Origin of the sequence: Streptococcus oralis (assembly GCF_019929345.1) — a bacterium.
Lineage (GTDB): Bacteria > Bacillota > Bacilli > Lactobacillales > Streptococcaceae > Streptococcus.
On record NZ_JAHZPJ010000008.1, the window covers coordinates 1 to 57,671 of the forward strand.

Below are 57,671 nucleotides of genomic sequence, written 5' to 3' on the forward strand. Positions count from 1 at the left end.
AACCCCTTGACCAACGGACCTGAGCTTTTCAACTCTTTCTATTATATCTACTTTTTCAACTTTGTCAAGGACTTTTTCAATCTCCTATACAATTTTTTCTATGATAATAGGAAAGAGCCAGTTTAACCGACTCTCTCTATTCCGCTTTCCAATTAGTCGCACGTTCCTCTCCCCACCAGTACGGAATCAACTCGGCAACTTTGATTGTTTTTTTTGTTCCGTAGTCCATCATGAACTCTGCTTCTTTATTTTCAGCATTTAGTTCTAAGAGAAATTCTCTGCAGGCGCCACAGGGCATACCCGATCCTTCGCCGTAGGGAGGTTTATCTCGAAAGGCGAGGACTTTCTTAACTTTAGTTTGTCCTGAAAATTGATACATATTGAAGAGAGCTGCTCGTTCTGCACAGAGATGAAAAACGCCACAAGTGCCCTCCATACAAAATCCTGTGAATATCTGACCATCTTCCGCTTCTACCGCGGCAACGACATGGTTAGCATAAACAAAGTCAGAAACTTCATGGGGATTGTATAGTGTTCGTGCTTCTTCATACATCTTTTCCCAGATATCCATTGGAAGTCCTTTTTATTTAGAAATCTCTTTCAGCATGTTTTCGATATGCTGGATTGACTTTTCACGTCCGAGCAAGAAAATGGTGTCTGGCAATTCTGGACCATGCATTTCCCCTGATACAGCAATACGAATCGGCATGAAGAGGTTTTTACCCTTGATACCTGTTTCTTTTTGAACTGCTTTGATTTGTGGGAAGATGTTCTCTGTCACAAATTCCTCATCTGTCATTGCTTCTAGTTTCGCTTTGAAGGCTTCTAGAACAACCGGAACGGTTTCTCCTGCCATGACCTCGCGCTCAGCGTCTGTCAACTCTGGGAAATCTGCAAAGAAAAGATCTGTCAACGGAACGATTTCGTCCACTGACTTCATTTGTGGCTTGTAGAGTTCTACCATTTTTTCAGATTTGTCAGTCAAACGTCCTGCTTCTTCTAAGTATGGTTTAGCCATTTCAAAGATAGTAGCAAGTTCTGCTCTCTTGATGTAGTCGTTGCTCATCCAGTCTAGTTTCTTTTGATCAAAAGCTGCTGGTGACTTGCTGAGGCGGTTTTCATCAAAGAGTTTAATCAATTCCTCACGAGAGAAGATTTCGTCTTCCCCACCAGGGTTCCAGCCAAGAAGGGCGATAAAGTTAAAGACAGCTTCTGGAAGATAGCCTTTCTTACGGTAGTCTTCAATAAACTGAAGGGTATTGGTGTCACGTTTAGACAATTTTTTACCCGTTTCAGAGTTGATAATCAAAGTCATGTGACCAAACTCTGGTGCTTCCCAACCAAGAGCCTCATAAACCATGAGCTGTTTTGGGGTGTTGGCAATGTGGTCATCTCCACGGATAACATGAGAAATCTGCATATCGTGGTCATCGATGACAACGGCAAAGTTGTAAGTTGGGTAGCCGTCTTTCTTTTGGATAACCCAATCGCCACCAATATTGCCACCTTCAAACTCAATATCACCTTTGACCATATCGTGCCATTTGTAGATACCTGACTCATTAACAGCCAAACGAACGGTTGGAATGATACCAGCTGCTTCACGTTCTGCAATGTACGCAGCTTTTTCCTCTTCACTCATACCAAGGTATTCATTGATGTAACGAGGTGTTTCGCCAGCTGCTTCTTGACGTTCGCGCTCAGCCGCCAACTCTTCTTCTGTAACGTATGATTTGTAGGCTTTTCCTTCGGCTAGCAATTGATCGATGTATTTTTGATAGAGTTCCAAACGCTCTGATTGGCGGTAGTTTTCATGAGTTTCTGGGCTCTCATCCCAATCCATACCCAACCAGCGAAGATTTTCAAGCTGAGAACGTTCACCATCCTCAACATGGCGCTTACGGTCTGTATCTTCGATACGAATGATAAAAGTTCCACCATGATGGCGTGCGTAAAGGTAGTTAAACAATGCTGTACGGGCATTTCCGATGTGTAGTAGTCCTGTTGGACTTGGTGCGTAGCGTACGCGGATATCTTTTGACATAGTTTCTCCTATAAAGTCTCTAGGCGTCTGCCTTTTTGCTTTCTATATTATATCACAAGTCTCGCCTGAGTCCAATGTCTACGAATAAAGAGAGTAAAAAAGAGTGGACAAGCCACTCTTTTCTTCTATTATAGACGTGCATTAAGCTCTTTGCTCAATTCTTCAAATCCTGGTTTTCCAAGAAGGGCAAACATGTTACGTTTGTAGGCTTCAACACCTGGTTGGTCAAATGGGTTGATGGCATTCAAGTAACCTGAAAGGGCAATTGCCAATTCGAAGAAGTAGATAGTGTAGCCAAGAGTGAAGGCATCTTGCTCAGGAAGAGTTACGTACATGTTTGGCACGTCACCGTCAGTGTGGGCAAGAAGAACACCGTCAGTGGCTTTTTTGTTTACAAAGTCAACGTCTTTTCCTTGAAGGTAACCAAGTCCGTCAAGGTCTTCTTCCAAAGTAGGAATGATCACGTTCTTACGTGGTTTGTCAACACGGACAACTGTTTCAAACATGATGCGAGTTCCTTCTTGGATAAATTGACCCAATGAGTGCAAGTCTGTTGAGAAGTTAGCTGAAGTTGGGTAAATCCCTTTTTGGTCTTTCCCTTCTGATTCACCAGCCAATTGTTTCCACCATTCTGAGAAGTATTGAAGTGATGGCTCGTAGTTTACCAAGATTTCAGTAGCATAGCCTTTACGGTAGAGGATGTTACGAACAGCTGCGTATTGGTAAGCTTCATTTTCAGCAATCTTGTCTGAAGTGTAGTCTTTACGAGCTGCGTTAGCGCCTTCCATAAGGGCTTTGATGTCTGCACCTGATGCTGCGATTGGAAGCAAGCCAACTGCTGTCAAGACTGAGAAACGTCCACCGATATCATCTGGAACAACAAATGTTTCCCAACCATTCGCATCTGCTTCAACCTTAACAGCACCTTTTTGGCGGTCAGTTGTGGCATAGATACGTTTGTTTGCTTCTTCTTGACCGTATTTCTTAACCAAGAGTTCTTTAAAGACACGGAAAGCAATGGCTGGTTCAGTTGTTGTACCTGATTTAGAAATCACGTTTACTGAGAAGTCTTTGTCAGCTACGTACTCTACCAAGTCAGCAAGGTAAGTAGATGAGATTGAGTTCCCAGCATAAAGGATTTGTGGAGCTTTGCGTTCTTCTTTTGTTTGCAAGTTAGCAAAGTGGTGGTTCAAGAAGTCAATAGCTGCTTTGGCACCAAGGTAGGAACCACCGATACCGATCACAACCAAGACATCGCTGTCTGATTTGATTTGCTCAGCAGCTTTCAAGATGCGGTCAAATTCTTCGCGGTCGTAGTTTTCAGGAAGATCCAACCAACCTAAAAAGTCGCTTCCAGCACCAGTTCCTTTACGGATCAATTCGTCTGCTGCAGTTACTTGTGCTTGCATGTACTCCACTTCATGTGGGGCAACAAATTTGTCTAAAACTTTTGAATAATCAAATTTAATATGTGACATGATAATCCTCCAAAATTTCTTCTTTTCTATCATAACGCTTACCTTCGATTTTTTCAAGTTTTTTTATTGAATTTGCCCAATTTTTATCAGGATTCAAACGTTTGCGTAAATTTGCTAAAATATAAAAAATCTGAAAGGACGAATAAAAACGGCTAGAGATTCTAACCGTTACAATTCATTTAATAAATACTCAAATAGTTCTAAATTGCCGTCTTCTTCATTGACCAGAAATTCTGGATGCCACTGTAAACCGATAATGCGATGCTCATCGATAGACTCAATCGCTTCGATGGTCTGATCTCTTGGATCAATAGCAGTCACACGGAAATTAGGCGCCAGGTCTTTGATACTTTGACGATGGACTGAGTTGACCTGACTTTCTTTGCCAAACAACTTAGCCACCACGCTTCCTTCTACTGTCTCAATAGAATGAGAGGTTCCAAAAGGCAAGCCTTGCCAGTGACCTTCAATTTCTTGGTGGAGAGTGCCACCAAAAGCAACATTGACCAGCTGAACCCCACGACAGATTGCCAAAATGGGCTTATTCTGATGAAGTGCTTCTCTCAAGAGTGCCAATTCAAATTCATTACGGACTAGATTGTAATCGTCGCTCTCAATGGTCTTTTTCTCCCCGTAAAACTGAGGATGGACATTTTGCCCACCTGTCAAGATGAGTTTGTCAATCATTTCCACATAATCACGCACAATGGACTCATCTCCTACAGGAATCACTAAAGGGAGACCACCGACTTGACGAATGCTCTCTGCAAATTTACAGGATACAGATGAGTGAATGTTTTTCCCTTCTGCATCTACAGGACATAGATTTGCAGCAACTCCTACAACCGTTCTAGCCATGATGTGTCTCCTTTCGATTTTCTTGCGACAGTCTTATCTTATCACTCCAACCCTTTCCTGTCTAATATGTTTTTTTAAAGACCGTGATAAGTATTTTTTATGGATAAGAAAAAGCTGCCCAATGAGGACAACTTCTTTTTTATTCGAAGACAAATTGATTGTGATACAGTTCCGAGTAGAAGCCGCCGAGTTTGAGCAACTCATGATGATTCCCACGTTCAATAACCTCTCCATCTTTGAGGACAATAATCTGATCGGCATTGAGGATGGTCTTGAGACGATGGGCAATCACAAAACTGGTTCGTCCTGCAACAACTGCCTCCATAGCATGCTGAATCTTGCTTTCTGTTACGGTATCCACATTTGAAGTCGCTTCATCTAAAATTAAGACTTGGGGATCTGTCATCAAGGTTCGAGCGATGGAAATCAATTGTTTCTGACCAGTTGAGAAGATGTTTTGCTCATCATCAATAAGGGTATCATACTTATCAGGCAAGCTTTCGATATAGTCATGGATATGAGTTGCCTTGGCAGCTGCTTCGACCATTTCCTGACTGGCATCTGGCACACCAAAGCGGATATTGTCCCGGATTGTTCCACTAAATAAGACCGAATCCTGCAAGACAATCCCGACCTTGCTCCGCAGACTATCCAAGTCGTAGCCACGGATGTCTTTGCCATCAAAGCAAATGCTACCTGCATCCACATCATAGAAACGATTGATGAGGTTCATGATGGTCGTTTTCCCTGAACCAGTCGGACCGACAACTGCTATCATCTGCCCCTTAGGAGCTGAAATGCTAACATCTTTTAAAATCGGCTTGTCTGGCACATAAGAGAAATCAATGTGACTAATCTCAACGCCTTCTCGTAATTCCGTAAAGACTGGTGCATTTTGCGGACGAATCTCTTCTTCTGCATCGAACATTTCTTGGATACGATCCGCCCCAGTAAAGGCCAACTGGAGGCTTCCCCAACTCGCAGCTACCTGGATAATCGGCTGGTAGTACTGCTGAGAAAATTGGGTAAACATGACAATCAAACCTAGGGCTGTCGTTGTTTCAATACTTGGATCGTTCAGCAAGACCGCAGAACCTGCAAAAATAACGATGGCCGTATTGACCAAGCTCATCCCATTCATAACTGGAAAGAGGATGCCTGAGAACATTCTCCCTTTAAAGGTTGCCTTACGCACGCGCTCATTTTGCTCCACAAAGCCTGCTACGATATCATCTTGAATTCCTTGTACGATGACAACCTTTTGACCTGAGATGCTTTCATCCATGTAGGCATTGAGTTTTCCAACCTCTTTTTGCTGGAGATTAGTGTACTTGCGGGCCATTTTCACGATGAAAACCAACATGAGAAAGGCCACCGGGGTGCTGGCTACTGTTATCAGGGCTAGCGTCACATTTCTTGAAAACATGACAAAAATTAAACCGATGTAAAGAGCAATATTGCTCATGACCTGAACTAGGCTTTCATTGAAGGCTTGAAGGATGTTGTCCAAGTCACTCGTGAAGCGAGAAAGGATATCGCCATCCTGATGGCGGTCAAAGAAAGAAACCGTTAAACGAGAAAGTTTGCCAAAAAGGCCCTTACGCATCTCATTTGTCGACTCAGCAATCACACGGGTCATCAAGGTCATGTAAATCAAACTGGATACCACTAAGGCAAGGACAACCAGGGCTAGATTCAGCATCAGAGCTGATAAACTCTGCCAGGTTAGTTCGGAAGTTCCATTTTGATAAGCCAGCACTAGGTTAGCGAGCTCCGTCACTGCTTGACCTGAAAAAACTGGAAAGAGGGCTTGGGCAATCGTCGCAACTGCAACCATCAGAATCACAATGACAAAGGAGAACTTGTAAACTTTAAAATAGTTCCAGAAAAATCGAACAGTTTTCATTTTATTCCTCCTTTCCCTTTTGTGTTTCGTAAATTTCACGGTAGATGGCATTGTTAGCTACCAAGTCTGCATGCCGTCCTTCTCCAATCAAGCGTCCTTGATCCAAGACCAAAATCTTGTCTGCATGGACGACTGAACTAATCTTTTGAGCGATGATAATGGTTGTCGTCCCTTTCAGGTCTTTGTTCAAAGCTTCCTGCACGAGTCTCTCTGACTTAGCATCCAAGGCCGAAGTCGAATCGTCAAAAATCAGGATACGGGGATTGCTGACAATCCCACGGGCAATGGACATCCGTTGCTTTTGTCCACCAGAAAAGTTGGTGCCACGTTCTTCAACCTGACTCTCAAATTTGTTTTCCATGCGTCCGATAAATTCACTGGCTTGGGCAATCCGTGCTGCACGTTCCAGTTCGGACACGCTGGCATCGCCTTTTCCTTGACGGAGATTATCTGCAATGGTCCCACTAAAGAGAATAGCCCGTTGCAAGACGATGGAGACTGTTTTACGCAAGGTTCCCTCGCTGACGTCTCGAATGTCCTTGCCACCAATCTTGATAGAACCCTCCTGTGGATCAAACAGTCGTGGAATTAACTGAGCAAGAGTGGACTTACCTGCCCCAGTCGCTCCAACCACACCGACCATCTGACCAGGTGCAATATCAAAGGTCACATTTTTAAGCATAGGCTCATCATCATTGGGATAGGTAAAGGTCACATTTTCAAAAGAGAGACTTCCTTCTAACTCCTCATCTGGGAGATTTTTAAAGGTCATCGCTGGCTCGGTATCTAAAATCTCACGAATACGGCGCAAGGAAATCATGGCACGGCTGACAGAATTTCCCAAAAAACCAACCATGATGATAGTAAAGATAATCTGGCTGAGATAATTGATAAAGGAAGCAATCAAACCCACTACAGATGGATCTGACTGAGCCATTCCAGCCACCAACCAGATAGAGAGGAAGACCGCGCCATAGCCCACTAGCATCATAACGGGTTCTATAACTGAGAAGGCGTAGCCGATATAAAGATTTTGGCCGAGAAGTTCATCAGAAACATCAGTAAATTTGTCAAATTGTGCTTTTTCTTGTACAAAGGATTTGACCACGCGCACACCACGTAGATTTTCCTTGGCGATAGCATTGATCCGTTCAAGAAGGGTTTGAAACTTGGCAAATCGTGGTCCCATCATTCCCATCATAATGGCAGTTAGTGCAAAGATTAGGAGCACCATAAGGACAATCACCCACCAAAGTGATGGAAGAGTGTGAACCGCCAAGATAAAGGAACCGATAAAGAGAAGAGGGAGACGGAAGAGGATTTGAAAAGCCATCATCACTACATTCTGAATTTGGTTGATATCATTGGTCATACGGACGACAAGGTTGCCGGCATTAAACTGCTCGATATTAGCATAAGAAAAGCTTTGGATCTTACGAAAAGCATCTTCCCTAAGATCCGAAGATACTCCCTGAGCGATATAGGCTGCAAGTGTCACATTGACCCCACCTGCAACCAGACCGACTAGGGCTACTCCTATCAACCAGACACCAATGCTATAGATAGCCTCATGTTGACCAGCCAACAAAGCCTCTAACACCTCTTGCAAATAGCGCGGCTGTAAGAGCGAGCTCGCAACCATCAAGCCTGTCATCACTAGGGAGGCCAAGGCCTGCCATTTATAGGTTTTTATTTTTTTAATGAGCATAATTCCTCCTAATAAAATAGATAAAGGGAGCGACATCCTGCGTCAGCTCCTTCTCATTCGTTCATATTGATGTTATTCTAGCAAAAAAGAGGAATCTTGTCAAAAAAGTCTCCTTATTATAAATTAGTACGCTTTCATCCACAGGTGATGCATGAAAAGGCTTTTTATGGTAAAATGAAAGGAAGAACTCTTACAAGGAGGAAAAAATGAAGAAACAAACCATCGCTGTCTTGGGTCCTGGTTCTTGGGGAACTGCCCTTTCGCAGGTCCTAAACGACAATGGACACGAGGTTCGCATTTGGGGAAATGTCCCTGACCAAATCGATGAAATCAATAACCAGCATACAAATAAACGATACTTCAAAGATATCCTACTCGACGAAAAGATCAAAGCCTATCATGACTTGGAAGAAACACTCAAGGATGTGGATGCTGTTTTATTTGTGGTCCCAACAAAAGTAACGAGACTGGTTGCCCAACAAGTAGCAAAGGTGCTTGATCACAAGGTTGTCATCATGCATGCCTCCAAAGGATTGGAACCAGATAGCCACAAACGTCTATCAACTATTCTTGAAGAGGAAATTCCATCTGACCTTCGTAGTGAAGTCGTTGTTGTTTCAGGACCTAGCCACGCTGAGGAAACTATTGTTCGGGATATTACCTTGATCACTGCAGCCTCTAAAGACCTCGAAACTGCCCAGTACGTCCAAAATCTCTTTAGCAATCACTACTTCCGACTCTATACTAATACGGATGTTATAGGGGTTGAAACCGCTGGTGCTCTCAAAAACATCATTGCAGTTGGTGCAGGTGCATTACATGGCTTAGGGTTTGGCGACAATGCCAAGGCGGCCATCATCGCACGTGGCTTGGCAGAAATCACCCGTCTAGGGGTCGCTCTTGAAGCTAATCCTCTGACTTATAGCGGTCTTTCTGGAGTTGGTGATTTGATTGTGACGGGGACATCTGTCCACTCTCGTAACTGGAGAGCAGGTGACGCTCTCGGTCGTGGAGAATCCCTCGCAGACATCGAAGCCAACATGGGCATGGTCATTGAAGGAATTTCAACAACTCGAGCAGCTTACGAACTAGCTCAGGAATTGGGTGTCTACATGCCAATCACACAGGCTATTTACCGAGTTATCTATGAAGGTGTCAATATCAAAGAAGCAATCACTGACATCATGAACAATGAATTTAAAGCAGAAAACGAATGGTCTTAGACCTTTAGAGAAAGGAATATTATGAAACAAAAAGTAAGAAAAGCAATTATCCCTGCAGCTGGATTAGGAACTCGTTTCCTCCCAGCAACTAAGGCCTTGGCCAAGGAAATGTTACCAATCGTCGACAAACCAACCATCCAATTTATCGTGGAAGAGGCTCTTAAATCAGGTATTGAGGACATTCTGGTTGTCACTGGTAAATCAAAACGTTCCATCGAGGACCATTTTGATTCAAACTTCGAATTGGAATACAACCTCAAAGAAAAAGGGAAAACAGATCTTTTGAAACTAGTTGATGAAACAACTGGCATGCGTCTGCATTTTATCCGCCAAACTCATCCACGAGGTCTCGGAGACGCTGTTTTGCAAGCCAAGGCTTTCGTCGGAAATGAACCTTTTGTCGTTATGCTTGGTGACGACTTGATGGATATCACCAACGACAAGGCTGTTCCGCTTACCAAACAACTCATGGATGACTATGAGCGTACGCACGCGTCCACTATCGCTGTCATGCCTGTCCCTCACGACGAAGTATCTGCCTATGGGGTGATTGCTCCGCAAGGCGAAGGAAAAAACGGTCTTTACAGCGTTGAGACCTTCGTTGAAAAACCAGCTCCAGAGGATGCTCCTAGCGACCTTGCTATCATCGGACGTTACCTCCTCACACCTGAAATTTTTCAAATCCTCGAAAACCAAACTCCAGGTGCAGGAAATGAAATTCAGCTGACAGATGCAATCGACACCCTCAATAAAACACAACGTGTATTTGCTCGTGAGTTCAAAGGAGCTCGTTACGATGTCGGAGATAAGTTTGGCTTTATGAAGACATCTATCGACTACGCCCTCAAACACCCGCAAGTCAAAGACGATTTAAAAGATTACCTCATCCAACTCGGAAAAGAGTTAGCTGAGGAAAAATAAGACAATTATCAAATTGTCATAAACAAGGAAACATACAATACTTCTCCCCCAAGACTTGGAAAAAGCTAAGTTTGGGGGCTTTTCTTTACCTTTTACTCAGTCATTCTGTCATATAAACTTATAAAAGCTTCCTCCTAAAAGGCTTGAAAAGTAGAAACAAAGTAAAAAAGACTTAGTCCTGCCAATTTCAAGACTAAATCCTTTACGAATATATAAGTTCAATTTTTGAAAAATAAATCCGTTTTAGAACGATTTATAATTTCTGCTTGAACTCGACTAAGATATTCATAGCCTGCATAGGTGTCATGTTGTAAACATCCAGTTTAGCTAATTCTGCTAGAATAGGATGTTCTTCAGGCGCGTCAAAGAGTGACATCTGTTCTGTGACAGCACTTGTTTGTCTCATGGGAGCTGGACTTTCTGTTCCTTGATTCTCCAGTTGCGTCAAAATCTTATCCGCCCTTGCTAACAGTTTTGCTGGTAAACCAGCAATCTTAGCAACATGGATACCATAGGATTTGTCAGCTGGCCCTGGTTCAATCTTGTGAAGGAAGGTGACCTGTCCATCCTGCTCCAAGGTTGCCACGTGGACATTGACCAAGTGTTCCAAACTGGACTCCAGACTAGTCAACTCATGGTAGTGGGTCGCAAAGAGGGTTTTGGCTCCGATATGTTCATGAATGTATTCGATGATGGACTGGGCAAGAGCCATCCCATCATAAGTTGCAGTCCCACGTCCCAATTCATCAAAGAGAATGAGTGAGTCCTTGGTCGCATGCGAAATGGCATTGTTGGCCTCCATCATTTCTACCATAAAGGTTGACTGACCTGAAACCAAGTCATCTGCTGCTCCGATACGGGTAAAGATAGCATCGAAGATAGGCAAATGGGCGCTTTCTGCCGGCACATAAGAACCCAGCTGAGCCATAACCGCCGTCATAGCTAGCTGGCGCATATAGGTAGACTTCCCACTCATGTTTGGCCCTGTAATTAGTTGAATACTGGTGTCTTCTGCCATATGGATACTGTTTGGAATATAGGTCTGGGCTCCCATGACCTTTTCAACGACAGCATGACGCCCTTTCTGGATATTGATTTGTGAGTCGTCGCCAAACTCAGGTCGGATCAGATGCTGAGTTTCAGCCACAACTGCTAGACTTTGCAAGACATCAACGGTTGCAATTCCTTGGGCTAGAGCCTGCAAACGCTGGATGTACTTGCTGACTTCCTCACGGATACGCATAAAGATTTCATACTCTAGGTTGGCTGACTTCTCACGCGCCTCCAACATATCTCCTTCGATACGGGCTAATTCCTCGGTACCAAAGCGTTCTGAGTTTTTCAGCGTCGCCTTGCGGAAAAAGTGGGCTGGCACATTTCCCAGCTGCGAATTAGTCACATGGAAATAGTAGCCATCTTTTTTATTGTAGTCAATCTTAAGCGTGCTGATGCCAGAGTTTTCCCGCTCCTTAGCCTCGATCTCAGCAATCCAGCTAGTCCCTTCTCTGAGCACACGACGGTACTTGTCTAAGGTCTCATCAAATCCCGTACGGATAATGCCACCTTCCGTAATCACGTGAGGAGCTTCAGGAGCAATCGCTGCGCTAATCAAGCTCTCCAACTCAGGAATGGAATCCAACTGTGCGATGAGATAGCCCAGAGCAGGCTGCTCCATTCCTTCTAAAATCGCACGAATCCGTGGTACACTGGATAAGGTAGTCGCCAACTGCAAGAGATCCTTAGGATTGGTCTTGCCAAAAGAAACCCGACTAGCCAAGCGTTCGATATCATAAACACCCTTGAGACTGTCTGTCAAATCGCTGCGCTCAAAGAAGTGGTCAAGAAAGACCTGCACCACCTCTTGACGTTGGACGATTCGCTCCTTGTCAATCAAAGGACGATGAATCCAAGACCGCAAGAGACGCATTCCCATAGCTGTTTTGGTTTCATCTAAAAGCCAGAAAAGACTGCCTTGCTTCTTGCCTGAACGGGCATTCTCAACCAAATCCAGACTAGCTTTGGTCGCATAGTCCATCTGTAAGAAATCTTTGATTTCATAGCGAATAACTGGTTTGAGGTGGTTCAATTCCCGCATCTGAGTCCGGTGAACGTACTGGAGCAGCTTACTAGCTGCTGCTTGCTCCACAGCTGCCAGTCGTGGATCCAGTAAATGAAGGTCCTCAAAGCCTTCCTTCTCATAAGAAAGCACCAAATTCATCTGACGGCTGAGGATTTGTTCTTCTTCCTCAGACAAATCATAACCCAGCACCACTTCACGAGCCTTGAGGTTACGGATTTCCCCACAAACGAGGGTAAAGTCCAATAGACCCGTCACATAAAAATCACCCGTCACCAGGTCCATATAAGCTAGACCAAATTGATTGCCGTCACGATCTAGAGCAACCAGAAAGTTGTTCTGACTATCCGGTTTACTGCTATCGACGACCGTTCCAGGTGTGATGACCTGAACCACCTCGCGCTTAACCACTCCAACTGCTTGTTTGGGATCTTCCATCTGCTCGGCAATGGCAACCTTATAGCCCTGCTCAATCAAAACATCGATATACTGTTGGGCAGAATGATAAGGAACTCCCGCCATAGGAATTGGATTATCCGCATTCTTGTTGCGACTCGTTAAGGAAATTTCCAGAATCTGCGCAGCATTGACCGCATCTTCATAAAACAATTCATAAAAATCACCCATTCGAAACAGCAAAAAAGCATCTGGATATTGTTTTTTAATATCCACATACTGTTGCATGCCAGGTGATAGCTTTTCTGTTGCCATTTTACGTCTCTCCTTGCCAAAAATAAGGCTTGAGAACAAGTCCCAAAACCCTATCTATCTCTCATCAAATCTAGCAAACGCTCTTCCATGATCTTAGCAACTTGCTGGTCTCGACAAATAACCAGTAAGGTATTGGCACCAGCAACCGTCCCTAAAATCGACTCATCCTTATTTTCATCAACAATATTTGCTAGAACCGCTGCTTCTCCAAGTTTAGTATGAAGTACCAAGGTGAATTCTGCTCTTGCAACTCCTTCTAAATGATGCGACAAAAACTCTACCAAATCAATCTTGTCTGTCTCATTAGCTAGCACATAGTACACTATGTCATTTTTCTTGACCTTTGTCAAGCCAATCTCACGCAGATCACGAGACAAAGTCGTCTGTGTCACAAACACATTGCAAAGTTCTAAACGATCTTGAATTTCCTTTTGGGTTCCTAGTTTTTCCTCTGTAATCATTTTTTTAATCAACTGATGTCGTTCTTTTTTTCTCATACCAACCTCTTACATGAATATTTATAACTGATTTTAGATTTTATTATACCAAAAAAACTGAATAATTCAAAAAAATTCTCTTCTTTCTCAAAAAATGCAGTAAATTGTGATAAAATAGTAGAAAAGTCCAAAAAGGAGCCCTTATGAATACAAAAGAACTGATTGCTAGCGAGTTGGCTAGCGTCATTGATAGCCTGGACCAAGAGGCTATTTTAAATTTACTGGAAACCCCTAAAAACTCAGAAATGGGAGACATCGCCTTCCCTGCCTTTTCATTAGCAAAGGTCGAGCGTAAAGCTCCGCAAATGATCGCAGCAGATATTGCTGAAAAAATCAATAGTCAAGCTTTTGAAAGGGTTGTCGCGACTGGACCTTACGTCAACTTTTTCCTTGATAAAAGCGCTATTTCGGCTCAAGTATTGCAGGATGTTATCACTGAAAAAGAGCACTATGCCGACCAAAGCATTGGCAAGCAAGAAAATATCGTTATCGATATGTCTAGTCCTAATATCGCTAAACCATTTTCTATTGGTCACCTGCGCTCAACGGTTATCGGAGATAGCTTATCACATATTTTCCAAAAAATCGGCTATCAAACGGTCAAGGTCAACCACCTAGGAGACTGGGGCAAACAGTTTGGAATGTTGATCGTTGCCTACAAGAAATGGGGAAATGAGGAAGCCGTTAAAGCGCATCCAATCGATGAACTTCTTAAACTCTACGTTCGCATCAATGCTGAAGCTGAAAAAGATCCTAGCTTGGACGAAGAGGCACGCGAATGGTTCCGCAAACTGGAAAATGGAGATGAGGAAGCCCTCGCTCTCTGGCAATGGTTCCGTGATGAAAGTTTAGTGGAATTCAACCGCCTATACAATGAATTGCAAGTCGAATTTGACAGCTACAACGGAGAAGCCTTCTACAATGATAAGATGGATGCTGTTGTAGACATTCTCGCTGAAAAAGGACTTCTTGTTGAGTCAGAAGGAGCCCAAGTTGTCAATCTTGAGAAATATGGAATTGAACATCCAGCCCTTATCAAAAAATCTGATGGTGCAACTCTCTATATCACACGTGACTTGGCTGCAGCCCTTTACCGTAAAAACGAATACCAATTTGCAAAATCCATCTATGTTGTTGGTCAAGAGCAATCTGCTCACTTCAAACAACTCAAGGCAGTATTACAAGAGATGGGCTACGATTGGAGCCAAGACATTGTCCATGTTCCGTTTGGATTGGTAACAAAAGAAGGGAAAAAACTCTCTACTCGTAAAGGAAATGTCATCTTGCTAGAGCCTACTATCGCTGAGGCTGTTAGTCGTGCCAAGGCCCAAATCGAAGCGAAAAATCCTGAGTTAGAAAATAAAGACCAGGTTGCCCACGCTGTTGGAGTTGGAGCTATCAAGTTCTATGATCTTAAGACCGACCGTACAAATGGATACGACTTCGACCTTGAAGCTATGGTATCCTTTGAAGGAGAAACTGGACCTTACGTTCAATACGCCTACGCTCGTATCCAATCTATCTTGCGCAAAGCCGATTTCAAGCCAGATACAGCTAGCAACTATAGCTTGAATGATGCTGAAAGCTGGGAAATCATTAAACTACTCCAAGACTTCCCACGTATTATCAATCGTGCAGCAGATAACTTTGAACCTTCTATCATTGCGAAATTTGCGATTAGTTTGGCTCAAGCCTTTAACAAATATTATGCACATACACGTATCCTAGATGAAAGTCCTGAGCGTGACAGTCGTCTGACCCTCAGCTACGCAACCGCAGTCGTCCTCAAAGAAGCTCTTCGTTTGCTCGGATTAGAAGCGCCGGAGAAGATGTAAATCGCCAAAGTTACTTGATTGCAAAGCAATCTAAGTAACTAACGCCAAATCCTATCAGGGATTTGGCTTGGCGCTTCACTAGTCATGCCCCCTAAATATAATCGATTTAGAGTCCATGACGTCGTAACTATAGTGATTTGGCTTGGCGCTTTACTAATTCGATCTATTCACTACTATTTCTTTATCACACTGGGAGATTCCTTATGAGCCAATATGCTTATATCCTCGTTGTACTTAGCTTAGTTTTCCTTTTTCTGCTCAATAAGTACGAGAAGGAAAGACTTCAAAGACTTTACCAAGAGCAACTCTTGAAGGACGAGACATTTAGGTCTGACATCAAAGAGAAAATTCACACGACTGAAAATATCAATGATGTCATTGCACATATCAATAAAACTTACCATCTGGGAATGTTGCTCTCGAAAGACGTCACAGATCAATTGAAATAATCAAAATCCGAGAAGCTTTCTTATCGGATTTTTTAGCCTTAACTATATTCTCCTTGGAGAAATTTCATTAATGCATGTAAAGTTTTCTGTAATTTTCTGTGTTTTTTCAAAATATTCTTGCATTTCCTTTAAGTTTTTTGTAGAATAGTAGCTATCTATTCAGATTATTCTGAAAATTCAAAAATAGGAGTGTTTATTATGTCACAAGTTACGTTATCAAACCAGTCAACCTGGGCAAGCAAACTAAAGGCAATGGGGCCAGGAATCCTAATGGCTTCTGCTGCCGTTGGAGGTTCTCACATTGTATCCTCTACTCAAGCTGGTGGTTCTTATGGTTGGTCACTACTCCTCTTGGTTATCTTGGCCAATGTTTTTAAATATCCATTTTTCCGTTTTGGTGCCGAATATACTGCCGACACTGGCAAAACCTTGGTGGAAGGCTATGCTGAAAAAGGAAAACTCTATCTCTGGATTTTCTTTGTCCTCAATGTTTTCTCTGCTATGGTCAATACAGCTGGAGTCGCTATCCTTTGCTCAGCTATCATCGCTAGCGCTTTTCCAATAATTGGTCTTAGCATCACTCAATGGTCCCTTATCCTTGTTGCAGTCATTTGGGCTATGCTACTCTTTGGTGGCTATAAACTATTGGATGGTATGGCAAAATGGATTATGTCTGCTTTGACCATTGCAACAGTTCTTGCAGTTATCATTGCAGCAATTAAGCATCCTGAATACAGCTCTGATTTTGTCGAAAAGACACCTTGGCAAATGGCGGCCCTCCCTTTCATCGTTTCCCTCTTAGGATGGATGCCTGCCCCTATTGAAATTTCAGCCATCAATTCACTCTGGTCTGCTGAAAAGAAAAAGACCGTCAACTTTAATACAGCGGACGCTCTTTTCGACTTTAACGTTGGTTACATTGGAACTGCTATCCTAGCTGTATTCTTCGTGGCACTAGGAGCACTGATTCAGTATCCTACAGGACAGGCAGTTGAAGCCGCTTCAGCCAAATACATCTCTCAATTTGTGGGTATGTATGCCTCTGTTCTTGGAGAATGGTCCCGTTATTTGATTACCTTTATCGCCTTTCTTTGTATCTTTGGAACAGTCATCACCGTTATTGATGGTTACTCTCGTGTCAATCAGGAATCGCTGCGACTCTTGATTCGTCAAAAAGAGGATTCTCGCAAATCTTTGAACATCTGGATGACCCTCACAGCTATTATCGGTATCGTCATCATCAAGTTCTTTGCTGGACAAGTTTCCACCATGCTTCGCTTTGCCATGATTGGTTCTTTCCTGACAACACCATTCTTCGCTCTTTTGAACTATGTATTGGTGACACGTGAGAATAAAAATCTTCCTTCCTGGCTAAAACTCCTTGCTATCGCAGGATTGATTTTCCTCTTTGGCTTTGCTATTTTCTTTATCTATGCACTTGCCATCGGAAAAGCAGGATAGTATATAAAATGGCACCCTTACGGGGGTGCTTTTTGCATACTCAAAAGCAGTTGAAAATCTCAACTGCCCCTCAGTACTACTTTATTTTTCTGTTTCTAACTCATACAAGTCCGCGATAATCGCTGCGACTTTTTTAATATCTCCCAGCATACCACGCATTTCAAAGTCTGCTAGGACCGGGAAGCCAAAGCGCTGGCTGTACTGCTTGGCTGTCAGGCAGTATTGATTGTTAAAATTGCGATTACCGGAACCCACTACCCCAAAACACTTACTAGCATTGTCTCCATAGGCGATAAAGTCGCCCACTGGAGTCGTAAGAATCTCAACATCGCCGTTATCAACGCCATTTCCACCTTCTAGATAAGTTGGTAAAAAGGCGACATAGGGATGTTCCATTTCAAAGAATTCTTGACCTTCCTTGACCAAGTCCTTGATATGGATTTTTTGGACCTCAATCCCTTCATACTGGGACAAGAGATAATCCTTGAGCCGGGTTACAAAACTCTCTGTATTCCCGCTCAAACTGATATAGACTAAGAATATTTTTTTCATGATGACCTCGATTTTTATGTTTAAAATATTAAAAGAACTACCAAGATTGTAACTTGATAGTTCTCTTTTGTCAATACTTAGGCAACTTCCTCTGCTTCGGCTTCTTCAGCCAAATCTTTTTGTTGGCGCCACATCTTGTAAAAGACTAAGGCTAAAAAGAGGACATTGATGATGATGAACAAAATATTTGTTCCTTGTGCTAATGCTCCCATTCCTAAGCCGAAGGTAGTATCTTTGATTAATTGAACTGCATCTTGAACGTTCATATAGCTATAAACCAAACCAACAATAGCTAGTAGAACATAGCCAATATAAGCATAGTTTGCGAATTGCACATTTTTACGTACTAGGAACACAAAGGCTACTACAACTAGAATTGCAGATAAGACAATCAACAACGTATTAAAAATAGAGTGCGATGACGCTGTTACTTGGTAAGTATAGTTGACTGCGTCTTCTAATTGCTGGGCAGTGAGCGTCCCGCTATTTGCCAGGCTAACACGAAGAGCATCTTTACTCGGCAATGGACTCAAGATTCCAAATAATGACATAGATGAAATAAGGGCTGATAGGACTAACAAGACCCAAAGATAAATAGGATTCTTTTTCATGTTTTCCTCCATAAGACATTTTGAACATTATAGCATTTTTTGTACAGGAATACAACCTTTACAAGCTGGTTTCGACTTGTTTGCGATAAGCTTTCGGTGATTTTCCGCACAATTTACGGAAAACCTTGTAGAAATATCCAACATTACTGTAACCTACTGCATAGCAAATATCTTCAATACTATCACTGGTCGAAAGTAAGAGTTGCTGCGCTGCCTTAATCCGCTGTTTATTGAGCAATTCCGCAAAAGTCGAGTTGGTTTCCCTCTTAATCAGCTGACCCAGGTAGACTGGGTTAATAAAGAGATCCTTGCTAATATCCTTAAGCGAGAGCTCTTTCTGATAATCACGCCCAATCACCTCCAGAACGCTCACCACATTTTCATTCATGCGGTACTGGCCAAAGAACTTAATCAAGGTCTCTTTGATGTAGGCAACCAATTCTTCAAAGGTGTTAATGGCATGGATGGCTTTGACAATCTCGGTCATATCATCCGCTTTTAGATGCTCAAACAAGTGGAATACATCCATGACAAACTGAGTGAAGAGCTGTTTGGTGATAGCAACGCGCGGTGTATTCTCTAAGACAACCTTCTCCAGCAGGGTCAATTCTTCTATGATTTGATTGATATTCCCTTGAATAATCACCCGATAAATCGGTTCGTAATAAGCAAACAAACTCTCGGATTTTTCTAGATTGACAGAACCGTAAAAGAGGGCTTTTTCTGCGTTGATTTTCCATTTTTCAAAGGCTTGTTGGTAGGGCGCTCCAAAAGGCGTTACTACGATTCCATCTAGTGGTTGATCAGAGATAAAAATCTGCCAGTCTTGACCTAAAACATAGTAAGGAATAGTGAAAGAACCTTGTTTTTCCTTGGAAAGGCCTATCCACCAGTTGTCTTTACCTGCTAAGAAATTGACAAAGCCTTCTTCATCCAATTCTTGGCTGAGAGTCTGGCTTTGTTCCACCTTTTCCTGAAGTTGGCTCGCAATTTTTTCTAATAAATGACTCAACTCCACCTTATCCACTGGCTTCACCAGATAATCCACAACACTTAGATTCATTGCTTTCTTGACATAGTCAAACTCCTGATAGCCAGACAGCAAGATATAATAGGCATCTGGGAGAGTCTCCTTCATCTCCTTGATCATCTCAAGCCCTGTCTTATCTGGCATGTTGACATCCGAAATAATCACATCAACTGGATTTTCCTTGACGTAGTCCAATGCATCATCTGCGTGATTAGCTGTTGCGACGACTTGCATATCCCATTTTTCAAAGGGGATTAATCGCTTGAGACCCTCTGTCACCATGTACTCATCGTCTACTAATAAAACTTTATACATTTCCCTTCCTTTCTATTCATTTTGAATAGTAATACGGTAACGAACACCTTCTTGTTCAGCAGACTCTACACTGATTTGGTAGCGATCCCCAAAATAGAGGACAAAGCGTTCGTGTACATTGATTATTCCAATTGATTGTCGCTCTCCGCTATAGCTTGCCTCGTGCTCAAAACTTCTCTGAGTTAGTTTTTCTTGCAAGGCAGCTAATTTTTCGGCAGACATTCCACGACCATTATCGACTACCAGGATCTCAACAAATCCTTCACCCTTCAAAACCTTGATACTGATTACATTATCTGTCCGACGGTGGTCAATACCGTGGGCAAAGTAATTTTCTACCAATGGTTGGAGCGTAAACTTGGGAATCTTCATATTTTCTAATTCTGGCGCGATCTTAAAGCCATAAGCAACAGACCTTGGATAGCGAACCATACAGAGATAGCTATATTTTCGGCAAAATTCCAACTCCTGCTTCAACGTTGTTTCCCGCTCGTCGGAGATATTGTTGCGTAACAAGCTACTAAATTCATAGATAATATCTGCCAGTTCATCCTGACTTTCCATAACAGCATACATCCGTAAAAACTCCAGAGTATTGTACATAAAGTGAGGATTGATTTGAGCCTGTAGGGCTCGCATATTGGCATCTTTCTGACTGAGCTCTAGCTGATAGATATCGTGGATATTTTTTTCCAGGCGATCCAACATATCATTGGTTGTTTCTGCAATGAGAAGCAATTCTTGGTCTTTTTCAGAAGTATCGATCCGAAGTCCTTCTTCTCCTTTGGCAATGACCTGGATAGACTCTACCAGATCCACAACCTGCTTTTGGTAATTTGAGAAAGTTTGTCTAAGAGTTGCATATAAAATAATAACAAAGAGAACACTTAAACCAACAATTACAGCGGAACTAGTCAAAGTTCCAGTAAGAACAAAATTCTTTGGAACAGCAACTCGAACCTGATAGCCGTGAGAGGTAACTCCTACAAGCCAGTCCTCCCGCTCGGCAGATACTGTCTCCCCAATCTGAAACATCTCGGTCTCAAAAGGCGAAGTTACTGTTACAGCCATCGGGATATGGCCCCTTGTATTGTCAATAGCATCATGGAGAACATCTGGGGAAAGGGAGATATAGATGACTCCTAAATCCTTGTCAGACACAGGATCGGATACAGGAATGGCAAAACTATTGGGAGCTGGTTTGAAATTTTCTGCTGGAATTTTCTCTCCACTTCGTTTCCCTCGGGTAGAAACAAAAACTTCTTTATAATCTTGAAGGACAATTGCAACACCTGTCACAAAGTCATTTCTTACATACAAATCGTCAATATTTTCATACAAGGATACCGAGATATAGGGCGAAGCCTTGCGCTCTAATTGCCAATAAAAATAGTCTGGTGTGCTGAGACTAAAATACTTGTAAATTCCTTCAATCCGAGCCTGATTTTCAACCAAAGACTGGGCAATCTGAGTCGACTCTCTATGGTAATATTCAATCTCACTCACTGTCCGAGTCGTCACACGTTGAGCTACTCGTTGGGCTTCTTTTTCACGGGAACTCCAGTCAGCATAGGAGAGCATGACCGCAAAACTTGCAATGATGGCAATCATCACCAAGGTATAGATGCGCAAAAGCGAGTGGAGCCAGAACGGCTTCATTTTATTTTGTCGCCAATTTTTCATGGATACTTTCATATACGGGTTCCAACATATCACTGATAAAGAAATGCCACATCCCAATTCCTACGAAGGAAAGCAAGGCGGGCATATAGTAACCAATTCCTATAAGCATAACCGTACCAAATAAAACCTTGGCTAGAGCTGGTAAACTCATAAAAATCCCGACAAGAGCGAGTTTTACAGTATTTCTATAAGAAAGTTCATAATAAACTTGTAGCTTCAATGAAACGGTATACGCCAAGAAAATGAAGACAATGACAAGGATATTGAGAAAGGTCGCCAAGAGATGAAAAATGGTCTGGTGGGGCAATTGAACTAGAAGATACAAACCATAAACTAAGACAAGATCCACAAATACAAAACTATAGAAAGCCAGATTACTCTTGACAAAATTGCTCTTATACAATTCCCAAGCTTCCTTTAAATTGTAAGCTCGGTAACTGTATCCATGCTCAGCATACAAACTCATAAGGGTGGCACTAGCTGGCGCTAAGCCGAACACGATACCTCCTGCTAGTGTTAATAACCAGAAAAAAGCTGTCGCAAGCATTCCTAAAAAGAAACGATTAAAGACGAATTCTAGAAACTTTCCCATGATATCCTCCTTAAAACAACTATGTGACTATTATATCATATTTCAAACGTTTTCAAAAATATAGAGCTTCCATTTACAATCCTCAAAAAGCATGATACAATTGGTTTTGTTAGTTTGTATCAAGGAGATTCTCATGAAGAAAAATATCTTAACCACCCTCTTAGCTGTCGTCCTCTATTTTCTCTGTGTAGGGATTGGTGTCTTCCTAGGACACCTAGTCGACCAAACGGGCAATATGTTCTATGCGCCTGCCTTTTCTGCCCTTGTCGGGGGTAGCGTCTACATGTTTCTTTTGGCAAAGGTTCCTCGTTTTGGAGCGATTACCACTCTCGGACTCTTTATGGCTCTCTTTTTTCTAGCTAGTAAACACGGCGCTGGCGCTTTTCTACCAGCTATCGCCTGTGGTCTTGCAGCAGATGCCATCGCTCGCCTCGGAAATTATAAAGATCGAATTAAAAATACCCTCTCCTTCCTCGTCTTTGCTTTTAGTACAAGTGGCCCTATCTTCCTCATGTGGATCCGTCCCAAAGCTTACGTGGCTACCTTACTCGCGCGTGGAAAATCCCAAGAATACATTGACCGTATCATGGTCGCTCCAGATTTGGACAAAATCCTTCTCTTTGTCGTAAGTATCCTCCTAGGCGCTGTGATGGGTGCTGTTATTGGGCAATTTCTAAGTCAAAAAATAGCTGATAAACTATAAGGTAAAAGCCCTGAAGACTAGCAATGCCTAGTTTCAGGGCCTTTTTGTATACAATCTTAGAATTCACTATAGATAAATTCTTGGATATTCGAAAAATCGGTCACAAAACAGTAAATCACGATGCTCAAGATAACCGTGTAGAAAAATAGTGTCCACAAGATTAAACGATGTGTGTTAGTCAGCTTGGTTTGCAAATTTGTAAAGTTCTTTTTCAACTTCCATCCATCCTTTCACTCCAACGTGCATCACGTCAAATAAAAAGTAATCATCATACTCTCTATTTCCATAGTTTAGCACCGTTGCACCATGACTTTTTGCAACATCTTCTATTTTTTTATAAGTTTTTTCTCGCATCTCTCTTGAGACACCTGTGTAGTCATTCCATTTCCCGTTTACTGGGAAAATAATAACCTCAACTTCAATGCCCAATTCCTTAGCAACTGTCAAGAAAAGTTCCATATCTGAATACTCCGGTGACTCCAGATAACTCAAATCTTTATTAGAACCTTTCAGTGATGCATAGCGATCTTTTAAGTAAGTATTGTAGTAGTTATTATCAACAGCATAGTCATTATTATCTGTTTTCTTTTTGACCTCTTCCACAAACTGATCCGTCATCTTCTGCCAATCATAGTCTGGGGTTTTGTCTCCTGATGAGGGATAATCTGATTTCTCATGATTTTCATAAAATTTTCGTTTGAGCTTAAAGGAATACATCGCGTTATCTAACTCTAATAGTTTTTTATCAACAATGGTTCCTTTTCCATCTATGAAATAACTTTTGTATTTTTTGTAGATGTCATTTTGTTGCTTGTTCCCCTTGGTAATCTCGATAATGCGATTGATTAGTTTTTCTTTCGTTTCCTTACTAATCTTGTCATTATCTAGCATGTGGAAAATATGTTCCTGGGAAGCCTTGTTCAAAAAAGCATCTTGATGAGTCCCATCTTTTTCAAACCACTGAACCGACTCTACTATAGCTACTTTTCGCTTACTCATAGATCCTTCAATCGAGGCTAAAGTAGAGGCTTGAATGATATTTTGAGAATAGCTAGTTCCAATCTGCATGATATTGAAATCGTTGTAATTAAAAATTCTATTGGGATGATAATCTTCATCCTTTGTCGCAACCAACTCGGATGACCCCAATAAAACCAGTGTAGTGGGGGTGATATTGCTTGTTAGAATATCTCTACTTTTATACTTTTCATATGAAGTGCTGTAACGAATACTGTTATCCTTGACTTTATAATAATCATCAATCTTCTTGACATACGTCACATTTAAAAGGGCAAGCGTCGCAATTACGAGCACAAGCGATAGTAAAAATGCTTTTAATTTAATCATCTCGTTTTATCCTATCCCTTCGATCTAGCCGATTTCTTTTCAATCTCTTATCTCTTTAAAATCGTAAGCAAAATTTTATAGGGTTCACCTGAAAAGATAAAGAAACCAATCATAACCAAATTCATGGTCACAAACCAACTTAGTAGCTTATACCAGTTTTTGTTTTTATTTTTCTTATAAAAATTGCTTTTCTTTTGATACACTTCAAATCCAGCCATCAAGACACCATGGTAAAAACCATAGACAATGTAGCTAACACTAAGACCATGCCAAAAACCCATGACCAACATATTGACCATATAGGCATAGGTTGCATTGTGTAGTCTATTTTTAAACCATTTTTTCCTGATAACCTGCATCAATACTCTTGAAAACACAAAATCTCTCAACCAGGTCGACAAGGTGATATGCCATCTGGTCCAGAAATCCTTAATATCGACACTCAAGAAAGGTTTGTTAAAGTTCATCGGTGTCTGAATACCTAGAATATTACTACTTCCAACAGCCATTAGACTATAGCCTGCAAAGTCAAAGAACAGATACAAGGTATAGAGGTACATATACTTGATTGAGTAGACGACTGTGCCAGTATTATTTAGAGCGAGTAACATCTGGTAAACATAGGTTGATAAAACAACCTTGTAAAGAAGGCCTAGAACGATACGATACACACCGTCCCCTGCTAACTCCAGATACTGTTTTCGAGGCATGATCTCGTTTATCTCTTTTAAAAATCTCCTACTCCGATCAATCGGACCAGCACTAACTGTTGGGAAAAAGAGCAAAAACTGTAGATAATTTTTTACACTGACTTTTTCTTTGATTAAGCCATCCGATATCTCTAGCATGATCTGAATGGTCTTAAAGGACATGTAAGAAATTCCAATAAAGGCCAACAAATGCAGAGAAGTCAGAGCAAAGACTTTATTGATTACCAAAGGAAGAATGGAAAGGAAAACCAGTGGTTTCAGCCGCTTTGCTTCTATCCTCTGTGCTAGAAAAACCAGAAAATACTGGTAAACGATAAAGGCGAGCAAATAGACCATCATCGCTCGACTCTTACCATAGATAGCTCCTGCAAATAAGAGGGAGAGCGCCAAAATATAGTAGTCCTTACGTTTTTCAAAAAAGTTTACCACAAAACCAATCAGTAAAACTACAAATAAGAGAAGGAAAAACTCATTCCCCTCGAAATAATTCATATCAACCGAACTCCTTTTTCATTTTCTCACCTCGCTTCAAGGTTTATCTTTCTAGTTTTTTTCCTATCCTATCACCAGAGAGAGTTAACTTTATCTATTATACCATAATTTAAAAACTTTAAATGCCCCCTGTTGACGGCTTCCTAGAACAAAAAAGAGCCCTTCGGCTCTTTTTACTTATGACTTAATTTCTTGGTCAAGAAATCTCCCAAGAACTGGATTGTAAAGATAATCAAGATGATGATAATGGTTGCTAAGACTGTCACATCGTGATTGAAACGGTTAAATCCATAAGCAATGGCTACGTTACCGATACCACCTGCTCCAACCGCACCGGCCATAGCTGTTTCTCCAACTAGGGAAATCAAGGTCACAGTCGTCACACGAATCAAATCTGGAAGACCTTCTGATAGGTAAACACCCACAATATCCCAGAATGTCGCTCCACTTGCTTGAGCCGCCTCAATGACACCGCCATCCAGTTCAGCCAAGACAACCTGCACCTGACGGGCAAAGAAGGCAAAGACCGCAAAAGAAAGTGGGACAAGGGCTGCATTTGGTCCGATACTAGTCTTAACAATCAAGTGAGAAAGTGGCGACAAGATAGCCAAGAGAATGATAAAGGGAACCGCACGGAAAATAGAGGTGATCTTATCCAAAATCCAGAAAACAACCTTATTTTCCAAGACACCACCTGGCGCGGTCAAGACAAGGAAGAGACCTGCTACCAATCCCAAGAACCCTCCGATAATGAAGGAAAGAACTGTCATATAGAGGGTTAAGTAGATGGCTGTTCCCCAGCCTGCCTGACCAGCCCAGCCCATTTTATAGACATTTGGTAAATAGGTTTGAATCAATGATTCCATCTTACTGTCCTCCCTTCAATACTTTTAACTGCACACCAGCCTGACGGATAGCTTCTTGAGCGCCTGCTAGCGCTGCTTTTTCTCCTGACAAGACCACAACCAATTCTCCAACAGGAGTACCATCGAGAATTTCGATATTTCCATAGAGGATATTGGCCGTTACTTGGTAATGTTTGTACAATTCATTCAAAAGTGGTTCGTCTGTCGAAACCCCTGCATACTTGAGCTGCACTAAAATACTGTTCTCAGATAAGTGTTCTACGATTTCTTGCTTCTCAATCTTGACCATGGCTTCGTCAATACCTGTTGCAGTTGAGATAAAGTCCTGGGTCAAAGGTTGTTTTGGATCTGAGAAGATTTCAAGGACACTACCCTCTTCAATCAAATGCCCATCCTGCATAACTGCCACACGATTGGCAATGTCTTTGACAATCTGCATTTCATGCGTAATCAAGACAACAGTCAAACCTAATTTTTGGTTCAAATCTTGCAACAAAGCCAAAATCTGCTTAGTTGTCTTAGGGTCAAGGGCAGAAGTTGACTCATCTGAAATCAAGATTTTTGGATCATTGGCCAAGGCACGCGCAATGGCTACACGCTGTTTTTGCCCTCCTGATAGTTGTGAAGGGTAGTTTTCAGCACGATCCGCCAAGCCAACCAAGTCTAACAACTTAGCTACTTTGGCTTTCTTTTCTTCCTTGCTGAGTCCAGAGTGTTTGAGGGCAAAGGCTACATTTTCCTCTGCTGTCTTTTGACTCATCAGGTTGAAATGCTGGAAAATCATCCCGATATCTTGACGCTTACGGCGCAACTGCTCTGCTGTCAAGGTCACTCTGCCATCAAAAATGACGTCGTTATCAATGGTAATTTTCCCTGCAGATGGCTTTTGCAAGAGGTTAATCACCCGTACAAGGGTTGATTTCCCCGCTCCAGAATACCCAACGATTCCGTAGATATCCCCTTCTTGGATGTGAATGGTCACATCCTTGACCGCTGTGATGGTTCTCTTCTTTTGGTGAAAAGTCACATCAATCTGATCTAACTTGATAATATCTCTACTCATAGCTTCTAATCAGCTCCTCTACTAATTCAATATGGGTGTAGTAATCGGCGATTCGCACGTTTTCATCTCCACCATGGTCTCGGCTATTGGCATTTCCTAGACCAAAGGCCACCATGGGTACCTCTAGGGCATCAAAGACCGTATGCATGGGCCCTGTCCCCGCCGTTGTCGGCAAGACTGAAACGCCCTGTGGATAGAATTTCTTGGCCAACTCGATCACATTGAGAATGGCTGGTGCGCTCATATCGCTTCGATAGCTCATCTCTCCCAAGGTATAGTATAATTCTACCTTATCAAAGCCATTTTTGTCTAGCTGTTTCCGAATTTTTTCCAGAACATCATGCGGTTCTAAGCCAGGAACCAAACGAACTTCTAACTTGGCACTGGCTTCTGCTGGCAAAATCGTTTTAACCCCTTGCCCTTGATAACCTGACTGAATCCCTTCGATATTAAGGGCTGGCTCGAAAAAGAACCTTTTTAGAAAGGCTGCACGATCCTCTTGTAAGAGAGGCAATTCCAAACCATAAATGCGACTGATTTCCTCAGGATTGCGTTGGGCGTAGGCATCTACCAAGGCTAGTTCTCGTTCATTTGGCTCTTGAACATCCTCATACAAGCCTTCTACCAAGATACGGCCATCTGCTGCACGCAGGCTACTTAAGGCCTGGATAAGGTACCACGACGCCGACTCCACAACACCACCATAACTCGAGTGGATATCCACATCAGCACTTTTTACCTTGGCATCAAAGGTCACAATTCCCTTGTTTCCACCAGAAATTTCTAGCTGTTCCAAGGCGTTCTTTGTCCCTTGCTCCCAGACTAGCAAGTCCGCCCCACGAAGTTTGTCTGCGTGTTTCTCTAAATACTTATCTAAATCCATAGAAGCAGACTCCTCTGCCCCTTCCATGATAAAGCTGATATTGACTGGCAGGTCATCGTGGTGTTGCATATACTTTCTCAGAGCACTCAAACGAGCCGTGATATGACCCTTGTCATCATCAACCCCACGTCCATACATAAAGCCATTTCGCACAGAAAGGGTAAAAGGATCCTCAGTCCACAACTGGTCGCCATCCGCTGGCACGGTGTCATAGTGATTATAGAAGATCAAGGTCTTGGCATCCGGACGCGAACTCTTGAAATGCGCCATGACAAAGGGAGCCGTGTGGCTCTCATCAATCTCCACTTCAGCTCCTACACGCTTGAAAATCTCACCCAGATAGTTTGCGACTTCTTTGAGTCCAACCTGCTGGGCAAAGACTGATTTCTTGGAAATTAAGGTGCGCAAGACTTCAAAATAATGCTGGGCCACATGATCCTTTTCAAATTTTTCAATCTGCTCTTGTTCGCTAGGAAAAACCATTTTCTCTCTCTTTCTACTACGTACTTGCGTCCTCAAAACGACAACAAGTGCCTCTTTAAAATCAACTCTCTATACAAAAGCAAGAGGTGGAAACTCTCTCCCACCTCCCTGTGTCTTATTACCAAACTGGTTGGTCCAAACCGTCTGATGTTTCTTCGATAACTTTTTTCACTTCATCAGTGTGGTAAGCTGCGATAATTTTCTTGATGGCATCAGCCTTAGGTGATGATTCCCAATCTTTTTTCGCAACGATGATGTTGTACCATTGTTTTGAGTTTTCATCAGCTTGTTCTTTGAAGAGTGCTTTCTTGTAGTCCAATTTTGCTTCTGTAACGAAGGTATTGTTTACAACAGCAGCATCAACTGATGACAATGAACGAGCTGTTTGGCTAGCGTCCAATTCAGTAATCTTCAAGTTCTTTGGATTTTCTGTGATGTTAGCAACTGTTGCAAGTGCAGTTCCAGAAACATCCAATTTGATCAAACCAGCTGATTGAAGCAAGTAAAGCGCACGGCTTTCGTTTGTTGCATCGTTTGGTACAGCAATTTCACCGTTATCTGGGATTTCTTCCACTTTGGTGTACTTGTTTTCTTCCCCATTTTTACCTGAGTAAAGGCGGATTGGTGAGATGTAGGTATCTGCAATCGCTACAAGGTCTTTCCCGTTTTCTTTGTTCCAGTTGTTCAAGAAGTTGTAGTGTTGGAAAGCATTCAAGTCTACTTCGCCATCAGCAGTTGCCTTGTTTGGCTGTGAGTAGTCTGTGAACTCTGTGAATTCCAATTTAATGCCATCTTTTTTAACCAATTCTTGGATTTTATCCCAACGCGCTTCTTCAGAACCGCTACGGTTAACTGTTGCAATTTTGACAACTGTTTCGTTGTCTGCTTTCTTTTCTGAATTTCCGCAAGCTGCAAGAGCCAAACCTGCGACTGTAGCAAGCGCTGCTACACCGAGCCATTTTTTAATTTTCATGATTCTTTCTCCTTAAAAATAATACCGTAATAGTATCTCATACTTTATTTGATTTCGCAAATTGTTATTAGATAGGCAGACATATAGTTTGAAACTATATGTCTAAAAATTGAGAAATCATCCACCTTTCTCAGACTGGATGATTTCATACGACTATTTAATGTCAGCTTCTGCTGGTAGGTAAGTGTCTCCGAAGAATTGTTTAGACAATTTTTCAAGCGTTCCGTCTTTGTAGAGTTCTTGGATACGTTTGTCTACAAACGATTTCAACTCATCTTGACCTTTGGCAAGAAGTGGGTAAACATAAGGTTGTTGGTCGCTTGGAAGTTCGATGACTTTCAAGTTGTCCAATCCTTGATTCTTGATAACTGTTTCAACACCAATCTTATCAAAAATCTTATAATCAAATTGTCCATCGCTCAAACGTACCATGATTTGTTGGAAATCTGCCTTGGTGTAGTTAAGGATAGTTGGGTTATCTGCGTGTTGTTTGTTATATTCTTCCAACTGTTTAGCTGATGTAGTCGCTTGAACAATCTCTGTTGATTTTCCACCGATATCATCGAGAGATTTGATACTGTTATCATCTTTCTTCACTACAAGGACATTAGGGTTTTGGGCAATAGGTGCTGCATAGAGGTATTTCTCCGCACGTTCTTTAGTATAACTAAGATTGTTTACAGCCATAGTGTAGCGGTCAGCGTCAAGTCCTGCAAAGACACCTGACCATTCTGTCTTTTCAAACTTAACATCATACTTGTCAGAATCTTTAAAGATAGCGCGAACTACTTCAATCTCGTAACCAGTCAATTCACCATTTTCTTCATAGATAAATGGCTTTGGTGATCCGTTAGTCGCTACGACAATTTCCTTCTTACCAGGTGTTGCCGCTTCACTCGATGCAGTATCTTTCTTATCTCCACCTGAGCAAGCTGCTAGTACACCTGTGGCAACAAGTCCTAGAGCAGCAAGAGATGAATATTTGACGATTTTTTTCATGTCATTTCCTCCAAAATAGAATACCTTACTATCTTATCAGAAAATAATTTTTTTCGCTATTATATGATATCTATCTCGGTGATAGGTTTTTTTTATGGCTGACTAAAAGACCAGACGCAAGACTGCAATTAAGACCACTCCAAAAAGAACAGTGCCCACTAGATTGCGGTAGCGAAAGGCTACCCAAGCCGTTGGAAAGACTGCCAAGAAGTCCAGCCACTTGATCTGAGGAAGACTCCCAACCTTGCCTGTCACTACACTTGAAAGGATCAAAGCAAAGATAATAGAAACAGGCAAAAACTTCAAAAAACGCTCGACGATTGCTGGCAACCCCTTGTACTTGACTAAGATGAAGGGAATCATACGGGGAATCCAAGTCACCAAGCCAGAGAAAATAACTGCTAATAAAAGATACTTACTGACCATCTAAGATTACCCCCATAGTACAACCTAGCAAGGTCGCAAACAAAACAGCTAGTGATTGAGATACCACTGTCAAGAGCAAAAAGAAAGATACCGCAACCACTGATAGGATCATCAGCAGATTGCGAACAGAAACCCTTCTTTGCATAATCTGAAATTGCGAAGTGAAAATCCCGATAAACATCCCCACAAGAGCAAAATCTAATCCAAAGACCTCAGGATTTGGAAGAAGACCACCTAAAGCCGTTCCCGCCACTGTCCCAATAAACCAGGCTACATAACTATTGAGATTGTTCCCATGCATCCACATAGGATTGACATTGTCTGTATGGGCTAATTCTCCCATCAAAACCCCGTAAGTCTCATCTGTAAGGAGACTGGACATGCCGATATTTTGCCAGAGACTAGTATGACGGAAATAAGTCGACGCATGCAAGCTCAGCAAAAAGAGTCGCAAGTTGATCAAAAAGACTGTCATAGCAATAGCTACCACAGGCGCTTGAACCGCAATCAGTGCCAGCATGGCAAACTGGGCGCTCCCAGCATAAACAAAGAGGCTCATCAAGCCCATCTCAACAGGTGTCACATAGGGCGCGCCAATAATCCCACAAGCCAGACCAATGCTGACATAGCCAAGGGCAGTCGGCATGGCCGCCTGAACACCTTCCCAAAATCCTTTTTCTTTCATCCTTCTCCTCATATTTTCTCCAATTGAGGCTGTTCATCATCACAGCCACAACACGGACTATTATAACATATTCAAGGAAGAGAAAAAAGTTTAGAGTTTGAAACTAGTAGTTCGCAAACATTGTTAAAAAGCATTACTTGCTTATTGATACATAAGAAACTGATCCACTCGGATAGTGTACTTATCGACTTGGCTTTCAACAGACCCATCTTCTGTCGGATAAACATCGACCCAGAGTTCTTTCCTTTTTCCTTCCAGCTTGACTTTATAGCGATAGCCGTCATCATAGAGTCCTACTGTATCAGTTGCCATGGATTGGTAATCTGGAAGAGCTTCAAGTTCTTTTTTTACAGTCTGGGATAAGTTAAAGAGCAATGCTTGCTGCTCAGCTTTTGAGGTAACGGGGAAATGAGCCGTCACTTCTTCCAAACGATGTGATTTTGAAAATGTGAATCTTGCTCGGCCAGTATAGCCTTTCAAAGTAATCTGTTCATAGTGATAGAAAAGGCGACCTATTTTATAGAAATAAGGATTTTCTGCACGCCAAGTATCGCGATAGGCCAGTTCCTCTTCTTCCACCTCTTCACTAGCCTCTCCAAATACTTCTTCAAAGGATTTAACAGGCATACCGAAAGAAAGGGATTCAAACAAGACCAGTTGCGTCTTTTTAAAATTCTGGCAAGCTGATAAAAGCATGAGTAAAGCTCCAAGAGCAAGCAAACTACTGATTATTTTTGTAATTTTCATATATCTACTATACAAAAAAAGGCTAGGATTTGTCCAAGAATAAAGAGTCAACAATTAGCTGACTCTTTATTCCACCGTATCAAAAGCGAGACTTGGTTTGGCGTTGAGATCCAAGCCTGCAAAGTTTTCTTTGTTCCACTCGCTGACGCTGGCATAGGCGATCATACCCGCATTATCTCCGCAAAGACGCAGAGGCGGGATGATGACCTTGACATCTGTGATTTCGGCTGCTAGGCGTTCTCTGAGGCCTTTATTAGCTGCCACGCCACCTGCCACGACCAGAGTTTTAACAGGATATTTTTCCAAAGCCTTCTTGGTTTTAGCCATGAGAATGTCCATAACTGCAGCTTGGAAGGACGCACACAAATCCTCTGTAGACAGGCTTTCTCCCTTTTGCTCGGCATTATGGTGAAGATTGATAAAGGCAGACTTCAAACCTGAGAATGAAAACTCCAGATTGTCTTCCTTGATCATAGCACGTGGGAAATCATAAACATCCTGACCTTGATGGGCCAACTCGTCAATCTCGCGACCTGCTGGATAGGTCAAGCCCATGACACGGCCGACCTTGTCATAAGCCTCCCCAACTGCATCGTCTCGTGTCTCCCCAACAATCTTGTAATCGCCAGCCTCAGAAACATAAACCAACTCTGTGTGGCCACCGCTGACCAAGAGTGCCAACAAAGGAAACTCCAAAGGCTCCACACTCTGAGCTGCCATGAGGTGACCAGCCATGTGATTAACGGGGATAAGCGGAAGGCCGTGAGCCCAAGCAAAGGCCTTGGCAGCTGACAAACCAACTAGCAAGGCACCGACCAAGCCTGGTCCATAAGTAACTGCAACAGCTGTCACGTCCTCTTCGGTAATTCCTGCTTCTGCCAGTGCCTCCTCGATACAGGCTGTAATAACCTCAACATGGTGACGACTGGCTACTTCTGGCACTACGCCACCAAAACGTTTGTGACTCTCAATTTGACTAGCAATGACATTGGACAAGAGCTGATCATCGTTTTTCAGTACGGCGACACTGGTCTCATCACAGGACGTTTCAAATGCTAAAATATATCTATCCTTCATCTACTTCTCTCTTCATGATGATGGCGTCCTCGACTGGGTTATGGTAGTAGGCCTTTCGCTCAGCGATGATCACCATCTTTTCTTTCTTGTAAAATGCTTGCGCTCGGTGATTTGACTTTCTGACTTCAAGGAAAATCTCCTTATCCGTCGGCAGTGTCGCAAACAAGGCTGACGCAATTCCCTGACCTTGATAGGCTTGTTTGACAGCGATTTGTAGGACTTCTGCTTCAAAGAGATTCTCCTGTACGGCTAGAAATCCAATCACTTCTGCTCCATCATAAGCCAGAGCATACCAAGTCTGGTCTTGGGACAGGTCTGCTTGGATTTGTTCCAGCGTCCAAGGGCTGACTGGATAAACATCTGCCATGACAGCATAGATGGCTAGAGCCAAGTCAGGTTGCTGTTGGATTCGTTTGATCTCTATCATAGGCGTTTAATGTAGGACTCGCCAGACTCGGTGTGATTCTTCAGCCAATTTTCCTCAGCTTCGACACGCTTAAGGTAATTGGGCACAAAGTCGTGTAAGGAGTCTGCTTCCTTGTCCCAGGCCCAAAGAGCTAGATTAGCTGCACTTGGCAAGGTTTCTTGGTAGTTAGCTTGTGGCAGATGCTCTTGAATTTGTTCCACAAAGACACCAACTTCTCCGACAAAGGTTACCTGTTCAGCATCCTTGACTTTTTCTAACACCTCTTCAAAAGATAAATGCGCTTCTGGCAAGACAGCCTTGACATTTTCATAAAATCCTGCATAAACATTGTTGCGACGTGCATCCATGATAGGAACCACCAAGCCTTCTTGCTGACGTGGCACCAGAGCCAAGAGACTCGACATACCAACTAACTCAATGTTCAGGGTATGAGCCAAGGTCTTAGCAGTTGCTACCGCAATTCGCAAACCTGTGTAGCTACCTGGTCCCTCTGCTACCACGATGCGATCTAAGTCCTTGGGAGTCCAGTCCAAACTCGCCATCAAAAAATCAATGGCTGGCATAAGGGTTATACTGTGATTTTTCTTGATATTGATCGTGGTCTCAGCAAGAACCTGCTTATCCTCTAAAATGGCTAGAGAAAGAGCCTTGCTGGACGTATCAAAAGCTAATACTTTCATAACACATTCCTATCTTTTGGTCTGTTTACTATTATACTACAAAAGCTGACGCATGGGAATTTTCTTTGCCCCAAACAAAAAGCCCTGCCACTTAAACAAAGAGGAAGGCAAAAAAAGTTGTAGTTTTTTCCTATCTTTTCCAAATATATAAGTGAACAAGGAATTTGAAAGGATCTTCATAAGAAATTTGGATAAGTCATATATGTTGCAACTCGATTTTCGATGCGAGAGATCATCATCGTAAACATAAGGATATCATCTGAAAATAGAAAAGTCCGCCCCTCTATCAATACGGGGTGGATTTTCTGTATACTTAGATGAATAACTGGAGCTTAAGCATTTAAACCAAAGTAAAAAACAAACCAGACAACATAGGTTACAAGAAGGAGAAAAATTGAATAGAGCGTCACAAAAGCAAGCTTCCAAAGGAATTTTGTTTTGCGGTGTTCTAGATACGTAAAAATAAGATTTCCACCATAGACACAGGCTACAAAAATTACAAACATCAAGAGGCGAACCCCTACTGCAAATTCAAACAAACTAAACATTCTTAATCCTCCTTGTTTTAAAAGCTATAGGGAATATTCCCGTCCATAAACTTCCCTTTCTCTTTCCATTATAACACCTAAGTGCTCTCCAACCAAATCCTATCTATCTTTTTGCCCTCCTTTCCCTCCCGACTTTCTCGTTTTCTGTCTTTTACTAATTTTTCATTTTATGGTATAATTGAAATAATTGTAACGAATCAAGGTCAATCTAGACACAAAATGGAATGAAATCAAGCAAATCTCTACTAAAAGTTTGGAATAAGCTGACCTGTAAATAGAAAGGAACGATATGATTTACAAAGTTTTTTATCAAGAAACAAAAGAACGTAGCCCACGTCGTGAAACAACACGCTCACTTTACCTAGACATCGATGCCAACTCAGAACTTGAGGGCCGTATCGCTGCTCGCCAACTTGTCGAAGAAAACCGCCCAGAGTACAATATCGAGTATATCGAACTCTTGTCTGACAAATTGCTAGATTACGAAAAAGAAACTGGCGCCTTCGAAATTACGGAGTTCTAATATGGCCTACACTCTTAAACCTGAAGAAGTCGGCGTTTTTGCCATCGGTGGTCTGGGAGAAATCGGGAAAAACACTTACGGAATTGAATACCAAGATGAGATTATCATCGTCGATGCTGGGATTAAATTCCCAGAAGATGACTTACTGGGTATCGACTACGTTATCCCTGACTACTCTTACATCGTGGACAATATTGACCGCGTCAAGGCCGTTTTGATTACACACGGACACGAGGACCACATCGGTGGGATTCCTTTCCTGCTCAAGCAAGCAAATGTCCCTATCTACGCTGGACCACTTGCCTTGGCTTTGATCCGTGGAAAACTCGAAGAACACGGCCTCTTGCGCAACGCCAAACTTTACGAAATCAACCACAACACTGAGTTGACCTTTAAAAATCTCAAGGCAACTTTCTTTAGAACTACTCACTCCATTCCAGAGCCTTTGGGGATTGTCATTCATACTCCTCAAGGTAAAATCGTCTGTACGGGTGACTTCAAGTTCGACTTCACGCCAGTTGGAGAGCCTGCAGACTTGCACCGTATGGCTGCCCTTGGTGAAGAAGGAGTGCTCTGTCTCCTCTCTGACTCGACAAATGCGGAAGTGCCAACTTTTACCAACTCTGAAAAAGTCGTTGGCCAGTCTATCATGAAGATCATCCAAGGCATTGAAGGACGTATCATCTTTGCATCCTTTGCCTCAAATATCTTCCGTCTCCAACAAGCAACAGATGCTGCTGTTAAGACTGGACGCAAGATTGCGGTCTTTGGTCGTTCTATGGAAAAGGCTATAGTCAACGGAATTGAGCTTGGCTACATCAAAGCTCCCAAGGGAACCTTTATCGAGCCAAATGAAATCAAGGACTACCCTGCAGGCGAGGTTCTGATCCTTTGTACAGGTAGTCAGGGTGAGCCGATGGCAGCCCTCTCTCGTATCGCTAACGGAACACACCGTCAGGTGCAACTCCAACCCGGCGATACCGTTATCTTCTCTTCTAGCCCAATCCCTGGAAATACTACTAGCGTCAACAAACTGATTAATATTATCTCAGAAGCTGGTGTCGAAGTCATCCATGGTAAGATTAACAATATCCACACCTCTGGACACGGTGGTCAGCAAGAGCAAAAACTCATGCTCCGCTTGATCAAGCCCAAATACTTCATGCCTGTTCATGGTGAATACCGTATGCAGAAAGTCCATGCTGGACTAGCGGTGGATACTGGTGTCGAGAAGGACAATATCTTTATCATGAGCAATGGTGATGTGCTTGCCCTTACTGCTAACTCTGCTCGTATCGCAGGTCACTTCAATGCCCAAGACATTTATGTCGATGGCAATCGTATCGGTGAAATCGGCGCTGCTGTCCTCAAAGACCGTCGTGATCTATCTGAAGACGGTGTCGTACTTGCAGTCGCAACTGTTGACTTCAAATCTAAAATGATTCTGTCTGGTCCAGACATCCTCAGCCGAGGCTTTGTCTACATGCGAGAGTCTGGTGACTTGATTCGCCAAAGCCAGCGCATCCTCTTTAATGCCATTCGTATCGCGTTGAAAAATAAGGATGCTAGCATCCAATCTGTCAATGGTGCCATTGTCAACGCTATTCGTCCCTTCCTTTATGAAAATACGGAACGTGAACCGATCATTATCCCTATGATCCTCACACCAGACGAAGAAGAATAAATCAACAAAACAGCCCCGTCTTCGGAGCTGTTTTTCTCTATGCTTTCTTTTCTTGATTCTTCGAAATACTACGATTTTTACCTTCCAGATAGACCATGAGAATGGAAATATCTGCTGGGTTTACTCCCGAAATACGGCTAGCTTGGCCAATGGTTTCTGGATTGATGAGTTTGAACTTCTGGCGAGCTTCAGTCGCAATCGAGTCAATGTCATCCCAGTCAATATTGGCCGGAATGCGTTTTTCTTCCATGCGTTTCATCTTGGCAACCTGATCCATGGCTTTAGAAATATAACCCTCGTACTTGATCTCTGTTTCAATCAATTCAATGACCTTGTCATCCAAGTCCTCTGCAGCTGGCCCGATAAAGGCCACCACATCTTGATAAGAAACTTCTGGACGGCGAAGGAATTCCTTGGCTGTCACCGCATCTGTCAATGGTTTGAATCCCATCTCTTCAACCTTAGCATTGGTTTCCTTGACTGGCTTGAGTTTGATGCTGTCTAGGCGTTTCATCTCATTATCAAATTGATTTTTCTTGATTTCAAAACGAGCCCAGCGTTCATCGTCAACAAGCCCAATCTCACGTCCCATCTCGGTCAAACGCATATCTGCATTATCATGACGGAGGATGAGGCGGTATTCAGCACGACTAGTCAAGAGACGGTAGGGTTCAATGGTACCCTTGGTCACCAAGTCATCAATCATCACTCCAATATAGCCGTCACTACGCTTCAAAATCAACTCAGGCTTGCCTTGGATTTTCAGAGCGGCGTTGATACCAGCGATAATCCCTTGACCTGCTGCCTCTTCGTAACCTGATGTTCCATTGGTCTGACCAGCAGTGAAGAGTCCTGAGATTTTCTTGGTTTCCAGAGTTGCACGCAACTGATGAGGCAAGACCATGTCGTACTCAATAGCATAACCCGTTCGCATCATTTCTGCATTTTCCAACCCTTTGATGGAATGAACTAGCTCGCGCTGGACATCCTCAGGAAGACTGGTTGATAAACCTTGAACGTATACTTCCTCAGTGTCACGCCCTTCTGGTTCTAGAAATAGTTGGTGACGTTCCTTGTCTGCAAAGCGCACAATCTTATCCTCAATCGATGGACAGTAACGAGGACCTACACCCTTAACTACACCTGTAAACATAGGCGCACGATGGAGGTTGTTTTGGATAATCTCATGACTGGTACCATTGGTATAGGTCAACCAGCATGGAACTTGATCTTTGACATAATCCTCATCACGTGAAGTATATGAGAAGTGATTAGGCGCTTCGTCCCCTGGCTGAATCTCTGTCACATCGTAGTTGATAGAGGAAGCCTTGACACGTGGAGGAGTTCCTGTCTTGAAACGGCCGATTTCGAGCCCAAGTTCCTTGAGATTATCAGCTAGGTTAATCGAAGCTAGACTGTGGTTAGGACCTGACGAATACTTGAGGTCTCCGATGATGATTTCCCCACGGAGGGCAGTCCCTGTCGTCACGATAACAGCCTTGGCAGCATACTCTTGATGGGTCGCTGTACGAACACCGACAACCTTACCATCTTCCACCAAAATCTCATCAATCATGGTTTGACGGAGGGTCAAATTTTCTTGATTTTCAACTGTCTTGCGCATTTCTTTAGAGTAAAGCTCCTTGTCAGCTTGCGCACGAAGGGCACGGACAGCTGGCCCCTTCCCTGTGTTGAGCATCTTCATCTGGATGTAAGTCTTGTCAATGGTTTTGGCCATCTCGCCACCAAGGGCATCTACTTCACGCACGACAATCCCCTTGGCAGAACCTCCGATAGAGGGATTACATGGCATGAATGCCAACATTTCAATGTTGATGGTCGCAAGCAAGACCTTGCAGCCCATACGGCTAGCAGCTAGAGATGCCTCCACCCCAGCGTGCCCCGCACCGATTACAATAATATCGTATTCTTCCGTAAAATTATAAGTCATTTTCTCTCCTATTCTTCAAGATGAATGTGTCTTAGTTGGCCGTCCCAATCTGGTAGGGCTGTTTTTAAAAAGGCTGGAACTAGCTGGATATTCTGGAGCTCATCCAAGTCAATCCACTCACAGGGCAGTGTTTTCTCATCTTCCTGCATGGTCAACGGGGCATCCTCAAGTAAGTCCACCAGGTAATGAAATTCGATGTTGTGATAGGAAACACCGTCCTGTTCAAAACGATTTTCAACCACGAAAGCTAGCTGCCCAGCTTGAGCTTTGACACCCAGTTCTTCTCTCACTTCACGGACTACCGCGTCTTCCGTGCTTTCATTGACTTGAATCGCACCGCCGATAGTGTAATACTTGCCCTTGTCTTTGGTAACTAGGATCTTGCCATTTTGGAGAATCAAAGCTGTTGCTCGAACACCAAAAACAGTATTTCCCACTTTTGTCCGAAAGTCTTGTTGAGTCATTTCTGTCCTTTCCCTTAAACGACACAAAAACAGTCAAAACTCGTAAGGAGTGCAGGACAAAAAAGCCTGCAACATCCATGAGCTTTGACCATCATTTCTATTGCTTTTATTATTGTAGCAAATTGAGAGAATTTGTCAATCTAAATGTACTGACAAACTTGTCCATCGCGGTAGGCATTGTCAATCAAACCACCACCAAGACACTCTTCGCCATCGTAAAAGACAACTGCCTGTCCTGGTGTGATCGCGCGTTGCGGTTCCGCAAAGATAACTTCTGCCTTATCTCCTTTGACATGTACTGTCACCTTAGAATCAGGCTGACGGTAGCGGAATTTAGCTGTACATTCTAGCGTAAACTCTTCAGGCATGTCACGAGTAAAATGAACTTGACTGGCTTCTAGGCTTGTTGACATGAGCGAGTCGTGGTAGAAGCCTTGTCCGACATAGAGGATATTCTTGCTGAGGTCTTTTCCGACAACGAACCAAGGGGCATTGTCACCACCGTGTTGTCCACCGATACCGAGACCACCACGCTGACCAATCGTATAATACATAAGACCTGCATGCTCACCCATATCGCGTCCATCCACAGTCATCATACGACCAGGCTGAGCTGGTAGGTAGTTGCTGAGAAAGTTTTTAAAGTTCTTTTCTCCGATGAAGCAAATCCCTGTCGAATCTTTCTTCTTGGCAGTCGCGAGGCCTGCCTCTTCTGCTAGTCTGCGAACTTCAGGCTTTTCCAAATGTCCCAACGGGAACATAGTTTTTTGGAGTTGTTCTTGAGAAAGCTGGCTGAGAAAATAGGTCTGGTCCTTGCCATTGTCCACGCCACGAAGCATGTGAACGATGCCATCCTCATCACGCGCCACTCGAGCATAATGCCCCGTCGCTACATAGTCTGCTCCCAAGGTCATGGCATAGTCCAGAAAGGCCTTGAACTTGATTTCCTTGTTACACATAACATCTGGATTTGGCGTGCGCCCTGCACGGTATTCCGCTAGAAAATACTCAAAAACGCGATCCCAATACTCTTTTTCAAAATTAACAGAGTAGTAAGGAATGCCGATCTGGTCTGCCACCGTAGCCACATCCTTGTAATCTTCGGTCGCCGTACAGACGCCGTTTTCATCTGTGTCATCCCAGTTCTTCATGAAGATACCGATCACATCGTAGCCCTGCTCCTTGAGCAAGAGAGCCGTCACCGACGAATCAACACCACCACTCATCCCCACGACAACACGTGTTTTAGAGTTATCACTCATGGTAAGTCTCCCATCTATTCGTTTATTCACGATTGAAGGTCGTGTGTGCTTCAACGATTGAAGGTCGCTTGAGCAAGATTCATTATAGCATGCTTTAAAGAAGAAGACAAGGGAGGGATGAGAACACATGTAGAAAAGCATACAAAAAGTCGAGGGATTTCCTCGACTTTTACATATTTTTCTGTTAGCTAATTCTTAATACCAACCGTTGTTAAGCCAGAAGTTCTTGGCAGCTGTCCATGAACCGTAACGTCCTGAAACGTAAGCATCTGCTACACGTTCTTGGTTTTCAGCTGAGTAGTCGCCGTTCAAGTATGAATCTGTCAATTGGTAACGTCCGATATAACGTCCGTTTGTAGCTGTGTAGCTACCGCCTGATTCTTTTTGAGCGATCCATTCTTTGGCTTCTGCTTCAGAGCCACTTACAGTTGAAGCTGTGTAACTTTCTTCTTCATAAGAAGTGCTGGCTGTAGCAGCTGGTGCTTCGTAAGTTGTTGTTTCAGCAACTTCTTCATAAGTTGTAGCTTCGCTTGTTTCTTCTGTAGCAACTGGTGCTTCATAGGTTGTTGCAGAAGTTGCAGTTGCTGTCGATGAAGCTGTTCCTTCGATAACCAAAACTTGATCCACATAGATAAGGTGAATATCTTTGATATTGTTTTTTTCTGCCAATTTTTCAACAGTAGTGTTGTACTTCTCAGCGATTTCTGAAAGAGTATCACCTGGTTTAACTGTATAAGTTACAGTTTCTTGCGCAGAAGCAAGTACAGGCGCAAAGAAAGCAAGTAATGTTGCTACTCCTGCAAGAGTTGATTTGATTTTTTTAGTTGTTAATGTCATTTCTGAAAATTCTCCTTTTTACTATGCTTCTATCATACCGTTTGAATATTACCGTTTCTTAACGATTTTGTGTAGAAATATTACAAAAATATTTTATATTTACTGAAACATTGATATTTTTGTCATAAAAGGCCAAATTTTATACCATTTCTATCCATTTTTTCAGTTTTATAAGGGAAATAAGCACAGAACTTCATTCTTTGATATAATAGATATAAGAATCTTTGTAAGGGGAAACAGATGCAATCACTTCGTTTTCAATCTGTCTTTGATATTATCGGACCAGTCATGATTGGCCCATCAAGTAGCCATACTGCTGGAGCTGTTCGTATTGGGAAAATCGTCTCCTCCATCTTTGACGATACGCCAACAGAAGTCGAATTCCAATTATTTAATTCATTTGCCAAGACCTACCGTGGTCACGGGACAGACCTTGCTCTCGTTGCGGGTATTTTAGGTATGGATACGGACGATCCTGACATTCCAAATAGTCTCGAGATTGCCCATAAACATGGTATCAAGATTGTCTGGACCATTCAGAAAGACAGCAACGCTCCTCACCCTAATACCACTAAAATTACTGTGAAGAATGAACACAAATCCATCAGTGTGACAGGAATTTCCATCGGTGGGGGAAATATCCAAGTTACGGAACTTAACGGCTTTGCTGTCTCTCTCAACATGAACACACCGACCATCATCATCGTGCATCAGGATGTTCCAGGTATGATTGCCCATGTTACTGAAGCCCTCTCTCGTTTCGATATCAACATCGCTCAGATGAATGTGACTCGAGAAAAAGCTGGAGAAAAAGCCATCATGATTATCGAAGTCGATAGTCGAAGTTGCGAAGAGGCGATTGAAGAAATCCGAAAAATCCCTCATCTCCACAATGTCAATTTCTTTAAGTAGGAGGAAACATGTTTTATTCTATCAAAGAATTGGTCGAGCAAGCAGATCTAGACTTCCAAGGAAATGTCGCAGAACTCATGATTGCGACAGAATATCAATTAACCGGTCGAGAACGGCCAGAAGTTCTCCTTCTCATGGAACGCAATCTAGAAGTCATGAAAGCCTCTGTCGAGCTCGGTCTCAGTGAAAATAAATCCCGTAGTGGCCTAACGGGCGGAGACGCGGCCAAACTAGACCGCCATCTCAAAAGTGGCAAGGCCTTGTCGGACTTTACCATCCTATCAGCAGCCCGAAATGCCATCGCGGTCAATGAACACAATGCGAAGATGGGCTTGGTCTGCGCTACTCCAACCGCAGGAAGTGCTGGTTGTTTGCCAGCCGTTCTCACTGCTGCTATCCAAAAACTAGACCTCAGTCACGAAGAACAGCTGGATTTCCTCTTTGCTGCTGGTGCCTTTGGACTAGTCATCGCAAATAACGCTTCTATCTCAGGTGCTGAAGGTGGCTGCCAGGCCGAAGTTGGCTCTGCCTCTGCCATGAGTGCCGCAGCCTTAACCTTGGCTGCAGGTGGGACCCCCTATCAGGCTAGTCAAGCCATCGCCTTTGTCATTAAAAATATGCTGGGCCTCATCTGCGATCCCGTCGCTGGTCTGGTTGAGGTTCCATGTGTCAAACGAAATGCTATGGGGGCTAGCTTTGCCTTTATAGCGGCAGATATGGCCTTGGCAGGTATCGAGTCTAAGATCCCTGTTGACGAAGTCATCGATGCCATGTACCAAGTCGGATCAAGTCTTCCAACTGCCCTTCGTGAAACGGCTGAGGGTGGACTCGCCGCTACACCTACTGGTCGTCGCCTACAAAAAGAAATCTTCGGAGAATAAGCTTATCTATATCTATTAGGAGAAACTATGCCCTCTATCTCAGCAATCTTTTTTGATCTAGACGGAACCCTGGTTGACAGTTCCACCGGGATCCACAATGCCTTCACCTACACCTTTGAACAACTAGGAGTACCTAGCCCTGATGCCAAAACCATTCGTGGTTTCATGGGACCACCCCTTGAAAGTAGTTTTGCAACATGTCTTCCCAAGGAACAAATCTCGGAGGCCGTCCAGATATACCGCTCTTACTACAAGGAAAAAGGAATCCACGAAGCCCAACTCTTCCCCCGAATAACGGAATTACTCCAAGAACTTTCACAAAACTACCCTCTCTACATCACTACAACAAAGAATACTCCTACTGCTCATGATATGACTAAAAATCTGGGAATCCATCATTTCTTTGATGGCATTTACGGCTCTAGTCCTGAAACGCCACACAAGGCGGATGTCATCCGTTACGCCTTGCAAACGCATCAACTCCCTGCAGACCAAGTCCTCATCATTGGGGATACCAAGTTTGATATGATTGGAGCCCAAGAAACTGGCATTAAAAAGGTCGCTGTTACTTGGGGATTTGGAGAGGAGGCTGATTTACTCAGCTATCAGCCTGACTGGATTGCCCATACCATTGATGATATCATTAGCCAGCTCTAATCATATAAAAATACTCCTAACACTAGTAAACTAGGTTGAGGAGTATTTTTTATATAGGGTCATCCTTAGTAAATGACCAGAATGAAACGGAAAAACAGATTAACAGATTCGCAACATACACCCACCAGTACTCTGAGGAGTCGAGCGGCCACTAGAGGGCACAAAAGGTCCCTTTATTTACCTAAACATTATCCTCTTATCTTGACTCCCATCTACTGGTCTTGTCCACATCTCTGTTATTCTTGTACTTCTTTCTGAGCGGCCTTTCCTTGGTCCAGAAGGGCTTGAATAATTTTTTCATCGCGAAGTTTAACAGAATCGTTAATGACTGCAGCTGACTCAACGATGGTTGTTTCTAGTTGAGCACGTTTCTGGCGTCCCAACTCAATGGCAGCAACGATGCCTTGATTTTGAGCGACGAGACTTTCAGCTAGCTTGGTCACCGATTCGACAGCTACTGTTGGACTTTGGGCAATTTTCTCTATCTGCGGTATCACTTCCTTACTAGTTTCAGCTAGCATCTGAAGGGCTGCATTATTGGCATTGACAATGGCATCCGCCACGGCACCTGATTTGATTGATTGTTGCAAAATACCAAGTTGGGCAATCGAGAGTTTCATTGTTGGAATGGTATTGCGGCGAAGCATGCCCAATTTTTGGCGCATGTCTGATGAAACTTTGACGAGATTACGCATTTGCGGGGTCGTCGTCCAGGCTACGTAAAGGCGACTGACATACTCTGTATGCTGTTGTTCCAGTGTATTGACCACTTCTGCCATACGGGCCAACTCTTGGGACTTGGTTTGATATTCTACCGTTGTTGCATCTAATTGATCAACTTGAGCCTTCAATTCTGCAGCACGACCACCAGCTTCTGCCTGACTGGCCTCGATGAATGAAATCACACCGACTAGATTTTCAATGGATTTGGTATTGTCCTCAATCAACATCTCAGCAGAAACAATATTTCGAGCAAGCACATCTTCTTGCTTGACCACTGCAGCTGCCATACCATCTAGTTTTTGTTCAACTGTTTTTGAGTCAAAGTAAAATTCTTGTAGCGTATTCTTGCTCTTGTTAAACAATCGTTGCAAAAAGTTGGGCTTTTCTTCCAATTCTGCAATTTCAGCATTCTTGTATTTGGTTACAAAACCTTGGAGTTCGCGGTTAGTATTTTTTAGGAGATCATCCACCTGCGGAATTTGCAGTTTCTTCTGCTCGGTCAGGATACGGTTCACCGTACTATTGACATCTTCCACAGCTGATTGACCAAAGTCCAAGAGGGCATTTTGGTCTGTGACAAACTGATCCACCAACTGGGGCACGCGCACCTTGATTCCCTCTTGCTGTTCAGGACTTAGCTTTTCAAGAAAGGTGATGGTCTGGGCTGAGCCTGTGTTGGTCCCGATGATTTCAGTGGTTTTGTCCACTTTGGTCACTGTATTACTGGCAATCTGATCAATATCAAAATTAAATTCTGTCATGGTTACTCCTTTGTGTCTACCCTATTCCTTGCGATCTTTACCCAAGATACGCAAGCTAATATCAAAATCGCGCATATCTGTTTCATTGAGCTCTCTCAAAACTTGATCTAGCTCAAGATCAAATTGTTCAATGGCTACTCTAGCTTGTTCCAAGCGTTCCTCAGATCGATTATAGTTCTTAGGATTTGCCTTAATCTTTAAATAACCCTCTAAAACGGTCTGGAATTTTTCCATCTTTAAATTATGAATGGTCGCCAATTCTTCCTTGTCTCCAAAGTTAGATGCCTCTATTTTATTTATTATTTCCTGATGGTCACACGCGATATTGGCAAGCGTCTGAGCCAATTCTGGTGCCACTTCCTCGGGCTCCATATTTTCAATATCTATCTGGCTGTCTCTTTCCAAACGCTCTAGCTGAACACTGATAGTTGCTCTTACTGAGCGAACCTTCTTATCAATACGACTATAAACGGAATCACCAATATAAGATTTAAGCTGTTCGGCTTTCTGATGAATTTCACTCAGTTCAAGCAGTACTTGCTTGGACCGACTTTTATAGGCTGCTGATCCTTTCTCAGATAGGGTCTCCTCTAACTGCTGAATATCTTTATCAGTCTGACGAATTCGAGCTTTTAAGAGTTCAATTTGATCCTCTACAGAGCGATTACCACTCCTGCGTCGGTAAAGTGCATAAGCACCGAAACCAATTAGACTACAGATAGCCAAGGGGAAAGAATATTCAGCTAAGATACTAAAGAAAATCAATACTCCCCAGAAATAAAGGCAGCCTTTTAAAAATACATTACCTGATTTCATAAACATCCCTTATTTTCAATTTATAAATCTATTTTAGCATAAAAGCAGAAAATGAGGGGAAAAGTCGCCTAAAAGGGTTGATTTCTTTACACTAAAACTCGAAACATTCTCCATGAGTAAAAATAATCCTCCACATACCAGCCGAATCTCCAACTCACCCTTTTAAGACAAAGCAAAAAGCCCACTGTTGCAGGCTTTCTGTAAGATATTTCTTAAAATTAAAGCATCTTGTTATCTTGCAGTGATTAGGTACAGAAAAACAGGCCTAAGCCTGCTCTAAATCTAACTTGATTTCTTCAAAAACTATTAAATTCAAATAAGCTGAGAAAACATAAAGGGTAACAAAAAGGGGACTTAAATTGATGAGTTCAGTAAGCAAGTAAATTGCACCTGTCAAAGGTGCTTTTTATTTTACTATTTCTTATGAACTAATATGACGAAAATGACTAGGTTTAACTAAGTCTTTCAAGTATTATATAGCTAAATCGCGTTTTCTAAGTTCAGCCATTACAAGTTCTTCATCCTCTGGAGAGATCCAGGTAAAACGCAATCTAGCGAGTTCTTCATCGGTCCTTTCAGACGGGATGAGCTTAGGAGAACTCAACCCCATTGAGTCAATCTGAGAAAAAGCCTCTGATAAGTTCATTGTTACCCATCCTTTCTGACATTCATTTCAAGGACTATGCCACCCTTGTTTTCTTTCACACTAATTATATCATATTTAGAATTCCAAAAGTAAAATAGGTCCCCTGATAGACCAACCTGCTACTTTGCTTTTCTTGTAAAATGTTGTATACTTAAATAAATAAAGGAACTGGTTTGGCACCCAATGACCTATTTTAGGTCGGCGCCTAAGTCAGTTCCTTTTACTGTTTCGATTACTCCAAAGGATATGCCTTTAATATTCTTGCGTCAGTTAGTTTTTTAGGCTATAATTAAATTAACGGATAGAGGTTTTCCATCTCCCCTTGAAACAGTTCATTCTGCAGTAGGAGGTGGGACACCTCTATTTTTATAATTGCTAACCTCCGATTATACTTGTACTAGAAATTTTTTTGAGTTATAATTAAGTTAAGGTAAAGGTGGTCTAACGCCCATGAAGTAGCTTGCTGTGGAGGCGGTGGGTCACCTTTATTTGATTTTAAAATCAAGAAGATGTATAATTAAGTCGAGAAAGAAGCATGGTTTTCCCGCCCAAAAGCTCTATAGCTGTGGGAGAGTCATTCTTCTTTTTTATCTCTCAAAAGAGAACGAAAAAGCCGTCTCAATCTTTGAAACGGCTATGAAATCAATCTAGCAAATATCTAAGCAAACCCAGAAAAAATGGATTGAAATGATAATTCAATAGAGATATACTATTATCTTTCATATACCGATACAATAATTGTTTTGTAGTACTACTTATTTCTTTATATAATCTATCCAATGAACAATTCCTCCTTACATGCAATCCCAAACAAACTAAACCTATTTGATTGAATTGTTTATATTAAAAAGGTGGACTAGTGTCCACTAAAGATAATGAGGCAGTCGGGACTCGAACCCGAAGCGGTTGCTCTTATATTATTTTGTCCTCACCTAGATTATCACTCAGCTACCTCAGAACCGCATGAAACTGCCAATGATAAAAATATTTCTTTCATAGTAAACTCCTCTTTAATTTTTAACCAAGATAATGTTAGGCTCATCATTGAAATAAAGATTGAGATTGACATAGAAAATCCAAATGAGCTACAAAATATTGCAAGCTACTATCAACCATTCTATTGGTTAACACTAGTTTGGAAAGCCCTTTAATTATATCATTTTATTCAAATCTTATCAAGAAACAATTTAATTCTTCGTATAAGTATTTCTAAAACATACACATATTTATACTGTTTACAACAGAAAATAGTTTTTGAAGCATTATCTATTCCTATAGCCAATTAAACTTTAGTTAGACAACATTAATTTCTAATGTTCCTACATAACATCATTTCCCTTTTCTAAACGTCTTCTTCCTTTCTTCTATAAACTCAATCAATTCCTTCTTGAAGATTGCTTTTTCTTCTTCGCAAGTATATCCCTGCTCTCATCACTTCTATCCTTTGTTTTCCTGTCAGTGCTTATTTGATTACAGACATCGTGCATTTATGGCGAGTTTCGACTAGCGAATTTTTCCTATTTTCACTAGTCGGTTCAGGCATCGTCGTCATCAATCTCCTCTTTGCTCTCTGGCTCGGAAAAAAATATTCCGTCTGGCTTGCCCATAACCATTAACAAAAGTTCCTTGCAATTTCATTTTGCAGGGAATTTTTTATCCTCCTTCACAGTTAAGAAGTGTTCTATGGTTTTTTAAGACAAAGCAAAAAGCCCACTGTTGTAGGCTTTCTGTAAGATATTTCTTAAAATTAAAGCATTTTGTTGTAGAATTCAACGACAAGTGCTTCGTTGATTTCTGGGTTGATTTCGTCGCGTTCTGGCAAGCGAGTCAATGAACCTTCCAATTTTTCAGCGTCGAATGATACGAATGCTGGACGTCCAAGAGTAGCTTCTACTGCTTCAAGGATAGCTGGAACTTTCAATGATTTTTCACGAACTGAGATCACTTGACCTGGAGTTACGCGGTATGATGGGATATCAACGCGTTTTCCGTCAACAAGGATGTGACCGTGGTTTACGAATTGACGAGCTTGACGACGAGTAGTCGCAAGACCAAGACGGTAAACAACGTTATCCAAACGACGCTCCAAAAGAAGCATGAAGTTGAAACCTAGGATTCCGCCTTTAATTTTTGTAGCTTGTACGAACAAGTTACGGAATTGTTTTTCACCTACACCGTAAGTGAAACGAAGTTTTTGTTTTTCAGCCAATTGCAAACCGTATTCTGACAATTTAGAACGGTTGTTTGGTCCGTGTTGTCCTGGTACGTAGTTACGACGTGCCAATTCTTTACCTGTACCTGTAAGTGAAAGGCCAAGGCGACGAGCTTGTTTCCAAGATGGTCCTGTATAACGTGACATGTGTATGTCCTCCTGATATAAATAATATTTTGGTGGAAATAGTCACTTAGAAAGCCCTGATTCGTGCAGATGCCCTTCGCCTAAACAGCCAAGGTTACTTGTCATAAGACACCTGTTGACGAGCTTCATGCTTTCCTGCTGCTATTTCACACAAAGGTTATTGTACCATGAAAAGCTAGATTTGTAAAGGGATTTATAAGTTGAACTAAATTATTTTAATATTGCAGTGTCAACAAACAGCACTCCCTCTATCTTTCTAAGTGGTTTTTTAGAATGAAAATAGAGTGAGGAACATCTGAAAAGACTTGACTTAAAAATTCTAGATGTTGCTTGTCTTCACTATCCAAAGATACAGTATGTTTTACATTTACAGTGCCATCATTATTCTCAATGATCTGATGACCAAAAAGGATATCTCCAAACGGAGTCGCTGTTTTATCCCAAAATTCCTCAAAGGGTTTGACAAGTGTCAGCTGATATTCCATTGGGGGCATTCCTTCGAGTTCCATCATCCCACAAGATCCTGTCTTAAATTCACCATTTAATGTAATATTTTTTAAATCTTCTTCCCAGTCATACCACTTTTCAATATTTTCATAGTAGGCCCATACATCTTCTTTTGATGCTTTTATGGTTAAACTAAAACTAAATTCCATTACAATAACTCCTTTATAATATGTATACTTATTATAAGTGTTTTTATGATGTTTGTCAAATGATTTTTCATCATAGCATTAGCATTTCTTCTAAATGGGCTACCTGCTTTGGTTCTGCTTTTCATACTGATAAAATGGGATAAGAACGATGTCTTGGTCGTATGGCTTGATTTTCGCTCTCTTATTTAACCATTCCGGCAATAGTGCGATTCCTTTCCCGTTTTCAACTAAGCTGATAATGTTCTCAAATGAATCAATTTCTACAACTGATTTTAAATGAGCAAACTTCATTAAGCTTTGTTTTCTAAAAGGACAATTTTCATCTTTATTAACGAATATAGGCATTTCCTCACTAGCCTTTATGTTGCTCGAACAAGCATAAACTGACTCAATATGTCCGATAGTCTCATCATAATGCTTTAAATTTTCAATTTTTTGAAAGCAAAAAATTTTATCAAAGTCTTCCTGATGAGCAATGATTGGTATATCCGAAGTTTTTTGGATATTAATTTTGCTTTTATCCAAATCAATTGTTTGCGAATTATTAATATCGTGATTAAATAACAATTCTGAAATTAAGATGGATATTTTCGAGATTTCACATTTCTGCTTTAATTTCTCTAAATTGTTAGAAGTTTCCTTACAAAATTGATAAAATAAGTCTCCACTTTCTGTCGGAACTAAACCATTATATTTTCTGTAAAATAATTTCGTATCTAATTCAGTCTCAAACACTTTCAATCTAGCGCTGAGATTAGATTGCGCATATTGTAAGATCTTTGAACTTTTGTTTATTGATCTTGTCTCATAGATCGTCACAAAAATGCTCATATCATTAAAATTCATTTAAAACACCCTATCACTTTTTATGATAATTATATCATTTTTAAGTATTATTCAACATGATATAAATCATTTATACTGTCAATAGTTCATTAGAAAAGGGGTACTGCTATGCAAGCAATGCAATATACTATAAAATTACCATCAGATTATGATATGGATATCATTAGACAACGTGTCCGAAATACAGGTCATTTAATGGATGGATTCGACGATTTGTTTTTCAAAGTTTATTTAATCTCTGAAAAGTCTGAAGGCCAATTATTTAACAGTTACTGTCCGCTATATATTTGGAAAAATACCAACGGAATGACAAAATTCATATTTGATGGTTACTTTGATCATATTTTAAATTCTTTTGGCTGGCAGAATATTGAAATCGGAGTGACTTCATCAGTCGAAATATCTGATCATTTTGACTCAAGTAAATATGCTACATTGGAAATCATTGATATAGAAGCGTCTGAAAGTTTAAAATCCTTTACCATTCACGAGCAAATGCAAAACAACGAAAGTGGCAAAGTCGTTATTTTCAATCCTGATAAATGGAAAAAATGTATTTTTACTTTTTATACCAATAAACCCGATACACAACTACCAACATTTGAAATTTTGCATATTTCACAATAAGTAGCATATGATAAGTAATAGGGAAATGCCTGAGCAAACAATTTTTCATTTTTTTTGCACACTATGATAGTATACTTGCTCTTCCCAAAATTGTATGACCTTTACTGTCATCGGCTAAATGAAAAAATCGCTACGACATGTAACGATTTTTTGGCTATGCTATTAACTCAATTCGGCGATAATAGCCTTCAGTTGCTCCTTAGTATGAACACCAGCCACTTGCTTAACGACTTAACCGTCTTTCTTGAACAAAAGGGTCGGAATGGACATAATGCCGAATTCACGGGCAATATTTGGATTCTCATCCACATCTATTTTAAGGATTTTCAGTTCATCTTCACGAACTTCCTCTGCCAATTGCTCTAAGATAGGCGCCTGCATACAGCATGGACCACACCATGTTGCCCAAAAATCAATCAGAACCAGTCCGTCTTTTGTCTCTTCAACAAATGTTGCATCTGTAACTGCTGCTATTTCACACAAAATCCGTTCTACCATGAAAAGCTAGATTTGTAAAGGGATTTTACGCCTTTATTTCAAATTGAGGCTGAATGTAAACTTGCTTCCTAAGCCATATTGACTTTCTGCTGTGATTTCGCCACCAAGCTGATGGGCTAGTTCTCGAGCAATCGCAAGACCTAAGCCATGCCCACCTGTCTTCATATTGCGTGAAGTTTCTACACGATAAAGTCGTTTAAAAATCTTTTCCAAATCCTCAGGAAGGATTCCCTGCCCCTCGTCTTTCACACTGATTGTCAGCTCTTGTTCTGTTAATTGGGCAAGAACCTCGATTCTGGTTCCTGGTTCTGAATATTTAAAGGCATTGTTTAACAAATTGACCAGAATACGAGAAAGTTTGTCAGAATGGCTCTTGATTTTCGCCGACTCAGGTGACACTTGAATATAAACATCTCGCTCCTCTTGTTCAATCTGGAGTTGGAATTCACTCATTGACTCAATCAACAGCTGATCTAAAAAGACCTCTTCGACTTCTTCATCGGCAGTATCTTGAGGTTGTGTGTTAAGAGTCAAAACATCCAATTCCTCCACTAGCTTGTTTAGACGCTCGGTTTGCCGACCAATCGTGGCTAAGTAGTGGAGTCGCTCCTCTTCCTTAATCACTCCATCTAGAATTCCCTCAACAGTAACCTGAATGGAGGTAATGGGAGTTTTAATATCATGAGAGAGCTGCGCAATCATCATTCTCTTTTCTTGCTCGCTCTCATCAAGTGATTGAAAGGTAGCCTGCAAATTGTGGGACATGTCATTAAAAGCCTGGCCCAGCTCTTGAAATTCTAATGGGCCTTTGGTTTCGATTTCTGTACTGAAATCCTTGCTTGCTATATCCTGAGCTTGTTTTTTCAAATGTTTCAGAGAAGAGAACACAGGCGACAAGAGAAAGATGCTCACTGCAGCGCCAATGAAACTAGCAATCAAGGTCATTCCAACTAGAAAGTAAACTTCACTTTTCTCGATCAACATTCGTTGGACTGCCCAGAAAACGACCAAAATCGTTAGTAGAGTCGACACTAGATACCCCACTAAAATATAGTTTTTTAATTTCATTTTCTACCTCTTGGTCTTTCCATCTTATAGCCCAAACCCCAGACAGTTTTGATAGCAGGAGCATTTGAATTCGTATACTTGGTCAACTCTTGCCTCAAAGCATGGATATGAACATTGAGTGTATTGGTATCATCCACATAGTCCTCTTGCCATACCTTCTCGTAAAGTTCCGTCTTTGAAAAGACTCTCTCGGGATTGCTGGCTAATATCCATAGAAGTTCAAAGGATTTTACTGTCAATTCCAAAGGTTGATCCCCAATGCGAACTTCATGAGTCACATGGTTGATTACCAAGTCACCAAACTCGATCTGTTCTGTCTCTCCTCCACGGCTAAGGCGACGCAAGATATTATTCACTCTTAAAACCAATTCGCGTGGGCTAAAGGGTTTGACTATAAAATCATCTGCCCCCAAACTTAATCCATAAATCTTATCCTGTTCGCTTGTCTTAGCAGTTGTAAAGAGGAAGGGTTGATCCGGAGCGATATACTGAACTTCACTGATAAAATCATAACCATCCATATTGGGCATCATGATATCTGTGATAATGAGGTCGATAGATTTTTTTCTAAAAAGCTCTAATCCCTCCTTGCCATCATGGGCGACCAAAACGTCGTAACCTGCCTGTATAAGATAGCGGTTTTGAATATCTAGAATATCTATCTCATCATCAACCAGCAAAATTGTCTTTTTCATCTGACACTCCTTCGATAAAAACAGTGTTATACTTGCTTTAGTATAACACTATTTTCTCTAATGTTTAAGTGATTTGAATCTTAATCTTCTCGTTTGCTTGTCAAACCCAAAAGTCCAACAAGACCTGCCAAGGCTAGACCAAAGATACCAAGGCCAGCTGTAGCTGTTTTAGCTTCCCCAGTATTTGGTAGCATCGCTTTATCATCTTTTTTCATCATATTAGCCATTGGGCTAGAAGCTGGTTGATCTACTTTCATATCTGACATATGGTGATTTGTACCCATCATACCCTCAGTCGTACCTGTAGAGCCTGTTTCAGAAGGCTTCGTATTCATCTGATCTTGTTGAGATGGTATTGTCGCCATTTCTTTTCCACGAAGTCGAATCGTTACTTGACGAGTAGCAATCAGATTGGTCAAATCAGGTTTGCCATCTTTAGAACCATAGACTTTAACAGTAGCTAGGTATGTATGTGTTCCGTTAGCTCGAAGTTGATCCAGCAAGGCCTGACCATCTTTGCCAACCGTATTGCCATTCAAATCCACTTCGTAGAAATATTGACCTTTAGCCAAGCCTTCAAGTGGCAATAGGGCAGGATTTTTAGCTGTTCCGTTGTCTGACCATGGGGCTTTGTCTGAAGCTTTTAACAAGAGGCGAGTCAACATACCATCTCCACCAAAAGCTTCGTATGGAATAACTTGGTTGACACCTGCCAAGAAAGGTCCAGGAACCTTAGCCTTATCAAGGTAGCTAGCTGGAACATCAATCATGTCTTTGACATTGTTAACAACAGAGTCTTTAACTTGATTTGGTGTGGTTGAACCATTCAAATTAACAGTCAAATCTTTAGTCGCTACCAGATTGGTTAAGTCAGGCTTGCCGTCTTTTGCACCGTACACTTTGATGGTAGCCTTATAGCTTTGTGTACCATTTTGTTTCAAGAGGTCAAGCAGCTCTTTATCTGATTTACCTTGGGTGCCTGCCAAGTCCACTTCATAGAAGTAAAGGCCTTTGCCCAATTTCTCTACTGGTGGGAGAGCTGGATTTTTAGCTGAGCCGTTGTCGGACCACGGAGCCTTATCGGATGCTTTCAAGATAAGACGAGTTAACATGCCATCACCAGCGAAGAATTCATATGGAATGACTTGATTGACACCAGCTGTAAATGGGCCTGGAAAATTGGCTTTGTCAAGGTAGCTAGCTGGGACATCTACTGTGTCTTTGGTATTGTCAGCCACACCTTTTTGAACTTCAGCTGGAGTGGTTAAACCATTCAAGTTAACATCCAAATTTTTAGTTGCTACAAGGTTGCTCAAGTCTGCCTTGCCATCTTTCGCACCATACACTTTGATGGTAGCCTTATAGCTTTGCGTACCATTTTGTTTCAAGAGATCAAGCAACTCTTTATCTGATTTGCCTTGGGTGCCAGCCAAGTCTACTTCGTAGAAGTAAAGGCCTTTGCCCAATTTCTCTACTGGTGGGAGAGCTGGATTTTTAGCTGTTCCGTTGTCGGACCATGGAGCCTTGTCGGATGCTTTCAAGATCAGGCGAGTCAACATGCCGTCACCAGCGAAGAATTCATATGGAATAACTTGATTGACACCAGCTGTAAATGGGCCTGGGAAATTGGCTTTGTCAAGGTAGCTAGCTGGGACATCTACTGTATCTTTTGTATTGTCAGCCACACCTTTTTGCACTTCAGCTGGTGTGGTCAAGCCATTCAAATTAACAGTCAAATCTTTAGTCGCTACCAGATTAGTTAAGTCAGGCTTGCCGTCTTTTGCACCGTACACCTTGATAGTTGCTTTATAGCTTTGAGTGCCGTTTTGTTTCAACAAGTCTAACAAATCTTTATCTGATTTGCCTTGAGTGCCGGCCAAATCCACTTCATAGAAGTAAAGACCTTTGCCCAATTTCTCTACTGGTGGGAGAGCTGGATTTTTAGCTGTTCCGTTGTCGGACCATGGAGCCTTGTCGGATGCTTTCAAGATAAGGCGAGTCAACATGCCATCACCAGCGAAGAATTCATATGGAATGACTTGGTTGACACCAGCTGTGAAGGGACCAGGGAAGTTAGCTTTGTCCAAGTAAGCAGCTGGGACATCTACTGTATCTTTTGTATTGTCAGCCACACCTTTTTGCACTTCAGCTGGAGTGGTCGCTGCTTGTGCTTCACTGGCTTCACGGTCTTGTCCAGAAACTGTAGACGCAGGACTTTCCACAGATTTAACTGCCTCTTCTGTTTGTTTCTTAGAGTCAGGTTGTGCTTGCACTTCTTCTTTTGGTGCTACTACTTGGTCTTTAGCAGTCACATCCGCTTTTTCTGAAGAACTTGTCGTATCCACACTTGCTTTAGGTGTTGGAACAGACTGTTCTGAAGGAAGAGCTACATCGACTGCTTTTTTGAGAACCTCTGCTGGTAAGTCGCTCTTTTCACTCACCGAAGCAGCGTCTGGCACGACTTGGGCAGGGGTCGGATTGACGACATCAGCACGTGCAGAACTTGGTTGACCAACTAGGACAAAGAAGCCACTAGCCACAACAACTGAAGCAACACCGACACTGAGACGGCGAATAGACCAACGGGTATATCTCTGATTTGGATTGAATTTCATAGGATTCTCCTTAGAGTTTTCTTTTTTTGATGACTCTAGTATAATCTCCTAAAATTAAAAAGGATTAAGAAAAAGTTAAAATTTTTCTTAAATCCCTCTTATAAAATACTTATATTGACTCGTTAATTATTGGGAAAGAGAGTAGCCCTTCCTCCCCTACTCACTCAGTTCAGCTAGGGTGTCCAGATGTTGGTTATTAATGACGGCCATGATGTAGGCATCTGCCTGCAAGAGGTCATTGGGTCCGAATTGGACATCCAGAGGAGCATTTTCGTAGGCACGAAAACCAAGTACGTTGAGGTTGTATCGCCCACGTAGATCTAACTGACTGAGGCTTTTACCTACCCATGATTGGGGGATTTTCATCTCGACAATCGATACATTCTTGTCCAACTGAAAGACGTCTACGCTGTTATGAAAGAGGATGGTCTGTGCCAATGAGCGCCCCATTTCAAACTCTGGTGAAATGACTGCGTCTGCACCAATTTTTTCCAACACCTTTTTAGCTGTATGGCTTTTGACCTTGGCAATGACGGTCGGCACTCCTAGACTCTTGCAGTGCATGACCGCGAGAACACTGGACTCCAGATTTTCACCCGTTGCGACGACTACGGTATCACAGGTGTCAATCCCCGCTGATAGAAGGAGTTCTTCATCCGTGATATCTCCAACTACTCCACGCGCCAACACTGGTTCAAATTGATTAATGCGTTCCTCGTGGTCATCAATAGCAATGATATTCATGTCATGCTTGGCTAGGGCAGCCAAAACACTGCTCCCAAAAATTCCCAAGCCTAAAATTCCAATTGTCCGATCTGACATCGTTTTTCCTTTCTTATCCGATAGTGATATCTGCTTTCATATAGTGAATCGTATCTTTCTTGTCTGGCTGGTATTCCGCTACACTGACCAGTAGTGTCAAGGGACCAATACGGCCGATAAACATCAACAACATAACGATACTGAGGGCTAACTTACCTAATTCTGGTGTTAAATTTGCCGTTACCCCAACAGTCGCAAGGGCTGAAATGGTCTCAAACATGAGATAGATAAAGCGCGGATTTCCTTCTGCTGTTATCCCTAGTAAAATCAAGCCCAGTAAGAAGGTCAGCAAGAAGATAATAAAGACA

54 protein-coding genes and 2 pseudogenes (1 of these 56 running past the window's edge) are annotated in these 57,671 nt (G+C 42.0%); 13 read left to right on the top strand and 43 right to left on the bottom strand.

Annotation, left to right across the window (positions count from 1 at the left end):
• Positions 1 to 136 precede the first annotated feature (136 nt).
• The 6 genes from K1I97_RS06205 to K1I97_RS06230 form a co-directional block, all read right to left on the bottom strand.
• Positions 137 to 571 carry a cytidine deaminase family protein gene (locus K1I97_RS06205; RefSeq protein WP_223331178.1) on the bottom strand — a complete coding sequence of 145 codons (435 nt, stop codon included), beginning with the start codon at positions 569 to 571 and terminating at the stop codon, positions 137 to 139.
• 12 nt (positions 572 to 583) lie between these two features.
• Positions 584 to 2,044 (bottom strand): glutamate--tRNA ligase, encoded by a 1,461-nt coding sequence (gene gltX / locus K1I97_RS06210; protein WP_223331179.1) that lies wholly within the window; start codon positions 2,042 to 2,044, stop codon positions 584 to 586.
• Positions 2,045 to 2,172: 128 nt separating this feature from the next.
• Entirely contained in the window at positions 2,173 to 3,522 is a 1,350-nt protein-coding gene (locus K1I97_RS06215) for a glucose-6-phosphate isomerase (protein ID WP_000018244.1), read from the bottom strand.
• Positions 3,523 to 3,690: 168 nt separating this feature from the next.
• Positions 3,691 to 4,380, bottom strand: coding sequence for a gamma-glutamyl-gamma-aminobutyrate hydrolase family protein (locus K1I97_RS06220; RefSeq protein WP_223331180.1), 690 nt, complete (start codon positions 4,378 to 4,380; stop codon positions 3,691 to 3,693).
• Positions 4,381 to 4,519: 139 nt separating this feature from the next.
• Complete coding sequence (locus tag K1I97_RS06225) at positions 4,520 to 6,286, bottom strand: ABC transporter ATP-binding protein (protein ID WP_223331181.1); 1,767 nt, start codon at positions 6,284 to 6,286, stop codon at positions 4,520 to 4,522.
• Position 6,287: 1 nt separating this feature from the next.
• On the bottom strand, positions 6,288 to 7,994 hold the full coding sequence (locus tag K1I97_RS06230; RefSeq protein WP_223331182.1) for an ABC transporter ATP-binding protein: 1,707 nt from the start codon (positions 7,992 to 7,994) through the stop codon (positions 6,288 to 6,290).
• A gap of 206 nt (positions 7,995 to 8,200) precedes the next feature.
• Here K1I97_RS06230 and K1I97_RS06235 point away from each other — a divergent pair, with 206 nt between their 5' ends.
• The gene (locus tag K1I97_RS06235) at positions 8,201 to 9,217 is read left to right on the top strand and encodes an NAD(P)H-dependent glycerol-3-phosphate dehydrogenase (protein ID WP_223331183.1); all 1,017 of its coding nucleotides are present in this window, start codon (positions 8,201 to 8,203) and stop codon (positions 9,215 to 9,217) included.
• A 21-nt stretch (positions 9,218 to 9,238) separates the two neighbouring features.
• Positions 9,239 to 10,138: a UTP--glucose-1-phosphate uridylyltransferase GalU gene (gene galU, locus K1I97_RS06240; RefSeq protein ID WP_223331184.1), complete on the top strand. Its 900-nt coding sequence runs from the start codon at positions 9,239 to 9,241 to the stop codon at positions 10,136 to 10,138.
• A 253-nt stretch (positions 10,139 to 10,391) separates the two neighbouring features.
• Here galU and mutS read toward each other — a convergent pair whose 3' ends face one another.
• Positions 10,392 to 12,926: a DNA mismatch repair protein MutS gene (gene mutS / locus K1I97_RS06245; RefSeq protein ID WP_223331185.1), complete on the bottom strand. Its 2,535-nt coding sequence runs from the start codon at positions 12,924 to 12,926 to the stop codon at positions 10,392 to 10,394.
• Between the two features lie 50 nt (positions 12,927 to 12,976).
• Positions 12,977 to 13,423 carry an arginine repressor gene (argR, locus tag K1I97_RS06250; RefSeq protein WP_223331186.1) on the bottom strand — a complete coding sequence of 149 codons (447 nt, stop codon included), beginning with the start codon at positions 13,421 to 13,423 and terminating at the stop codon, positions 12,977 to 12,979.
• Between the two features lie 143 nt (positions 13,424 to 13,566).
• Between argR and argS the strand changes: the two genes are divergently transcribed.
• From argS to K1I97_RS06265, 3 genes are all read left to right on the top strand, one after another.
• Entirely contained in the window at positions 13,567 to 15,258 is a 1,692-nt protein-coding gene (gene argS, locus K1I97_RS06255; RefSeq protein WP_223331187.1) for an arginine--tRNA ligase, read from the top strand.
• 203 nt (positions 15,259 to 15,461) lie between these two features.
• On the top strand, positions 15,462 to 15,707 hold the full coding sequence (locus tag K1I97_RS06260) for a hypothetical protein (protein WP_000084865.1): 246 nt from the start codon (positions 15,462 to 15,464) through the stop codon (positions 15,705 to 15,707).
• A gap of 198 nt (positions 15,708 to 15,905) precedes the next feature.
• Positions 15,906 to 17,168, top strand: coding sequence for an NRAMP family divalent metal transporter (locus K1I97_RS06265; RefSeq protein WP_223331188.1), 1,263 nt, complete (start codon positions 15,906 to 15,908; stop codon positions 17,166 to 17,168).
• Positions 17,169 to 17,249: 81 nt separating this feature from the next.
• On the opposite strand, the gene nrdI is transcribed toward K1I97_RS06265, so the two are convergent.
• The 5 genes from nrdI to K1I97_RS06290 all read right to left on the bottom strand — a co-directional run bounded on the left by nrdI (position 17,250) and on the right by K1I97_RS06290 (position 21,951).
• Positions 17,250 to 17,720, bottom strand: coding sequence for a class Ib ribonucleoside-diphosphate reductase assembly flavoprotein NrdI (gene nrdI / locus K1I97_RS06270; RefSeq protein ID WP_223331189.1), 471 nt, complete (start codon positions 17,718 to 17,720; stop codon positions 17,250 to 17,252).
• A 77-nt stretch (positions 17,721 to 17,797) separates the two neighbouring features.
• Positions 17,798 to 18,331: an ABC transporter permease gene (locus K1I97_RS06275; protein WP_223331190.1), complete on the bottom strand. Its 534-nt coding sequence runs from the start codon at positions 18,329 to 18,331 to the stop codon at positions 17,798 to 17,800.
• Positions 18,332 to 18,389: 58 nt separating this feature from the next.
• Entirely contained in the window at positions 18,390 to 19,676 is a 1,287-nt protein-coding gene (locus K1I97_RS06280) for a response regulator transcription factor (protein WP_223331191.1), read from the bottom strand.
• Positions 19,677 to 19,688: 12 nt separating this feature from the next.
• Entirely contained in the window at positions 19,689 to 21,359 is a 1,671-nt protein-coding gene (locus tag K1I97_RS06285; RefSeq protein WP_317628038.1) for a sensor histidine kinase, read from the bottom strand.
• Positions 21,337 to 21,951: a YesL family protein gene (locus K1I97_RS06290; RefSeq protein WP_223331192.1), complete on the bottom strand. Its 615-nt coding sequence runs from the start codon at positions 21,949 to 21,951 to the stop codon at positions 21,337 to 21,339. Before K1I97_RS06290 ends, K1I97_RS06285 begins: the two co-directional genes overlap by 23 nt.
• 133 nt (positions 21,952 to 22,084) lie before the next feature.
• Here K1I97_RS06290 and K1I97_RS06295 point away from each other — a divergent pair, with 133 nt between their 5' ends.
• Complete coding sequence (locus tag K1I97_RS06295; RefSeq protein WP_223331193.1) at positions 22,085 to 22,654, top strand: MptD family putative ECF transporter S component; 570 nt, start codon at positions 22,085 to 22,087, stop codon at positions 22,652 to 22,654.
• Positions 22,655 to 22,828: 174 nt separating this feature from the next.
• On the opposite strand, the gene dltD is transcribed toward K1I97_RS06295, so the two are convergent.
• The 14 genes from dltD to K1I97_RS06365 form a co-directional block, all read right to left on the bottom strand.
• Positions 22,829 to 24,001, bottom strand: a complete 1,173-nt coding sequence (dltD, locus tag K1I97_RS06300; protein ID WP_223331194.1) for a D-alanyl-lipoteichoic acid biosynthesis protein DltD — start codon at positions 23,999 to 24,001, stop codon at positions 22,829 to 22,831.
• Positions 24,002 to 24,048: 47 nt separating this feature from the next.
• A complete protein-coding gene (gene dltB, locus K1I97_RS06305; RefSeq protein ID WP_223331195.1) occupies positions 24,049 to 25,203 on the bottom strand; it encodes a D-alanyl-lipoteichoic acid biosynthesis protein DltB in 1,155 nt (384 codons plus the stop codon).
• A 173-nt stretch (positions 25,204 to 25,376) separates the two neighbouring features.
• Positions 25,377 to 26,069: a methionine ABC transporter permease gene (locus tag K1I97_RS06310; RefSeq protein ID WP_061418498.1), complete on the bottom strand. Its 693-nt coding sequence runs from the start codon at positions 26,067 to 26,069 to the stop codon at positions 25,377 to 25,379.
• A 1-nt stretch (position 26,070) separates the two neighbouring features.
• A complete protein-coding gene (locus tag K1I97_RS06315; protein WP_223331196.1) occupies positions 26,071 to 27,132 on the bottom strand; it encodes a methionine ABC transporter ATP-binding protein in 1,062 nt (353 codons plus the stop codon).
• On the bottom strand, positions 27,125 to 28,498 hold the full coding sequence (locus tag K1I97_RS06320) for a M20 family metallopeptidase (protein ID WP_223331197.1): 1,374 nt from the start codon (positions 28,496 to 28,498) through the stop codon (positions 27,125 to 27,127). Before K1I97_RS06320 ends, K1I97_RS06315 begins: the two co-directional genes overlap by 8 nt.
• Before the next feature lie 118 nt (positions 28,499 to 28,616).
• Complete coding sequence (locus K1I97_RS06325) at positions 28,617 to 29,471, bottom strand: MetQ/NlpA family ABC transporter substrate-binding protein (RefSeq protein WP_223331198.1); 855 nt, start codon at positions 29,469 to 29,471, stop codon at positions 28,617 to 28,619.
• 153 nt (positions 29,472 to 29,624) lie between these two features.
• On the bottom strand, positions 29,625 to 30,470 hold the full coding sequence (locus K1I97_RS06330; protein WP_223331199.1) for an amino acid ABC transporter substrate-binding protein: 846 nt from the start codon (positions 30,468 to 30,470) through the stop codon (positions 29,625 to 29,627).
• 102 nt (positions 30,471 to 30,572) lie between these two features.
• Positions 30,573 to 30,896 carry an AzlD domain-containing protein gene (locus tag K1I97_RS06335; protein WP_000253936.1) on the bottom strand — a complete coding sequence of 108 codons (324 nt, stop codon included), beginning with the start codon at positions 30,894 to 30,896 and terminating at the stop codon, positions 30,573 to 30,575.
• Entirely contained in the window at positions 30,886 to 31,581 is a 696-nt protein-coding gene (locus tag K1I97_RS06340; RefSeq protein ID WP_223331200.1) for an AzlC family ABC transporter permease, read from the bottom strand. The genes K1I97_RS06335 and K1I97_RS06340 overlap by 11 nt, the downstream gene beginning before the upstream one ends.
• A 141-nt stretch (positions 31,582 to 31,722) precedes the next feature.
• On the bottom strand, positions 31,723 to 32,328 hold the full coding sequence (locus tag K1I97_RS06345) for a hypothetical protein (RefSeq protein ID WP_223331201.1): 606 nt from the start codon (positions 32,326 to 32,328) through the stop codon (positions 31,723 to 31,725).
• Between the two features lie 66 nt (positions 32,329 to 32,394).
• Entirely contained in the window at positions 32,395 to 33,405 is a 1,011-nt protein-coding gene (gene tsaD, locus K1I97_RS06350; protein WP_223331202.1) for a tRNA (adenosine(37)-N6)-threonylcarbamoyltransferase complex transferase subunit TsaD, read from the bottom strand.
• Entirely contained in the window at positions 33,395 to 33,832 is a 438-nt protein-coding gene (gene rimI / locus K1I97_RS06355; protein WP_223331203.1) for a ribosomal protein S18-alanine N-acetyltransferase, read from the bottom strand. The genes tsaD and rimI overlap by 11 nt, the downstream gene beginning before the upstream one ends.
• Positions 33,829 to 34,512 (bottom strand): tRNA (adenosine(37)-N6)-threonylcarbamoyltransferase complex dimerization subunit type 1 TsaB, encoded by a 684-nt coding sequence (gene tsaB, locus K1I97_RS06360; protein ID WP_223331204.1) that lies wholly within the window; start codon positions 34,510 to 34,512, stop codon positions 33,829 to 33,831. Before tsaB ends, rimI begins: the two co-directional genes overlap by 4 nt.
• 332 nt (positions 34,513 to 34,844) lie before the next feature.
• On the bottom strand, positions 34,845 to 35,060 hold the full coding sequence (locus K1I97_RS06365) for a hypothetical protein (protein ID WP_061454149.1): 216 nt from the start codon (positions 35,058 to 35,060) through the stop codon (positions 34,845 to 34,847).
• 289 nt (positions 35,061 to 35,349) lie between these two features.
• Between K1I97_RS06365 and K1I97_RS06370 the strand changes: the two genes are divergently transcribed.
• Both K1I97_RS06370 and rnjA read left to right on the top strand, forming a co-directional pair.
• Positions 35,350 to 35,583 (top strand): DNA-dependent RNA polymerase subunit epsilon, encoded by a 234-nt coding sequence (locus K1I97_RS06370; RefSeq protein WP_000639582.1) that lies wholly within the window; start codon positions 35,350 to 35,352, stop codon positions 35,581 to 35,583.
• A gap of 1 nt (position 35,584) precedes the next feature.
• Positions 35,585 to 37,267, top strand: coding sequence for a ribonuclease J1 (gene rnjA, locus K1I97_RS06375; protein WP_000331969.1), 1,683 nt, complete (start codon positions 35,585 to 35,587; stop codon positions 37,265 to 37,267).
• Between the two features lie 37 nt (positions 37,268 to 37,304).
• On the opposite strand, the gene mnmG is transcribed toward rnjA, so the two are convergent.
• From mnmG to K1I97_RS06395, 4 genes are all read right to left on the bottom strand, one after another.
• Entirely contained in the window at positions 37,305 to 39,218 is a 1,914-nt protein-coding gene (gene mnmG / locus K1I97_RS06380; RefSeq protein WP_223331205.1) for a tRNA uridine-5-carboxymethylaminomethyl(34) synthesis enzyme MnmG, read from the bottom strand.
• A gap of 8 nt (positions 39,219 to 39,226) precedes the next feature.
• A complete protein-coding gene (locus K1I97_RS06385; RefSeq protein WP_223331206.1) occupies positions 39,227 to 39,682 on the bottom strand; it encodes an NUDIX hydrolase in 456 nt (151 codons plus the stop codon).
• Positions 39,683 to 39,822: 140 nt separating this feature from the next.
• Positions 39,823 to 40,944: a tRNA 2-thiouridine(34) synthase MnmA gene (mnmA, locus tag K1I97_RS06390; RefSeq protein ID WP_223331207.1), complete on the bottom strand. Its 1,122-nt coding sequence runs from the start codon at positions 40,942 to 40,944 to the stop codon at positions 39,823 to 39,825.
• A gap of 195 nt (positions 40,945 to 41,139) precedes the next feature.
• Positions 41,140 to 41,781 carry a LysM peptidoglycan-binding domain-containing protein gene (locus K1I97_RS06395; RefSeq protein WP_223331208.1) on the bottom strand — a complete coding sequence of 214 codons (642 nt, stop codon included), beginning with the start codon at positions 41,779 to 41,781 and terminating at the stop codon, positions 41,140 to 41,142.
• 240 nt (positions 41,782 to 42,021) lie between these two features.
• Here K1I97_RS06395 and sdaAB point away from each other — a divergent pair, with 240 nt between their 5' ends.
• The 3 genes from sdaAB to K1I97_RS06410 are packed head-to-tail and all read left to right on the top strand — an operon-like array spanning position 42,022 to position 44,231.
• A complete protein-coding gene (sdaAB, locus tag K1I97_RS06400; RefSeq protein WP_223331209.1) occupies positions 42,022 to 42,693 on the top strand; it encodes an L-serine ammonia-lyase, iron-sulfur-dependent subunit beta in 672 nt (223 codons plus the stop codon).
• Positions 42,694 to 42,701: 8 nt separating this feature from the next.
• Complete coding sequence (gene sdaAA, locus K1I97_RS06405) at positions 42,702 to 43,574, top strand: L-serine ammonia-lyase, iron-sulfur-dependent, subunit alpha (RefSeq protein ID WP_223331210.1); 873 nt, start codon at positions 42,702 to 42,704, stop codon at positions 43,572 to 43,574.
• Between the two features lie 27 nt (positions 43,575 to 43,601).
• A complete protein-coding gene (locus tag K1I97_RS06410) occupies positions 43,602 to 44,231 on the top strand; it encodes an HAD-IA family hydrolase (protein WP_223331211.1) in 630 nt (209 codons plus the stop codon).
• Between the two features lie 236 nt (positions 44,232 to 44,467).
• Here the strand turns inward: K1I97_RS06410 and K1I97_RS06415 are convergent, their stop codons facing one another.
• From K1I97_RS06415 to K1I97_RS06425, 3 genes are all read right to left on the bottom strand, one after another.
• Positions 44,468 to 45,715: a toxic anion resistance protein gene (locus K1I97_RS06415; protein ID WP_223331212.1), complete on the bottom strand. Its 1,248-nt coding sequence runs from the start codon at positions 45,713 to 45,715 to the stop codon at positions 44,468 to 44,470.
• A gap of 21 nt (positions 45,716 to 45,736) precedes the next feature.
• On the bottom strand, positions 45,737 to 46,531 hold the full coding sequence (locus tag K1I97_RS06420) for a hypothetical protein (RefSeq protein ID WP_223331213.1): 795 nt from the start codon (positions 46,529 to 46,531) through the stop codon (positions 45,737 to 45,739).
• 472 nt (positions 46,532 to 47,003) lie between these two features.
• Positions 47,004 to 47,177, bottom strand: coding sequence for a hypothetical protein (locus tag K1I97_RS06425; RefSeq protein ID WP_223331214.1), 174 nt, complete (start codon positions 47,175 to 47,177; stop codon positions 47,004 to 47,006).
• 1,403 nt (positions 47,178 to 48,580) lie between these two features.
• Here K1I97_RS06425 and K1I97_RS06430 point away from each other — a divergent pair.
• A pseudogene (locus K1I97_RS06430) lies at positions 48,581 to 48,793 on the top strand (HXXEE domain-containing protein); the annotation flags it as partial.
• A gap of 131 nt (positions 48,794 to 48,924) precedes the next feature.
• Here the strand turns inward: K1I97_RS06430 and rpsD are convergent.
• The 3 genes from rpsD to K1I97_RS06445 form a co-directional block, all read right to left on the bottom strand.
• The gene (gene rpsD / locus K1I97_RS06435; protein WP_000092756.1) at positions 48,925 to 49,536 is read right to left on the bottom strand and encodes a 30S ribosomal protein S4; all 612 of its coding nucleotides are present in this window, start codon (positions 49,534 to 49,536) and stop codon (positions 48,925 to 48,927) included.
• A gap of 248 nt (positions 49,537 to 49,784) precedes the next feature.
• A complete protein-coding gene (locus tag K1I97_RS06440) occupies positions 49,785 to 50,192 on the bottom strand; it encodes a polyketide cyclase (RefSeq protein WP_223331215.1) in 408 nt (135 codons plus the stop codon).
• A 99-nt stretch (positions 50,193 to 50,291) separates the two neighbouring features.
• On the bottom strand, positions 50,292 to 51,038 hold the full coding sequence (locus tag K1I97_RS06445; protein WP_223331216.1) for a LysR family transcriptional regulator: 747 nt from the start codon (positions 51,036 to 51,038) through the stop codon (positions 50,292 to 50,294).
• Positions 51,039 to 51,146: 108 nt separating this feature from the next.
• Here K1I97_RS06445 and K1I97_RS06450 point away from each other — a divergent pair, with 108 nt between their 5' ends.
• Complete coding sequence (locus K1I97_RS06450; RefSeq protein ID WP_223331217.1) at positions 51,147 to 51,665, top strand: DUF4865 family protein; 519 nt, start codon at positions 51,147 to 51,149, stop codon at positions 51,663 to 51,665.
• 162 nt (positions 51,666 to 51,827) lie between these two features.
• Here the strand turns inward: K1I97_RS06450 and trxA are convergent.
• The 6 genes and pseudogenes from trxA to K1I97_RS06480 form a co-directional block, all read right to left on the bottom strand.
• Positions 51,828 to 52,163 (bottom strand): annotated as a pseudogene (gene trxA / locus K1I97_RS06455) (thioredoxin).
• A gap of 33 nt (positions 52,164 to 52,196) precedes the next feature.
• Positions 52,197 to 53,231 carry a sensor histidine kinase gene (locus tag K1I97_RS06460; RefSeq protein WP_000769389.1) on the bottom strand — a complete coding sequence of 345 codons (1,035 nt, stop codon included), beginning with the start codon at positions 53,229 to 53,231 and terminating at the stop codon, positions 52,197 to 52,199.
• Positions 53,228 to 53,926: a response regulator transcription factor gene (locus tag K1I97_RS06465; protein WP_049506218.1), complete on the bottom strand. Its 699-nt coding sequence runs from the start codon at positions 53,924 to 53,926 to the stop codon at positions 53,228 to 53,230. The genes K1I97_RS06460 and K1I97_RS06465 overlap by 4 nt, the downstream gene beginning before the upstream one ends.
• Before the next feature lie 80 nt (positions 53,927 to 54,006).
• Positions 54,007 to 56,541 carry an SSURE domain-containing protein gene (locus K1I97_RS06470; RefSeq protein ID WP_223331218.1) on the bottom strand — a complete coding sequence of 845 codons (2,535 nt, stop codon included), beginning with the start codon at positions 56,539 to 56,541 and terminating at the stop codon, positions 54,007 to 54,009.
• A gap of 156 nt (positions 56,542 to 56,697) precedes the next feature.
• Positions 56,698 to 57,363, bottom strand: coding sequence for a potassium channel family protein (locus K1I97_RS06475; RefSeq protein ID WP_038806509.1), 666 nt, complete (start codon positions 57,361 to 57,363; stop codon positions 56,698 to 56,700).
• A 13-nt stretch (positions 57,364 to 57,376) separates the two neighbouring features.
• Positions 57,377 to 57,671: the 3' portion of a TrkH family potassium uptake protein gene (locus K1I97_RS06480; RefSeq protein WP_223331219.1), read on the bottom strand. It continues 1,085 nt past the right edge of the window; only the last 295 of its 1,380 coding nucleotides appear in the window; its start codon lies beyond the right edge, outside the window; its stop codon occupies positions 57,377 to 57,379.

What these genes read in the sequence shown, in the direction of transcription:
- K1I97_RS06320 (WP_223331197.1), bottom strand. Translation starts at nt 28,498, where the DNA reads ATGGTTTTTCCTAGCGAACAAGAGCAGATTGAAAAATTTGAAAAGGAT.
- K1I97_RS06325 (WP_223331198.1), bottom strand. Translation starts at nt 29,471, where the DNA reads ATGAAAATTAAAAAATGGCTCGGTGTAGCAGCGCTTGCTACAGTCGCA.
- K1I97_RS06315 (WP_223331196.1), bottom strand. Translation starts at nt 27,132, where the DNA reads ATGAGTAGAGATATTATCAAGTTAGATCAGATTGATGTGACTTTTCAC.
- K1I97_RS06215 (WP_000018244.1), bottom strand. Translation starts at nt 3,522, where the DNA reads ATGTCACATATTAAATTTGATTATTCAAAAGTTTTAGACAAATTTGTT.
- K1I97_RS06330 (WP_223331199.1), bottom strand. Translation starts at nt 30,470, where the DNA reads ATGAAAAAAATCGTCAAATATTCATCTCTTGCTGCTCTAGGACTTGTT.
- K1I97_RS06230 (WP_223331182.1), bottom strand. Translation starts at nt 7,994, where the DNA reads ATGCTCATTAAAAAAATAAAAACCTATAAATGGCAGGCCTTGGCCTCC.
- K1I97_RS06225 (WP_223331181.1), bottom strand. Translation starts at nt 6,286, where the DNA reads ATGAAAACTGTTCGATTTTTCTGGAACTATTTTAAAGTTTACAAGTTC.
- K1I97_RS06205 (WP_223331178.1), bottom strand. Translation starts at nt 571, where the DNA reads ATGGATATCTGGGAAAAGATGTATGAAGAAGCACGAACACTATACAAT.
- K1I97_RS06285 (WP_317628038.1), bottom strand. Translation starts at nt 21,359, where the DNA reads ATGAAAAATTGGCGACAAAATAAAATGAAGCCGTTCTGGCTCCACTCG.
- K1I97_RS06410 (WP_223331211.1), top strand. Translation starts at nt 43,602, where the DNA reads ATGCCCTCTATCTCAGCAATCTTTTTTGATCTAGACGGAACCCTGGTT.
- K1I97_RS06335 (WP_000253936.1), bottom strand. Translation starts at nt 30,896, where the DNA reads ATGGTCAGTAAGTATCTTTTATTAGCAGTTATTTTCTCTGGCTTGGTG.
- mnmA (WP_223331207.1), bottom strand. Translation starts at nt 40,944, where the DNA reads ATGAGTGATAACTCTAAAACACGTGTTGTCGTGGGGATGAGTGGTGGT.
- mutS (WP_223331185.1), bottom strand. Translation starts at nt 12,926, where the DNA reads ATGGCAACAGAAAAGCTATCACCTGGCATGCAACAGTATGTGGATATT.
- rpsD (WP_000092756.1), bottom strand. Translation starts at nt 49,536, where the DNA reads ATGTCACGTTATACAGGACCATCTTGGAAACAAGCTCGTCGCCTTGGC.
- argR (WP_223331186.1), bottom strand. Translation starts at nt 13,423, where the DNA reads ATGAGAAAAAAAGAACGACATCAGTTGATTAAAAAAATGATTACAGAG.
- K1I97_RS06290 (WP_223331192.1), bottom strand. Translation starts at nt 21,951, where the DNA reads ATGGGAAAGTTTCTAGAATTCGTCTTTAATCGTTTCTTTTTAGGAATG.
- K1I97_RS06235 (WP_223331183.1), top strand. Translation starts at nt 8,201, where the DNA reads ATGAAGAAACAAACCATCGCTGTCTTGGGTCCTGGTTCTTGGGGAACT.
- K1I97_RS06295 (WP_223331193.1), top strand. Translation starts at nt 22,085, where the DNA reads ATGAAGAAAAATATCTTAACCACCCTCTTAGCTGTCGTCCTCTATTTT.
- K1I97_RS06475 (WP_038806509.1), bottom strand. Translation starts at nt 57,363, where the DNA reads ATGTCAGATCGGACAATTGGAATTTTAGGCTTGGGAATTTTTGGGAGC.
- sdaAB (WP_223331209.1), top strand. Translation starts at nt 42,022, where the DNA reads ATGCAATCACTTCGTTTTCAATCTGTCTTTGATATTATCGGACCAGTC.
- K1I97_RS06385 (WP_223331206.1), bottom strand. Translation starts at nt 39,682, where the DNA reads ATGACTCAACAAGACTTTCGGACAAAAGTGGGAAATACTGTTTTTGGT.
- rnjA (WP_000331969.1), top strand. Translation starts at nt 35,585, where the DNA reads ATGGCCTACACTCTTAAACCTGAAGAAGTCGGCGTTTTTGCCATCGGT.
- K1I97_RS06460 (WP_000769389.1), bottom strand. Translation starts at nt 53,231, where the DNA reads ATGAAATTAAAAAACTATATTTTAGTGGGGTATCTAGTGTCGACTCTA.
- K1I97_RS06220 (WP_223331180.1), bottom strand. Translation starts at nt 4,380, where the DNA reads ATGGCTAGAACGGTTGTAGGAGTTGCTGCAAATCTATGTCCTGTAGAT.
- K1I97_RS06260 (WP_000084865.1), top strand. Translation starts at nt 15,462, where the DNA reads ATGAGCCAATATGCTTATATCCTCGTTGTACTTAGCTTAGTTTTCCTT.
- K1I97_RS06265 (WP_223331188.1), top strand. Translation starts at nt 15,906, where the DNA reads ATGTCACAAGTTACGTTATCAAACCAGTCAACCTGGGCAAGCAAACTA.
- K1I97_RS06470 (WP_223331218.1), bottom strand. Translation starts at nt 56,541, where the DNA reads ATGAAATTCAATCCAAATCAGAGATATACCCGTTGGTCTATTCGCCGT.
- K1I97_RS06445 (WP_223331216.1), bottom strand. Translation starts at nt 51,038, where the DNA reads ATGAATTTTAATGATATGAGCATTTTTGTGACGATCTATGAGACAAGA.
- dltB (WP_223331195.1), bottom strand. Translation starts at nt 25,203, where the DNA reads ATGAATTATTTCGAGGGGAATGAGTTTTTCCTTCTCTTATTTGTAGTT.
- sdaAA (WP_223331210.1), top strand. Translation starts at nt 42,702, where the DNA reads ATGTTTTATTCTATCAAAGAATTGGTCGAGCAAGCAGATCTAGACTTC.
- K1I97_RS06395 (WP_223331208.1), bottom strand. Translation starts at nt 41,781, where the DNA reads ATGACATTAACAACTAAAAAAATCAAATCAACTCTTGCAGGAGTAGCA.
- K1I97_RS06440 (WP_223331215.1), bottom strand. Translation starts at nt 50,192, where the DNA reads ATGGAATTTAGTTTTAGTTTAACCATAAAAGCATCAAAAGAAGATGTA.
- K1I97_RS06370 (WP_000639582.1), top strand. Translation starts at nt 35,350, where the DNA reads ATGATTTACAAAGTTTTTTATCAAGAAACAAAAGAACGTAGCCCACGT.
- K1I97_RS06310 (WP_061418498.1), bottom strand. Translation starts at nt 26,069, where the DNA reads ATGGAATCATTGATTCAAACCTATTTACCAAATGTCTATAAAATGGGC.
- K1I97_RS06345 (WP_223331201.1), bottom strand. Translation starts at nt 32,328, where the DNA reads ATGAAAATTACAAAAATAATCAGTAGTTTGCTTGCTCTTGGAGCTTTA.
- K1I97_RS06340 (WP_223331200.1), bottom strand. Translation starts at nt 31,581, where the DNA reads ATGAAAGAAAAAGGATTTTGGGAAGGTGTTCAGGCGGCCATGCCGACT.
- K1I97_RS06425 (WP_223331214.1), bottom strand. Translation starts at nt 47,177, where the DNA reads ATGAACTTATCAGAGGCTTTTTCTCAGATTGACTCAATGGGGTTGAGT.
- K1I97_RS06365 (WP_061454149.1), bottom strand. Translation starts at nt 35,060, where the DNA reads ATGTTTAGTTTGTTTGAATTTGCAGTAGGGGTTCGCCTCTTGATGTTT.
- argS (WP_223331187.1), top strand. Translation starts at nt 13,567, where the DNA reads ATGAATACAAAAGAACTGATTGCTAGCGAGTTGGCTAGCGTCATTGAT.
- K1I97_RS06465 (WP_049506218.1), bottom strand. Translation starts at nt 53,926, where the DNA reads ATGAAAAAGACAATTTTGCTGGTTGATGATGAGATAGATATTCTAGAT.
- galU (WP_223331184.1), top strand. Translation starts at nt 9,239, where the DNA reads ATGAAACAAAAAGTAAGAAAAGCAATTATCCCTGCAGCTGGATTAGGA.
- tsaB (WP_223331204.1), bottom strand. Translation starts at nt 34,512, where the DNA reads ATGAAAGTATTAGCTTTTGATACGTCCAGCAAGGCTCTTTCTCTAGCC.
- K1I97_RS06275 (WP_223331190.1), bottom strand. Translation starts at nt 18,331, where the DNA reads ATGAAAAAGAATCCTATTTATCTTTGGGTCTTGTTAGTCCTATCAGCC.
- dltD (WP_223331194.1), bottom strand. Translation starts at nt 24,001, where the DNA reads ATGATTAAATTAAAAGCATTTTTACTATCGCTTGTGCTCGTAATTGCG.
- K1I97_RS06415 (WP_223331212.1), bottom strand. Translation starts at nt 45,715, where the DNA reads ATGACAGAATTTAATTTTGATATTGATCAGATTGCCAGTAATACAGTG.
- rimI (WP_223331203.1), bottom strand. Translation starts at nt 33,832, where the DNA reads ATGATAGAGATCAAACGAATCCAACAGCAACCTGACTTGGCTCTAGCC.
- mnmG (WP_223331205.1), bottom strand. Translation starts at nt 39,218, where the DNA reads ATGACTTATAATTTTACGGAAGAATACGATATTATTGTAATCGGTGCG.
- nrdI (WP_223331189.1), bottom strand. Translation starts at nt 17,720, where the DNA reads ATGAAAAAAATATTCTTAGTCTATATCAGTTTGAGCGGGAATACAGAG.
- K1I97_RS06450 (WP_223331217.1), top strand. Translation starts at nt 51,147, where the DNA reads ATGCAAGCAATGCAATATACTATAAAATTACCATCAGATTATGATATG.
- gltX (WP_223331179.1), bottom strand. Translation starts at nt 2,044, where the DNA reads ATGTCAAAAGATATCCGCGTACGCTACGCACCAAGTCCAACAGGACTA.
- K1I97_RS06280 (WP_223331191.1), bottom strand. Translation starts at nt 19,676, where the DNA reads ATGTATAAAGTTTTATTAGTAGACGATGAGTACATGGTGACAGAGGGT.
- tsaD (WP_223331202.1), bottom strand. Translation starts at nt 33,405, where the DNA reads ATGAAGGATAGATATATTTTAGCATTTGAAACGTCCTGTGATGAGACC.
- K1I97_RS06420 (WP_223331213.1), bottom strand. Translation starts at nt 46,531, where the DNA reads ATGAAATCAGGTAATGTATTTTTAAAAGGCTGCCTTTATTTCTGGGGA.